Origin of the sequence: Prosthecobacter sp. (genome assembly GCF_046154365.1) — a bacterium.
Lineage (GTDB): Bacteria > Verrucomicrobiota > Verrucomicrobiia > Verrucomicrobiales > Verrucomicrobiaceae > Prosthecobacter.
This window is the reverse complement of the sequence record NZ_JBJXFV010000141.1, coordinates 1-57,671: the sequence shown is the minus strand read 5'-3', so window position 1 is coordinate 57,671 and position 57,671 is coordinate 1. Positions and strand designations below refer to the sequence as shown.

The following is a 57,671-nucleotide window of genomic DNA, read 5'->3' as shown; positions in this document are numbered from 1 at the left end:
GTGAGGCGGACGAAGGCAGATTTTTCGGCTTGGGCGAGCTTGGCGGGATCAAAGGTGAGTTCGGGATACTTCGCGTTCGGCAACGGCCCTGTAATGGCGTCGAGGGGAGAGAACTGAACGAATTCGCGAATGGCGAGAGCACGTGCGTGTTCATCAGGCGAGTTCAAGTCGGCCTTGGGCCACGGCTTGCGCCAGGCGAAGGGCGTTTCGGACTCCTTCGGCTCACCGTAGCTGATGCGGAAGATGCGGCCGCTGGTGCGGTGGACGCCGGTGGAGTCGTGGCACTCGCCAGTGTCGCTCCAGTCGAGGATGAAGCCGCTGCCGTCGGGGCCGGTGCTGATCTCGATGCCGCGGAACCACGGATCGTCGCTGAGGAAGACATCGGGCTCATGTTTGCCGACATAGCCGCTGCCGTTGCGTTCTAGACGCTCCACATTAGCGCGGCGACCGTGCATGTTGAGCGTGAAGAGCTTGTTGCGGTATTCAGCGGGCCATTGATCAGCCTGATAGATCATCATGCCAATGTGTGCGTGGCCACCGCCGAAGGCGTTGGCTTTGCCATTGCGCGAGTCGCCCCAGTTCCCTGTGCGGTCGTAATGGTAGTGATCGGCGATGGTGTCGAGCTTTTCATAGATGAGCGGGTTCAGCGTGTTCGAGTCCACCAGATGAGCGCCGTGGATGAGGTGCCAGAGATGGCCGGTGACGGTGTTGATGAAGAACAGTTCGCCGTTTTGGTCCCAATCATGGCCCCACGGATTCGTGGTGCCGTGCGTGAGCACTTCGACGATCTTTTTCTCCGGATGATAGCGCCAGATGCCGCCTTTCATGGGCACGCGTTGCGCATCCGGCGTGCCGGGAATGCCGAGCTTGCCGGGACAGGAGTGGCCGCAGCGACCGTAGAGCCAGCCATCGGGGCCGAAGCTGAGGCCGTTGGCGAAGTTGTGGTAGTTGTCCTTGGCGACGGTGAAGCCATCGAGCACGACTTCGGGTTCGCCATCAGGGATGTCATCGTTGTTGCGATCAGGAATGAAGAGCACCTGCGGCGGGCACATGAGCCATACGCCACCACGTCCGACTTCGACGCTGGTGAGCATCTGCACGTCCTCAGTGAAGACTTTGCGTGTCTCGGCGACGCCATCCCAGTCTTTGTCTTCGAGAATGATGACGCGGTCCTTCAAGCCGAGGTCGAAGCGCTTCGCACGTTCGGCGTAGGTGTAGTTTTCGGCCACCCACATGCGGCCTTTCGCATCCCAAGCCATGCCGATGGGATTTTGTACATCCGGTTCGGCTGCGAAGAGTGTGGCTTTGAAGCCTTCGGGCAGTTTGAGTGCCTTCAACGCCTCCTGCGGTGACATCGGCGAAGGATTGCCGGGCTCGCTGTTGTAGAGCGCGGGGAAGTCGGCGGCGAGAGCACTGCTGACGATGAACAGACTGATCAAGATCGGTTTCATGGAATGGGAAGCAATGAAGCAGACTCACCCCCGGATCAACCACACCGCCGCGAACGCGGTGAGCCAGAAGAGGACGTTTTCAAAGATTTTTTGCGGCAGCCGTTTGAGGATCCCCCAACCGATCAGCACGCCCAGAATCACACCGGGCATCAGCGTGAGGTTCGTCATGAGCGACTTGGAGTTGATGATGCCGAGGTCGGTGCTGAAGGGCACTTTGAAGAGGTTGATGAACAAGAAGAAGCGGCTGAAGACGCCAAGGTGTTCTTTTTTCTCCAAGTGCTGGGCCAGGAGATAGACGGTCATCACGGGGCCGGCGGCGTTGGCGAGCATGGTGACCACACCGGCGAGGAAGCCCATCGACCAGGTGAAGCCCTGGTGCTCGGTGAGCGCGATGAAGTCTTGTCGGCGCTGGTTGAGCAGCCAGTTGAAGATCAGCAGCGCGATGATGATCCAGCCGATGACGATGCGGGCCATGGCGTTGTCGAACGTGCCGAGAAGAAACCAGCCCAGCACCACGCCTGCGATGGCCGGCGGCACCATGGGCACGATGCGCCGCCAGCTTCCGCCTTTGCGGTTGATCCAGTAGCCCATGAAATCCGCCGCGATGAGCATGGGCAGGATGACGCCGACGGACTCCTTCGCGCCGAAGATTTTCGCCATCAAAACGACGTTGAGCGTCGAGGTGCCTGCCAGTCCGGCTTTGGACATGCCGATGCACATGGAGCCGAGCAACGCCAGCACGAGCAGCCAGGTGTCGGCGGGCAGGAGGGTGTGTTCGGTGAGCCAGGACATTCGGGTGGGGCGGAGAGAGGGAGTGGTGAAGTAATGGAGCAGTGACCAGACACGATCTGGCATCATTCCACCACTCCATCAATCCATTACTCCAATGCCCCGCGAAGCCTACAGCGCCATCAAAGGCGCTGGGACGAGGAAGGCATGCTGTTCGAGCAGGCTCTTGGTGCCGTTCCATGAAAGATACGGGGTGAAATAAACCACCAGGGTGTAGGCGAGCGCGATGGGCACGATGCCGAGGCGTGCGAGCCAGCGCGGGAACCAGTGACGCGGCTGTGCGTGGCGCTGCGCCCGGCTCATGGCCCAGCCGGTGAGGATGCGGGCGGGAAAGATGAAGATCACAAACAGCAGGCTCGGCAGCCAGGCGAGTTCGCGTGGCGTGAGTTCGATCTTCAACAGATACAGCGGAATGGCGAACAGCAGCGTGATGAGCAGCGCGAGCCAGAACGCGAGCGGTGCGCGGAGAAACAAGCGGCGCACCTCACGCAGCTCGAACATGGCGCTGAAGCGGTCGCTTTGAGCGAAATGCGCCTGCAAAAACGGCAGATGAATCGCCACCAGCAGCAGGAGCAGGCCACCAAGCAGCGACAGCAGGATGGAGCCACCCACCGGCAGTCGCGTGGCGGCAAACAAGATGACCACAGGCACAATCAGCCATGCCAGGGCACCCACAAAGCCGCGCAGGCCGAGCCAGAAGTAAAACGGCAGCCGCAGACCGATGACATAGTCCGTGATCAAGCGCTGGCTGTTGGCGAACTTGCCCGGCGTGCGCAGCCAGCGCACGAAACGCAGCGGCTGCGGCCACAGAAAGTGCCGCAGCTTGCCGCCACGCACGCAGGCCCACACGATGTGCGCCAGGATGATCACGATGACGATGATCAAGCCGACATGCCACAGTTTGGCAGTGGCACTGCCGGGAGCGATGAGTTCGGCGTCGCGCCAGAAATCCGAGAGAAGGCGTGCCGGCCACACGACCAACCACGTTCCCGCCGCGATGCTGCCGAGTACCGCAGCCTTGCGCACGCCGATGAAGCCGTCGCGAATGCGCCCCGTGCGAGCGATGGTGCCGCTCACATGCAGTAGGTAGCCGAGGCTGAGGAAATTGAGCACTGGAATGACCGAACATGCCGCCAGCAGTGCGATCAGGGCCACGAGGCCGAAGATCCAGTTGCCAGCCGACGCCAACCGCTGGAACAGCCCTTTTTGCGCGGGGATCGAAGGTGCCTCGACGGGCAGGGGCGGCGGCAGCGGGGGAGGTTCGGACATGGCGTGTGGCGGAAGCATAACGCCGCATGCGGCGGCAAGTTGTGGCAGACGCAGTGGTTTCTCTCACGCAAACACCGGTCTGAAGCCCGCCTGCTCGAAATGGCGGTCACGAGTGAGTGCTTCGGTGATCTGGTGCTCCTGCATCACCAAGATGGAGATGCAGTCTGTCAGCGACCAGTCCTTGTCCGGGCGCTCAATGTAGAGCTTGAGACCGCGTTCATAAAGCTCATCGTTGGATTTTACGACCATGGTGTCAGCGTCGCTTTCCAGGCGGCTGATCAGCCGCGCCGCCGCCAGCCGGAAGGCCGTGCCTGCCAGGGCGTTTGCCAGCTCCACGAGCACCCAGCGGGTGGTCACATGAAAGTCATCATGTTCCCGCAAATGAGCGTTTACACGCTCATGATGCTGGTCGCGGACATCCAGCAGCGCCACATAAAAGAAAGTGTCGGCGAAGCTGATCTTCATGGCCTCGTCTTTTTGGGCGCGCCGTAAAGATAATGGTCATGGTTTTCAGCCAGATCACCAAGGCCAGTGTCAATCGAGCCGATCAAATCCTTGTACCGCTCGGCAAAGGTCTGACGCTGTTTCAGCCTGGGCAGGATGAGGACTTCCGTGGCGTCAGCCAGGTGGACGCCCTCCGGCAGCTTGATCGTGTCGTTGATGACGGTGGCGGTGATGCTCATGGCGCTAGGATAGTCGATTCGGCCATGCGGTCAATTCCAGCATCCCTCACTGTGCCATCGTCACATCTGGGCGGACACCAATACGCTTCATACATCTCTTGCGTCGATGCCATCGGCGACACGCCATGAAGTTAAGAGTGTGAACAGGAAAACTTTGTGATGGTTGCATAGTTCGCGAGGAAACCGAGGCTTGGACCGCGTGTTAAAGACTGGCTCGAACAAAGCGCAACGTCATGAACCCCGCCCAACCCTCCTCAAGCTGGCTGCTCTGGCTGCGTAATGCCGTGATCATGGGAGCGCTGGCGGCAGGGGCGGCCTGGAGCGTCGCTGAACTGCTGCGCCCGCCGGTGGGCAAGGTTTCCAGTTATGTGGGACTACCCAAAGACAAGCTGGCTGACATTATGCACACGGCGCGGGCGGTGGATGCGGATTTTGAAAAATCGTGGGCGCAGAAGCATCTGCAACCGGCGGCAAAGGCGGATGATCTCACGTTGGTGCGCCGGCTTTCGCTGGCGCTGACGGGCAGCATTCCATCGCTTCAGGAAATTCGTGAACTGGAGACGCTGAAGGGTGCGGATGTCGTGCAGTGGTGGCTGTCGCGCCTGCTCGCCGACCGCCGCACCAGCGACTATCTGGCGGAACGGCTCGTGCGTGTCTATGTGGGCATCGAGAACGGACCGTTTCTCATCTATCGTCGTCGTCGGTTGGTGGACTGGCTGAGTGATGGCTTGCAGCAAAACCGGCCTTACGACCAGATCGTGCGCTCGTTGATCAGTTCGACCGGCGTGTGGACGACCAGCCCGGAGGTGAACTTCGTCACGGTGACGAACCAGATGAACAACAAAGGCCCCGACGAGGCGAAACTGGCCGCCCGTGTGAGCCGGGCGTTCCTCGGCGTGCGCATCGACTGCGTGCAGTGCCATGACGGCAAGCTCGGCAGTACCTGGCAGCAGACGGACTTTCACAAGCTGGCCGCGTTCTTCGGCCAGACGGACTTTGTGCTGACCGGCCTGCGCGATGACCCGAAGCAGAACTACAAGGTCCGTTACCTCGGCAAAACGAGCGAAGAAGTGGTGCCGGCGATGGTGCCATGGAAGCCGGAGCTGCTGCCTGCCAAAGGTGCGCCACGGGCGAAGCTGGCGGACTGGGTCACGGCGAAGGAGAACAAGGCCTTTGCCCGCACCATCGTGAATCGCATGTGGGCGCTGCTGTTCAATCGCCCGCTGATCTCGCCGGTGGATGATATTCCACTCGAAGGGCCGTTCCCGGCGGGCATGGAACTGCTGGCGGACGATTTCATCGCGCACGGCAGTGATTTGCAGCGTCTGATCCGTGTGATCGTCGCCACGCGGGTGTTCCAGCAGTCGAGTCGTTCTGATGATCCAGCGCATCCGGTGACGGAAGCCGCAGAGCAATGCTGGGCGGCGTTTCCAGTGACGCGGCTGCGGCCGGAGCAGATGGCGGGCAGTGTGATCCAGGCCGCGTCGCTCAGCACCATTGATGCGGAGACGCATGTGCTGTTCCGCATCAAGCGCGATCTCGACGTGGACAACTTTGTGAAGCGCTACGGCGATTCGGGCGAGGACACCTTTGATGACGGCGGCGGCACCATTCCGCAGCGTTTGCTGCTGATGAACGGCAACATGATCAGCGACAACACGAAAAACAATCCACTGATCAATGCAAGCACGCGCATCAGCATGCTGGCGCCGGACAACGGCACAGCGGTGGACGCGGCTTATCTCTCCATCCTCACGCGACGTCCCACCACTGATGAGGCGGCCCACTTCACGGGACTACTCGTCACCTCCAAGAGCCGCAACTCGCGCAGCAACGCGATGTCCGACCTCTACTGGACCTTGATGAACGCCACCGAGTTTTCTTGGAACCACTAGCCCGCGAAGCGGGAATGACGAAACCCGAATTCAGAATGACGAATGAATGCCCCCAGCTCCCATCGCCGCCTGTTTTCTTTCGTCATTCATGCTTCGGATTTCTTTCGTCATTCGTCATTCTGAATTCGTCATTTTATGAACACTTCACTTTGCCAAAGCCCCTCTCATCTCACTCGCCGCTCACTCCTCCGTGGCGCCAGCACCGCAGGCATCTCTTGGCTCACCCCGCTGGCAGATCTGCTCGCGGTGGAGGCTGAAAAAGCGCCAAGTGGCAAGCCGGCGCGCTCGGTGATCTTGCTCTGGCTCGGCGGTGCCGCCAGTCAGCTCGACACGTTCGATCCGCATCCTGAAACGAAAATCGGCGGCGGGGTCAAAACGATCCCGACGGCGATCAAGGGCGTCGAATTTGCCTCCGGGCTCGAACAAACCGCCAGCGTGATGCAGGACGTGTCGTTGATTCGTTCAATGGTGAGCAAGGAAGGCGATCACGAGCGTGCCTTCTACAACATCAAGACCGGCTACCGGCCCGATCCCACGCTCATTCATCCCAGCATCGGTGCCATCGTCTGTCACGAACTGCCGGAGGCGAAAATCGAGATTCCCACGCACGTCTCCATCCTGCCGAACCAGTGGCCGGCACGCGGCGGCTTCTTCGGGGCCAAGTACGATGCGTTTCAGATGTACGATCCCAAATTTCCGGTGCCGGATGTGAAGGCCCGCGTCGAGGACAAGCGCATGGATCGCCGCTTGGAGAGCCTGTCCGTTGTGGAGCATGCTTTCGCTCAGGGCCGTGCGCCGGACCTGGATCAAACCAAGACACTGCATCAGGTTTCGATGCAGCGGGCACGCAGCATGATGACCTCCGACCAGTTGAAGGCCTTCAATGTCAAAGACGTGCCGGCGAAGGAACTCGAGGTGTATGGCGACACGCCCTTCGGTCGCGGCTGTCTCGCGGCGGTGCGTTTGATTCAAGCCGGTGTGCGCTGTGTGGAAGTCACGCTGAACGGGTGGGACACGCACGCGAACAACTTTGAAGGCCAGGCCACGCAGGTGAAAATTCTCGACGCTGCCTACGCCTCGCTGATTCGCGATTTGAAACGCCTCGGGCTGCTGGAGAGCACGATTGTGCTCTGCGGCGGTGAATTTGGCCGCACGCCGAAGATCAACAACGTCGGCGGCCGCGATCACTGGCCGCACGGCTTCAGCATGCTCGTGGCGGGTGGTGGCTTCGCGAGCGGTCGGGTCATCGGTGCCACCGATCCGCAGGGCGAGAAGAAGGAGCCGGAGAAACCGGTGTTCGTCGAAGATCTGCATGCCACGGCGCAGGATCTGCTGGGAATTGATTACAGCCGGGAAGTGATGACGCCGATCGGGCGCCCGATGGCGCTGAGCAAGGGCGAGGTGGTCGATGAATTGAAGGCGTGAGGCAGCAACGTGGGCCGGATGTGTTTGGCGGGAAACAACTCCGCCAGCAGCACGGCTTTCTACGCCAAACTATCCGGCTTTTAAGTGTGTGTCGGCCCAAGACGCTTCCAAACCAGCCGGGTAGTTCGGCGAAGATCCCCCATCGAGTTTGCGGCACGTCATGTGCCGAACACACCCGGCCTACTGTCCTGCGGCTGATGCGCTTTTGAACGGACTGCCTTCGATGATCTGCTTCTGCTGTTCTTCGGGCGAGGCATTTGCCTCGGGATTGAGCGTCATGATGTAGGCCACCACGTCACGCAGCATCTGGTCGTCTTCGATGAAGAAATTGGTGATCTGCACCATCTTCGCGCCATTCACATCGTTCTTCACGGCCCCACGCTTGCCGGTTTTGAATTTTCTTAGCTGTTCGGCCAGATACCAGCCCTGACGGCCAAGGAGCGGCGGACTGCCGAAGGCCATTTCACCGCTGGCATTGTAGCGATGGCACTCCATGCAGCGTTCCTGGAAGAGGCGCATGCCTTCCTGGACATTGGTGCCTGCCATGTCACGCGCTTTGCCGGTGGGAACGACGAGCGGCAGTGTTTCGACATGGGCGGCCACGGCTTTGAGCTGTTCCGGCTGCAAGGCTTTCGCCATCGCCGCCATCATGAAGGCATACGGATCGGCGGCGTCATGGCCGCGGCGGCCTTCGCGAAAATTCGTGAGCTGCGTGTTCAAATACCAAGTCGGCAGACTCGCGATGGAGGGTGTTTTCAGCTCCTCCTTGCCCTCACCGGCGGCCCCGTGGCATTGCGCGCAGACTGTTTGAAAAATCATCGGGCCAGCGGTGGCCTGCGTCGGTGCCACCACCGGCACGACCGGATCGGCAGCGTGCAAGACCGCTCCGCTGATGCTGAGAAGCACGAGCGTGAGATGGCGGCGGTGGATTTTCATGGTCGTGAAACGCGGTAAGTTGCACGTGGGTTACAACAATGCCGCAAGGAACCTGCCGCAGAGCCTTCTTTGCCAAAATCCGCACACTGCGGGACAAATCCGGCACGTGCTTGCGCTCTGCATCCGCCTGTGCCTTTCTGCCGCATGGCTCTTCCTGCGAACGTCGTCGAACTCACCCAGGCACTCGTGCGCATCCCATCGGTGAATCCCGACGGCGATCCTGGCACCGACGGCATCGGCGAAGAGAAGTGCGCACGCTTTGTGGGCGAATTTCTGGCCGCGAGTGGTGCCGCAGTCACACTAGATGAAGTCGAACCCGGCAGGCCGAACGTGATCGGCCGTTTTCCCACGAATCCAAGCGCCGATGGCAAGCCGAAGCCCCGCATCCTCTTCGCGCCGCACACGGACACGGTGAGCGTCGGCGGCATGACGATTGATCCGTTCGGAGGTGAACTGCGCGATGGCAAAGTGTGGGGCCGAGGAGCCTCCGACACGAAAGGACCGATGGCCTCGTTTCTCTGGGCGCTGCATGAAATGCGCGATGTGATCCCATCGCTGCCAGTGGAGGTACATTTTGCCGGTTTCATGTCTGAAGAGAGCGCGCAGCTCGGCTCACAGCACTTTGCGAAGCATCACGGCCACTACGACCTCGCCATCATCGGCGAGCCGACGAGCTTGAAGACGGTGTTTCGTCACAAAGGCTGCCTGTGGGCCGATGTGCACACCACGGGCGTCGCGGTGCATGGTGCCACGCCGGAACTCGGCGTGAATGCCATTGTGAAGATGGCTAAGCTTGTCGCGGCGCTCGACACCGGCTTCCGCGAACTTCTGGCCGAAACCAGCGGCGCGGACGAATGGCTGGGCCACAGCACGATCAATCTTGGCATGATCCAGGGTGGCACGCGCAGCAACATCGTGGCCGATGCCTGCAAACTCCGCGTGGACATCCGCACCACACCCGGTTTGCAGCGTGCGGGCGGTGCGCTGGCGCTGCTGACGGATTTTGTGAAGAGAATTGACGCAACCGCCAGCGTCACGGTCGCCAGCGAGGCCTTTCATCTCGACACCGATCCTGCGAATCCTTTCGTGCAGAAGCTCATCGCTGCCGGAGCCGATTTGACCGGCGCACCGTGGTTCTGCGATGCTGCCTTCCTCGCCGTGGCCGGAACGCCTGCGATTGCCATCGGCCCTGGCTCGATTGCGCAGGCGCACACGAAAGATGAATTCATCGCCGTAGCCGATCTGGAGGCCGGCGTGGCGTTTTTCACGCGGTTTTTGCACAGTCTGGCCTGATCACGGAATGACCACACGGTAGAAGCGCCGCGTCTTGTTCACGGCGTTGAGATCGGTCCAGGTGGTCGTAGAGCCGGTGGCGGTGACGATGACGGGCGTCCATTCGATCAAATCACTGCTGTGCTCGATGCGGTAGTCGTTGCCGCTGACGGAGGGGAACTGGAGCGTGGTGCTGGTGGTGCGGTTGAGGATGGTCTGCGGCTGGCTGTTGGGATCAGCGTCGCTGGTGCCGAACCAGGTTTCGAGGTCGGAGTGAATGCCGTCGCCGTCGTTGTCGTGGTGGATGGCGAAGCGGTCCACCAAGCCGGAATCGAGGCCGGAGGCGGTGAAATCGTCTTTGATGTAAGCCCACTTCAAGGTGTGCGTGCCGGCGGGGACTAGGAAGCCTTTGCGTGTCCAGCCCATCTCGCCGCTGATGGCGTCCTTCTCCACGTCGTCGATGTAGAAGCGCAGGAAGTCGTAGTCCTTCTCGGATGAAATGCCCCAGTAGAAGGTCACCTTGCACGGGCCGGTGACCTCGGTGGTCATCACGCTTTGCTGGAGGTTGTCGATGGGGCCGCTGCGGGCGGCGTCCTCGCCGTCGCTGGAGTACAACTGCTGCGGCGTCCACGCGAGATCACCGGAGGTGGTGATGGTTTGCAAGGGCGCGTCGAGCGCGTCGGCAAGGCCCTGCGTGACGCTGCCGACGTTGAGGGTGATGGTTTCCGTGCCGGTGCCGATGCTGTTGGTGGCGTGAATGGTGACGGGATAGCTGCCTGCGGCGGCGACGCTGCCGTAAATGAGGCCGGAGGTGTGCAACGTGAGTCCGGCGGGCAGATTGTCCGCGCTGTAGCTGGATGGCGCGTTTGTGGCTTCGAGCTGATGCCGGAAATACACGCCCTGGTAGGCCTGGATCATCTGCGTGGTGATCTCGGGCGGTGCGCTGGTGGGCGTGATGACGATCTCGTCGATCCAGCCCTTGTCCTGGCCTTTCGCCAATTCCTGGTCCTTGGAGTAGTAGATGTCCACGTTGTGCGGACCGTCGCCGAGATAGGTGGTGGAGGTGGTCCAGTCGGTCTCGCCGGTGATGTAGTCCTTCACATAACCATCCACGCTGAGCACGAGGTAGTCGAAGTTCTTCTCTGACGACACCTTCCACTGGAATTCGAGCTTCGCGGGGCCGTTCACGGTGAACTCGATGCCGGAATATTCCTCGTGCGCCACCACGGCGGTCTCGATGGCATCCACGCCGTCGTGCGTGATGGTGGTCTGGTTGAAAGGATCGCCAAAGCCGAAGGGAATGATCTTCGTGGTGGAAGGCTGCTCCACAGCGGTCGAGAGCAGCGGATCGGCGGCGAGGATCAGGTAATACGCGAACTCCTCAGTGGTGCCGGTGGTGTTGGTGGCGCTTTGATAACCTTGGAACAGCCCCGTTTCGGTAGGCGTGCCGGTGATGAGGCCGGTACTGGTGTTGAGAGACAGCCCCGCAGGCAGGCCGCCGGGGAAGTAGGTGCCCGCGCCAAAGCTCGTGGGGAAGTTTGACGCGGCGATCTGGTGCTTCAGTTCCCAGCCCTCGCGGCCCACGATGATCCAGTTGGACGTGATGGCCGGTGGCGGCAGCGCCGGGTTCGTGGTCGTGCCGTGAAAGGTGAGCGTCACGTCATCCAGCGTGCCGCTGTGGTCGATCATGCGGTCAAAGACTTCGAGCTTCCAGTCGCCCTCCGAGCGCTCGCCCAAGAAATGCGTCGTCATGAAAGTCCAGTCGAGATTCGCGGCGGTGTCGCTGAAGCGTGCGCGTGCCAGCCGCACCTGCACACCGCTGGGGGAGGTGAGACGCCACTCCAGATTGCCCGCATAGGGATGCGTGGCCTTCACTTTCACGGTGACGTGCTCCAGCCGCAGATTGTCCACGGCGGGGACGGTGAAAGTGCGGGAGGCGCCGCTCTCATTCGCGTCCGGGATGGCCTGCGCGAGGCCGGTCTGCGTCAGCACGCGGGTTTGCAGCGGCGCGACGCTGGTCCACGTCGCCGCCATGCTCGTGGCGGCCTGCGCGTTCACTAGGCCCGCGCCGTAGCGGTCGTTGAAGTGAAAACCGCCGCCGTTCGTCACCCAGCCGCCGTTGAACTCGTCATTCTTCACCGCTGTGCGCACCAGAATCTCCTGCACGTCGCGATACGTCAGGTTCGGGTTCGCTTGCAGCAACAGCGCCACCACACCGGCGACAGCGGGTGTGGCGGAAGAGGTGCCGCCGAAGGTGTTCGTGTAGTTCGTGTCGGTGAAGTCGGGATACTCCACCGTGCCGCCTTCCTCGTTGTAACCCGTGGCACCGCTGCGGTCCGTGGTGGTGATGCCTTGCTTGCCGCCGTTGGAAGGCGCACACACGAGGATGTTCGTCCCTGGCTCGCTGTACCACGAGGCGCGGCCTTTGTCATTGATGGCGGAAACGGCGATGGCATGCGGCGAGTTCGCCCAGCCGTCGTAGTTCGAGTCATCGCCGCTGTAATTGCCGTTGCCAGCCGCCCAGAGAAAGATCGTGCCTTTGCCGCCGCGACCATTGGTCACCGCGTCCGCCATCGCCGCGAGACTCAGCGGTCCGGGGCCGCCGGTGCCGTAGGCGTTGTCGTACGGTCCCCAACTGTTGCTCTTGATGTGAACGATGTCCTGTTTGAACGCGAACGCGTCCGCCTCGTCCGCGTCCGTGGTCGGCGCGGCGATTAGTTTCATGCCCACAATGGTCGCTTCTGGTGCGACACCGCTCACGCCGATGCCGTTGTTGCCTCGTGCCGCCGCCACACCCGCACAGGCCGTGCCATGGAAATCCTCCGCGCCAGGGGAGGGATCGTCATCGAGATCGTTGAAGTCGTAGTCGTTGAGAAGATCGATGTTCGCCGCCAGATCAGGATGCGTGACCTCCAGGCCGTCATCCACGATGCCGATGCGCACCCCGGTGCCTTTGTAGCTGTCCCAGGCCGTCACCACGTTCACATCGATGCCCGCCTTGCCGCCGTTCTGGCCGGTGTTGCGCAAATGCCACTGGTAACCGGCATTCGCGGCGTTGTGCGCGAAGAGCGGATCATCCGGCACGAAGCGGCGAAACAGCCGCCGCGCCAGCATCGGCTCCGCCGAGCGCACGCCGGGCAGTGTTTTGAGCCTTTCAGCCCCGGCGAAGGCTGCGTCAGGATTTCCGGCAAACTCGACCACCGCGTATTTGCCACGCGCGGATGTTTTCACCACGCCCGCGACCCTGCCCAGCGCCGCGGCGGCTTTCCCAGGCTGCAACTCCACCAAAACACGTTGGGTCAGCCAGCGTCGCGTGCCGTCATTCTGCGGCGCGCCTTTTTCATACAGCACCCACTCGCCCTTGGTGCCCGCTTCCGTCGGCGACCGCTCGAAGCGCTTCCCCGCAATCGCAATCTGCCCGTGCAGCAAGGCGCTGCTGGCAAGAAGGCTGAGAAAGACAAGAAAACGCATTCGCATGGAGACAATCGGGTGCGGATGATGCTCGGAATGCCGCCACCTCGCCACAGAAAAACCCGCCGCAGCATTTCGCGCTAAGAAACTGCCCGCAGCCTCTGTTCACGCGTCATGAAACGCCTGCCGCTGCTCCTCTGCCTGTTGTTTGCCACCCTCACACTTCACGCCGCCGATGCGAAGAAGCCCAACGTGCTCTTCATCGCCATCGACGACCTGCGCGACTGGGTGGGCTACCTGCACCACAACGAGCAGACGAAGACGCCGAACATCGACCGCCTCGCGAAGATGGGCACGGCCTTCACCCGCAGCTACTGTGCCGCGCCGGTGTGTAATCCCTCACGGGCGGCGCTGATGAGTGGGATGCGGCCTTCCAAGACGGGCGTGTATGACAACAACGATGACTGGCGTGCGGTGATCCCGGAGGACAAGCCGCTCACGGCGGCGTTTCGCAGGGCCGGTTACTTCGTCTATGGTGCGGGCAAGATTTACCACGGCTCCTATGAACGCCGCAGCGAGTGGGACGACTATTTGGAGAACGAAGGCGGCGGCAAAGCGGAGAAGCAGCTCTCTAAAAACGCGAAGAACGACGGCGTGGGCGGCATCAAGTTCGCGCCGCTGGATTGCGCGGATTCCGATCTGCCCGACTGGAACATCACCAACTACGGCATCGAGCAGCTCGGCAAGGAGCAGGACAAGCCGTTCTTCCTCGCCGTGGGACTGCACAAGCCGCACATGGCCTGGAACGTGCCGCAGAAATGGTATGACATGTTTCCGCTCTCCGACATCAAGCTGCCGCCTTACAAGGAGAACGACCTCGCCGACATCCCGCCCGCCGGCGTGGCAATGGCGCGGCCCGAGGGCGATCACAAGGCCATGCTCGACTCCGGTCGCTGGAAGGAGGCGATTCAGGCTTACCTGGCCGCCATCGCCTACACGGACATGAACATTGGCCGCTTGCTCGATGCCTTCGACAAATCACCGCACAAGGACAACACGATCATCGTCTTCTGGTGCGACCACGGCTGGCACCTTGGTGAGAAGCATCACTGGCGGAAATTTGCGCTATGGGAGGAGTCCACACGCGCTCCGCTGCTGTGGGTGGTGCCAGGATTAACGAAGCCCGGCAGCGTTTGCGAGCGCACGGTCGATTTCATGAGCATCTACCCCACGCTCATGGACGTGTGCGGCATCCCGAAGCCAGCACATCTTGACGGCGTAAGCATCAAGCCCCTCCTCGCCGATCCCGCTGCCGCATGGAGCACGCCCGCGATGACGACCTACAAGTTCAACAACCACGGCGTGCGCAACGAAGGCTGGCGCCACATCCGCTACGCAAACGGCGACGAGGAACTCTACAACGAGGCCACCGACCCCAACGAATGGACGAACCTCGCCAAGGATCCGCAATACAACGGCACCAAGGCCGAACTCGCCAAAGTCATGCCCACCACGAATCACGAGCCGGTGGGCGAGAGCGTGGGCAAGAAAGAACAGAAACGGGAGAAGAAGAAAAAGGCGAAGGCGGAGTGATCACAATCCTTCAAGGAAGCTCTCCCGCTCGTTTCAACGTCGCATGAACCAGAGCCGGCGAGGCACGAAAGCGTCCTTCAACCAGCAGCTTGCGCAGAAGCGGCGCGACCAGCGGGATGTGGCCGTCTTGCTTGGCTCGAACGAGCAACCCCAAGGTGCCGATCACCTGAATGCCGAGGGACGAGGCACAGTCTCTGGCCGCGACCTCATCCAGAAGCACGGCATCCGCCTTGATCGAAAGCGCAAGTGTCAGCGCCTCAGATTCGCCAGTATCCAATCGTGGATCGGACGCTATCTGGGCGGGAATGCCGTTCACCGAAGTGATCTGGCAGAACGCCGGAAGCGTCAGACCCGCAAATCTGCCCGAACTGGCCGCCAGCCGCGCGAATTCACGAGCCACTGCCGCCGGAACATGCACCGCACCGAAAAGACCGACCAGCAGGCCTTCCTGACCGAGAAAGACCAGATTCAAGAGCACGGAAGTGTCCGCGACGACGATCACGCTTTGAGAAGCTGGTCGAGAACGGCGAGGTCGGCATCGAGATCGGACGGCTGGGTGCCGTTGGAGATGCTGCGGGCATGCAACTCGGCTTCAAACGCCTCCAAATCCATGCCAGCCAGCTTTGCAGCCAACCCGCGCGAAATTCCGCGAGATGCGTAAAGCGCGCACGCCAACTCCAAGCGTAATTGATCCTCGCGAAACGCGGCAAGAGCGGGTTCGTCTGGAAGTGTGAGTGTCATGGTGGGAGGCTATCACATTCGTCTTTGGGGCAAAATGGAAAGTTGCCCCTGAAGCTGGGTTTAACCGCCTGTTGCATGAAGGCGTTGAGCCGGTTCGGGATGCTCCCCTGCGACTAACACATGGGCAAGAATGAGCGGAAGAAAAAGGCGAAGCAGGAGTTGCGTTGACTCGGGCATTGCCATTCCGCACATTGTTGGCACCATAAGCATGTGAGAAGGCCTTTGAGAATGATGCTTGCCGCCCTAGCCAGTCTGGCTGTGTTGTTCTATGTATTCATTTACCCGGCATTTGTCCAACCACTCTTGGGCAGGCGTGAGTTCTGCCAGAAGTGGAAAACGAATTTGAAGGACATCTCAAATCCTGACGCGATTCCCTCGATCTGGAGCAATGTCGTTGTTGTTCGTCACTTCAGTGATGGGTGGCTGCTTGCGGCGATTCATCATGGGAGTTGTTGCACAACTGGGAGGGGGCAGTTCAACGCCATGGTGCTGCGAGACAGCAATGGAGAAGAATTCACCTTGGAAAATTGGTCGCCATGTGCGGGGACCAGCGAGGGAATCGCTTCTGAATGGGAAAGACTTATACCCGCCCACAACTTGGAGGAATGCAAACGCTTGCATGCTCAACTGGTGTTGAGGAACCAATGAGAAGCCCAGGGCTCTCGCGAATCTCGGTTTTTTGATTTGAGTCTTTACGAAGCGATCACGGCAGATCCGTCGCGCCCATCAGGTAGCGGTCGCACTCGCGGGCGGCACCACGGCCTTCATTGAAGGCCCAGACGACGAGGGACTGGCCACGACGGCAGTCACCGGCGGCGAAGACGCCGGGGAGGCTGGTGGTGTATTTCTCGTGCTCGGCTTTGATGTTGCTGCGGGAATCGCGCTCGACGTTGAGGGCATCCAGCAGGGGCTGTTCGGGGCCGAGGAAGCCCATGGCGAGCAGGACGAGCTGCGCGGGGAGGACTTTTTCGGTGCCGGGAACCTTCTGTGGGCCGAAGTTGCCTTTGTCGTCCTTCTTCCACTCGACATTGACGACGTGGACGGCTTTGACGTTGCCATCAGCATCGCCTTCGAAGTGGGTGGCCGTGGTGAGATAGACGCGAGGATCGTCGCCAAACTTGGCGGCGGCTTCCTGCTGGCCGTAGTCCATGTTGTAAACCTTGGGCCATTCGGGCCAGGGATTGTTCGCGGCGCGCTTGAGCGGCGGTTTGGCCATGATTTCGAGCTGCGTGATCGTCGTGCAGCCGTGACGCAGGCTGGTGCCAACGCAGTCGGTGCCGGTGTCGCCACCGCCGATGATGACGATGTCTTTGCCCGCAGCGTCTTGAAATGTGCCGCCGTTGAGCACGGACTTGGTGTTCGCAGTGAGGAAGTCCATGGCAAAGTGGATACCCTTCAATTCGCGGCCGGGGATCGGAAGGTCACGCGGCTTGGTGGCTCCGGTAGCGACGATGATGGCGTCGAAGTCTTTGCGGAGCTGCTCGGCGGTGATGTCGGTGCCGACGTTGACGTTGCATTTGAAGATGACACCTTCTTCTTCGAGCAGCTTCACGCGGCGGAGGACGACTTCGTTTTTGTCGAGCTTCATGTTGGGGATGCCATACATGAGGAGGCCGCCGGGACGGTCGGCACGTTCAAACACGGTGACGGTGTGACCAGCTTTGTTGAGCTGGGCAGCGGCGCTGAGGCCTGCGGGGCCGGAGCCGATGATGGCGACTTTTTTGCCAGTGCGCTGTTCAGGCGGCTCGGGCTTCACCCAGCCTTCGTCCCAGCCTTTATCGATGATGCTGACCTCGATGTTCTTGATCGTGACCGGCGGCTCATTGATGCCGAGCACGCAGGAGCCTTCGCACGGAGCGGGGCAGACGCGTCCGGTGAACTCGGGGAAGTTGTTGGTCTTGTGCAGGCGGTCCAAGGCTTCACGCCAGAGCCCGCGATAAACGAGATCGTTCCACTCGGGGATGAGGTTGTTGATCGGGCAGCCCGAGGCCATGCCGCTGATGAGGGTGCCGCTGTGGCAGAACGGAATGCCGCAGTCCATGCAGCGAGAGCCCTGTTTTTTGAGGCCCTCCACGGGCATGTGCAGGTGAAATTCCTTCCAGTCCTTGATACGCTCAAGCGGATCGCGGTCAGCGGGGAGTTCGCGGGTGAATTCGATGAAGCCGGTTGGTTTTCCCATGGTCTAGCAGTGTGAAGAAAGGTGATGTCTGGTGGTTTGTGCCGGGCGGAGTTGATTCTAGCCCCCACCGATGCGGGCGACGTCGCGAGCGTTGGCTTCGAAGGCAGCGTTGAGCGCTTCATCACCGACCAAGCCGTCGTCTTTGGCTTTCTTGAGGGCCTTGAGGACGCGCGCGTAGTCGCGAGGCATCACTTTGACGAACTGCGGCACCGTCTGCTCCCAAAGAGCGATCACCTTGAAGGCTTTCTGGCTCTTGGTGAGGTCGGCGTGCTTCTTCACCAGTTCGTAGAGGCTGTCGATCTCCTCCTTGTCTTCGAGTTTTTGCAGATCGACCATGCCAGCATTGCAGCGGGTGGCGAAGTCGCCTTTCTCGTCGAGCACATAGGCCACACCACCGCTCATGCCTGCGGCGAAGTTACGTCCCGTGACGCCGAGGACGACGACGCGACCACCAGTCATGTATTCGCAGCCGTGGTCGCCCACGCCTTCGACGACGGTGTCCACGCCGCTGTTGCGGACAGCGAAACGCTCGCCCGCCATGCCGCGCAAGAACAACTCGCCGCTCGTCGCGCCATAGAGCGCGGTGTTGCCGGCGATGATGTTGTCTTCGGCGACAAAGGTGCTGCCAGCAGGCGGGTAAACGATGATGCGACCACCGCTGAGGCCCTTGCCGATGTAGTCGTTGCCGTCGCCTTCCAGCTCCAGCGTGACGCCTTTCGGCACGAAGGCGCCGAAGCTCTGACCAGCGCTACCATGGAAGTGCAGGTGCACGGTGTCGTCTGGCAGGCCGTGCCAGTGACGCTTGGTGATCTCGTTGCCGAGGATGGTGCCGACGGTGCGGTTAATGTTGCGGATGTTGACGTCGGCTTTGACCTTCTCGCCCTTCTCGATGGCGTTTTTGCACAGAGGCAGGAGCGTCGTGATGTCGAGGCTCTTGTCGATGCCGTGATCCTGCGCTTCGGAGCAAAAGCGGCCGATTTCAGCACCAACTTTGGGCTGGAAGAGCAGCTTGGAGAAGTCGAGGCCCTTGGCCTTCCAATGATCGACGGCCTTGCGGGCTTCGAGCATGTCAGTGCGGCCGACCATTTCTTCCAGCGTGCGGAAACCGAGCTGGGCCATGAGTTCGCGCACTTCCTGGGCGATGAACGTCATGAAATTGACGGTGTATTGCGGATCACCATTGAACTTAGCGCGCAGTTGCGGGTCCTGCGTGGCGACGCCGACGGGGCAGGTGTTCAGATGGCAGACGCGCATCATGATGCAGCCGAGCGTGACGAGCGGAGCGGTGGCGAAACCAAATTCTTCAGCGCCAAGCAGCGCGGCGATGACGACATCGCGGCCGGTTTTCATCTGGCCGTCCGCTTCGACGACGATGCGCTTGCGCAGGTCGTTGAGGACGAGAGTTTGATGCGTTTCAGCGAGGCCGAGCTCCCATGGGATGCCTGCATGCTTCACGGAGGTCTGCGGGGAGGCACCGGTGCCGCCGTCGAAACCGGAAATGAGCACCACGTCGGAGTGCGCCTTGGCCACACCGGCAGCGATGGTGCCAACGCCGACTTCAGACACGAGTTTCACGCTCACGCGGGCTTCGCGGTTGGCGTTCTTCAAATCGTGGATCAACTGAGCCAAGTCTTCGATGGAATAGATGTCGTGATGCGGTGGTGGTGAGATCAGACCGACACCGGGTGTCGAGTGACGCACCTTGGCGATCCATGGGTAAACCTTGGCACCCGGAAGCTGACCGCCTTCACCAGGCTTCGCGCCCTGGGCCATCTTGATCTGGATTTCCTTGGCCTGAGACAGGTAGAGGCTCGTCACACCGAAGCGGCCGGAAGCGACCTGCTTGATGGCGCTGTTCTTCGAGTCGCCCTTTTCATTGGTCCAGGTGTAGCGCGCTGGGTCTTCACCGCCTTCACCGGTGTTCGACTTGCCGCCGACACGGTTCATGGCGATGGCGAGCGCTTCGTGCGCCTCGCTGGAGATGGAGCCATAGCTCATCGCGCCGGTTTTGAAGCGCTTCATGATCGTTTCGACGCTTTCGACTTCTTCAATCGGCACCGGAGTCACCGACTTGAAGTCGAGCAGGCCGCGCAGCGTGTAGCGCTCCTTGAGCTGTTCATCGACGAGCTTGCTGTATTGCTTGAAGGTGTCGAAGCTGCCTGTGCGGACGGCTTTTTGCAGCGTGTGAATGGTAAGCGGGTTGAACAGGTGGGCTTCACCTTCCTTGCGCCACTGATACTCACCGCCGACGTCGAGCGTGGGCGCATTGGCCTCGCGATCTGGATAGGCGTGATTGTGACGCTGGATGGACTCCTGCGCGATGACGTTGATGTCAGCGCCTTCGATGCGGGTGCTGGTGCTGGTGAAGTATTTGTCCACCACGGCCTGATTGATGCCCACCGCTTCAAAGATCTGCGCGCCGCGATAGCTCTGCATCGTGGAGATGCCGATCTTCGAAGCGACCTTGATCACGCCCTTCGTGGCAGCCTTGATGAAGTTATAAACCGCCTTCTTGTGGTCGATATTCACGAGCATGCCCTGGCGGATCATGTCGTCGAGCGTTTCAAAGGCGAGGTAAGGATTGATCGCGCCGCAGCCGTAGCCGATCAGCGTGCAGAAGTGATGCACTTCGCGGGGTTCGCCGGACTCCAGCACGATGTCGCACTGCGTACGCGTGCCTTTGCGAATCAAATGATGATGCAGACCGCCGACGGCGAGCAGCGCCGGGATAGGCGCCTTGTCCTTGCCGACGCTGCGGTCAGAAAGGATGAGGATGTTTTTGCCCTCGGCGACGAGCTTGTCGGCCTTGGCGCAAAGCTCGTCCATGGCCTTCTCAAGGCCGGTGGTGCCAGCCTTCGGATCGAAGACGATTTCGAGTGTGGCAGAGGAGAACTGACCGTGAGCGATGGTCTTGAGCTTGGCGATCTCTTCGTTGCTGAGGATCGGCGTTTTCAGCTCGATGAGGTGGCAGCTTGCCGGCTTCGGATCGAGCAGATTGCCCTCGGCACCGATGGTGGTGACGGAGGAGGTGATGATCTCCTCACGAATGCAGTCGATGGGCGGATTCGTGACCTGCGCGAAGAGCTGGTGGAAGTAGTCGTAGATGAGCTTCGATTTGTTCGAGAGCACAGCGATGGGCGTATCCGTGCCCATGGAGCCGATGGCCTCAACGCCGTCGCGTGCCATGGGAACCATGAGCATGCGCAGATCTTCAAAGGTGTAGCCAAACGCCTGCTGGCGCTGCAGCACGGTCTTGTGGTCTGCCAGTGGCACATCGACGGCGTCTTTCACGTCAGCCAGCTTCACGAGGTGCTTGTCCAGCCACTCGCGATAGGGCTTCTCGCAGGCGATCTTCTCCTTGATCTCGTCATCCGGCACGATGCGGCCTTCCTCCATGTTCACGATGAACATCTTGCCCGGCTGCAGGCGGCCTTTGAGCGCTACATTTTCAGGAGCCACCGGCAAAACGCCCGCTTCCGAGCCCATGATCACGAGATCGTCCTTGGTGACATAATAACGCGATGGCCGCAGACCATTGCGGTCCAGCGTGGCGCCAATCATCGTGCCATCGGTAAAGGCCACGGACGCAGGACCGTCCCACGGCTCCATGAGGCAGCTGTGGTATTCGTAGAAGGCTTTTTTCGCCTCGCTCATCGACTCATGGCCGCTCCACGGCTCAGGAATCATCATCATCATCGCATGGGGCAGCGAACGACCGCTGAGCACGAGGAGTTCGAGCGAGTTGTCAAAGATGGTCGAGTCAGAGCCATCGGCATTGATCACCGGTTTGATCTTGTGGATGTCAGCGCCAAACAGATCGGAGGCGAAGAGCGATTGCCGCGCATTCATCCAGTTGATGTTGCCACGCAGCGTGTTGATTTCGCCATTGTGGGCGATGTAGCGATACGGGTGCGAGCGCTCCCAGTTCGGGAAGGTGTTCGTCGAGAAACGGGAGTGAACCAGCGCCAGCGCAGACTCAATGTCCGGGTCCTGGAGATCAAGGAAGTAGGCCCCGACCTGATGTGGTGTGAGCATGCCTTTATAGACCAGCGTGCGGCCCGAAAAGCTGGGCGCATACCAAACCGGATCCACCTTGGCCACTCGGATGGCATTGTGAGCCACCTTGCGCAGCACATAAAGCTTCCGCTCAAAGGAAAGATCATCCAGCGCCTTCGCATGACGCTTCACAAACACCTGGCGCACCAGCGGCTCGCTCGCTTTTGCGGACTTGCCCAGTGTCGAATTATCCACGGGCAGTTCACGCCAGCCGATCACCGGCATGCCTTCCGCCGCCGCGACCCTTTCAAATTCCGCCTTCGTTTTCTGCCATGAGTCGCCACCACGAGATGTGAAAACATTCGCCACGCCATACTGGCCCTGCTCAGGCAGTTCAAAGCCCGCCGCCTTGGCAACCTTCACGAGGAACTTGTGCGGTGCCTGGATCAGGATGCCGGCACCATCGCCAGTGTTTTCCTCCACGCAGGCGCCGCGATGGTCCAGGTTTTCCAGGATCGTCAGCGCATCCGAGACGATTTGGTGGGATTTTTTGCCCTTCATATGACACACGAAGCCGACGCCGCAGGCATCATGCTCGTTCTGCGGGTCATACAGTCCTTGTTTCTCTGGGAGTCCGGTATTTGTCATTTGGGTCAAAAGGGGGCCGCATTAAGGCGATTCCATTCCGTAAATCAACCAGCATTCTGCCTGCCAATTTGTCCCTTATTTTACCCCCAGATGGAAGATTCTGGTGCCCCAGGCTGACCGGCCCGTCATCCATCTTGCATCGCCCGGCCCCCGCCGCTAAAACAGGCCCATGGTGCGTCTCACGATTCTTGGCAGCGGCAGTTCGGGAAATTGTGCCGTCATCTCGACGGAACGCACCACCCTGCTGCTGGACGCCGGCCTGAGCGCCAAGCAAATCTGCCTACGCCTCGACGCCTGCGGCTTCTCGCTCGACATGCTCGACGGCATCCTGCTCACCCACGAGCATCAGGACCACACCGGCGGGATCGAGGTGCTGAGCCGGAAGCGCTCGGTGCCGCTGTTTTGCACCGCTTTGACCCAGGAAACCCTCGCGGGCAGCCTCGGCTTCAAAAAAACACCGCCCTGGCGGCTCATGACCACGGGATCGGCCTTCGAGTTTCAGGATCTGCGCATCGAATCTTTCCCCGTGCCGCACGATGCGGTCGATCCGGTCGGGTTTGTCATCGCCGACGAAGAATCCCGTCTCGGCGTGCTCAGCGATGTGGGCTTCGTGACGAACCTGATCAAGGACCGCCTCCGCAACTCCGACAGCCTCTTCATTGAGGCCAATTACGACACGCAACTGCTCGAAAACGACACCAAGCGCCCTTGGGCGACGAAACAACGCATCAGTTCGCGCCACGGCCATCTCTCGAACGAGCAGGCCGCCGAACTCGTCCGCGACGTGGCGCATCCCGGCCTCAGCCACGTCGTGCTCGGCCATTTGAGCGATGATTGCAACGATCCCGCCACCGCCTCGCGCTACATTCGCCAAGCGCTCGATGCCGCCGGTGCCACCGATGCCCGCGTCGTCTGCGCCGAGCGCCACAAGCCGACACCGACGATTGAAGTCGTGCGCCGTCGCAGCAGCGGCACGGTAAGTTTCTGCATGACCTCCACCGAACCTGCCGGGCAACTGGCGCTGTTTTGATCTCATGAACACACGCCTGATCCTTCGCAGCCTCCTGGCGCTCGTATTAGTTGTCGCCCTGTGGTTCGCTTGGTGGGCTTTGGGCCGTTCGCCGGAGGAGCAACTGCGTGTCGCGCAGGTTGAGTTCATCGAGGCCATTCAGGATCGCGACTGGGATGACATTCAGGACTTCTTCGCCGCTGATTACACCGACGCTTACGGCCACAATCGCGAAACGGTGGTGCAAACGCTGAAACAATACATCAGCGGCTTTTTCACGCTCGATGTGAAGACCAGCGACCTCACCGTGCAGGCTGTGAAAGGGCAGGGCGTCGTCAAATTAAAGGCCAAACTCGAAGGCAACGGCACTGCGGTGAGCCAGATGGTGCTCCAGCGCGTGAACCAGATCGAGCAGCCCTGGGTGTTCCACTGGAGCAATCCCGGCCCGTGGCCATGGAACTGGCGGCTGAGCATGGTTCATAACGACGAGATCCGGTGAGCGCCGATCACGGCACGCCGTGACCTTGGGCGGCTTCCCACAGGCCATACCAGTCTTCGCGCTCGAGCTTGATGTCAGCGGCTTTCACCACCGCCTTGATGCGCTCCAGCTTGTTGGTCCCAATAATCGGCAGCGGGCAGGACGGGTGCGCCATGATCCAGGCGTAGGCGAGTTGGTCGAGGGTGGCACCGTCGTATTTGGCGGACAATTCGGCGGCTTTGGCCTGTAGCCGGTCCGCGGCAGGATCGCCCTTCTTCATGAGACGACCCTGCCCCAGCGGCGACCAAGCCATGGGCAGAATGCGGTGGCGCTGGCATTGATCCGCCGTGCCGTCGTAGATCGGGTCCATGTGCAGCAGGCTGAATTCGACCTGATTCGTCACCAGCGGCTGGTCCATGCGTGAGTTCAGCAGTTCAAACTGATGCACGTTGTAGTTCGAGACGCCGGCGCTGCGGATTTTGCCGTCCTTGAGCAGCTTGTTCAGCCCCTCGGCCGTTTCATCAGCGCTGGTGAGCCAGTCGGGCCGGTGTACGAGTAAGAGGTCGATATGATCAATGCCCATGAAGCGCAGCGATTTTTCCGCGCTCTTGATGATGCGTGCGGCGGTGACGTTGTAGTGCGCCACTTTGCGATCAGGGTGGAACTCACACGGCACGTAGATGCCGCATTTGGTCACGATCTCGATCTTGCTGCGGAAGGAGGGGTCCAACTTCAACGCACCGCCAATGGCCTCCTCGACCTTGTAACCGCCGTAAATCTCCGCCGTGTCGAGCGTGGTGATGCCGAGGTCAGCGCAGGCCTTGAATCGGCTCAACAATGCCTGCGGTGTGCAGTTGGCCTTGTCCTCATCATCGAGGATGCGCCAGGTGCCATAGACGAGACGGGAGAATTCAGGACCGTTGGGAGCGATGCGGTGGCGGGTCATGGGAAGATCAATGGAGGAATGGAGAATGGCGGAACTGAAAATGGCAAATGGCCTGAAACGAGTCGCGCGAGGATCGGAAACCATTTTCAGTTTTCCATTCCGCCCTTCTCAGTTTCTCCATTTCGGGAGGGGACTTCACAAAAAAACGGCGCCTCTTATCGAGACGCCGTTCCGAAATCATTCATTGCCTGAATCAGGCGGGCTTGGTCAACGCACCCACTTTGAGCGCCAGACGGCTCTTGAAGCGGGCGGAGGTGTTCTTCTTGATGACGTGGGTCTTGGCGGCTTTGTCGGCAGCGGCGGCGAATTCGCTCAGGCTGGCGGCGGCGGCGGCGGCATCCTTCTTTTCCACGGCGGAGATCACCTTCTTGCGCAGCGTGCGGATGCGGCTTTTCACCGTTTGGTTGTGAGCGGTGCGAACCGTCGTTTTGCGGATGTCTTTTTCTGCGGAGCGGATGTTGGCCATAAAAGGGGCGGGGGGAAAGGGCGGCGAGAATAGGACGCCACCCCCACCCTGTCAAACTGGAATCCTACCCGTGGAAGCTTGGCAGGTTTTGCTTGGCTCCGCCGGTCGAATCCGGTAAAACAACGGCCCTACCACCCATGATCGAAGTTGAAATCTACGCCCCCGGCCTCCGTGCGGAGTCCACCCTGCTCCAGCTCCGCAACCAGCTCGACCATTTCCCCAAGGTCCGCTACAAGATCGACACGCGGCATGACCTCGTCTATTTCGAGATCGACAAGCCCGGCGACATCAACCAGCAGGAGATCCACCAAATCTTCGACGCCATCGACCTCGAACCCCGCTTCGTCGGCCAGATTCCCGAAGAACTGCGCTCAGGACTGACGGAAAGGCTCGTTTGAAGCCACAAGCTGCGCCGCCGCCTGCTTCATGCGGCCCAGCACATAATAGACTGTCTGGCTGCGCAGCCGCACCAGCTCCGCGCCGATGATGCGCGGTACAAAATCCTGCGGCACGTCCAGCACCTCCTGAAGCGTCGAGCCATTCAGCCCACGGCACAGAATGGTCGTCAGTGCCTTCGTCAACGTCTGCACCTTCGGTCCCAGGCTGATCGCAAAGTGAACACGCTCACCGCTTTCCAGCCTCACATGCACGCCCACCGTGTCCGTGCATTCGGCATCCTTCCGCACGTCCTCCAAATCGAACGTTTCACTCTCCTTCGGCGCATGAGCCGCCGAAGCTGCCGCAAGGTCGATCAGATTCTCCCGCCGCTCGCCTTCCGGCAGCGATTCGAAGAAGGCGATCAATTCGTTCAAGGCGGCGGGATAAGCCTGCATGCCTACTTCTTCACCGGTTTCGGCGGATTCAAATCAATCACCGGCATCTCGGTGAATTTTTTCCAGTGCGCCTCGCTCTCCGCCTGCGTCGCCACGCCATCATGCACCCACAGCGCATAGCGCACTCGTAGCTTCTTCTCCTCCGTCACCTCCACCGGCGTGTCCAGGCTCAGGCAGCAGCCCATCCAGCCGTCGTTGCGCACATGGAAGGCCGTCGGGTTGTGCGGATTCATCGGGTGGTTCATCAGCGTGATGCCGCCGAATCCGTCCGCGTCATTGGTGATGCGACCGCTGTAGTCGCACCACCGCGCCGGTTTGCGGAAAATCGCCTCCTCATTGATCTGCCCTTCGGAATTCAAGATGCGCCCGCCGCCATCATGCACACCGATGCTCTTCGCCATCCGCACCGCCACCAAGCCGAAGCCCGTGGCCCCAAACGTCGCCGTCTTGCCCTTCGGCGGCGAAAACTCCAGGTCGATGATCATGAACCAGCTCTTCGCCCCATCCAGCGGCCGGATCTCCGTGCGCCGCACTTCGATGAGCTGGATCGACTTGTCCGCCTCGCTGATCCACTGGTTCACCATCCGCATCGCCGCGAACTCATCCGTGTCTTCATACCCCTCTCGCGACACCTCCACATTCACGATGCGCCCCTGCTTCTTCGCGTAATCACCCCAGAAATCGAGATCGTTGACCATGTTGTGCGTCACCCACACGCTGTTGTGATGCGAATGCGTCAGTGGATCATGTGGATGCCCCATACGCGTCAGGCTCACATCACGCGATGCCCGGATCGGATGCCAGAACGGCCGCATGTCCTGCGGATCAAAGTGCATCGCGGTCAGTTCCCGCCCATCGAGTTGAAACGACGTGATGTGATGCGGCATCGGCACCGCCTGCACGCGCGGAATCGGCTTCGCCGAAGGCAATTGCGCCGAAACAAACGCCACTGAGACAAAAAAGAGGCAGAGAGCTTTCATCACCACCTCAAACGCCGCCCTCCGGCCATTTTCCATTCTCAATTTTCCATTTTCAGTTCTTCCATTCCCGCATCCTCCCGCTACGCTCCCCGCCCTCCACCATGAAGACACTCCTTCTCTCCCTGTTGTTCGCCGCAGCCTCATTCGCGGCCACCATCCCCGACGCCGCCAAAGTCGGCCAGTTCTACGCTGGCTGCCAGGCCTACAGCTTCCGCATGTACAACGTGTTCGAAGCCATCGACAAAACCGCCCAGTGCGGTGGCAAGACCATCGAGTTCTACCCCGGCCAGAAATTCGACGACAAGGCTAAGTGGGATCACAACGCCACCCCTGAGATGATCAACACTGTCATGAAGCACCTCGAAGCCAAAGGCCTCACCGCCGTCGGCTACGGTGTCGTCAAACTCGGCCAGGATGACGCCTCCAACCGCAAGATCTTCGAGTTCTGCAAAACCCTCGGCATCGGCGTCATCGTCACCGAGCCCGATGTCACCGCGCTCGACAAAATCGAAGCCCTCGTGAAGGAATTCGACATCAAGATGGCCATCCACAACCATCCCAAGCGCCCACTCGACCGCGCCTATATGTTCTGGGATCCCAACTACGTTCTCGGCCTCGTCAAAGATCGCGACCCCCGCATGGGCGCCTGCGCCGACGTCGGCCACTGGGTCCGCAGCAGCCTCAATCCCGTCGATTGCATCAAGATCCTCAAAGGCCGCATCTTCGACAGCCACATGAAGGACCTCACCGAATTCGGCAATCCCAAAGCCCACGACCTCCCCTTCGGCACCGGCAAGAGCGACATCCCCGCCATCCTCGCCGAATACCACGCCCAAGGCTACCCCGGCCCCCTCCACTGCGAATACGAGCACAACTGGGAAACCAGCGTGCCCGAGATCACCCAGTGCCTTGAGTTCGTGAAGAACTGGAAGCCAGCGCAGTAATCGTCAGCACATCACCAAGGAGAGCGGGGCCTTACAGGCCCCGCTTTTTTGTGCCCATTCACCCCGGCGCGATGTTTCGCTCAAGAAGCACCGCAAAATGGAGCGCGAGTGTGTCGAAGACCACTCGCCACTTTCAACTCCCAACGTCAACGCAAGACCTCAAAACAGGCGAGTAGGCTTCGCCATACTCGCGCTCCGTCCCATCACCGCGCCACCTTCAAATACGCGATCAAATCCGCCAGCGACTGCGGTGTCATCACCGCCTCCAAGCCCTCTGGCATCAACGACGTACCCGTGCTCTTCAAACTCGCAACATCACTCCGCAGGACCGACCGCGTCACATTCCCCGCCATCTTCAGCGTCATACTCGCGCTCGTCTCCGTCGCGATCACGCCATAGAGCTGCTCGCCATTTTTGAGCGCACAATGATACGCCATGAACCCCGGCTCGATGATCGCACTCGGGTCCAGGATCGAGTTGAGCAGCTTCTCCGCATCATGCTGCACCACGCTGCGCAGATCGGGACCGAGTTCGAGGCCCACGCCATCCAGCTTGTGACAACTGATGCACACACTCGCGAAAACGGTCTTCCCGCGTGCTGCATCCCCCTTCATCCCCAGCGCAGGTTTGAACTTCTCAACCACCGCCGCCCGCGTCGCACTCACCGAGTCCGCAAACACCTTCTCCGCCGTCTGCGCGATGTTTTTCTTCGGATGCTTGACCAACCGCGCTCGCGTCGCCGCATCACAAGCCTTCGCCTCAGGGCGTTTGAGCAGGGCCAAAGTCCACGCATCGTTCGAGAGCAGCGTTTCGAGGATCTGCACACGCAGCGCCGGCGTGCGCTGGTCCCAGCCTTCGAGCAAAAACTGCTCGCCGCCCTTCGGTTGCAGCTTTGAGACGAGTCGCAGCACCTCCGTAGGCGCAGTCGCCAGACTGCGGGAGTCCGACGTGTTCGCGGTGCCGTCCGTCCGCACTTTGGCAAGTGCGCCTACATCGACGCTCTTCGCCCAAAGCTCTGGCAGCATCCCCTTCACCATCTCCCGATGCTCGCGATCCGAGGCCAGCAGCGCCAGTTCCGCCATCGGCGGAGCCTCCTTCGCCGTTTTGACCACCACCGCTGCCTTCGCCAGCATGTCCGCCATCCTCTTCAATCCCGCCTGTGCCTCCGGTGAACTCACCTGCTTCGTGAATTGAGCCAGCGAGAGGTCTTTTTCGTCGAGGACGCCCAAAAGCTCCGCGATGCCAGCCGGGCCTTCGAGTCGCGCCACCAGGGCCGCAATGGCTTTTTCATTCTTCACCGCCAACGCACAGCGAAACAACATCCCGGCCGATTTCTCATCCGCCCGCCCACAAACCCGCTCCAAATGCGGCAGCACCGAACTCAACGCCGCGCCTTGCAACGCTGAACCCGCCGGAGCTGCATTCAAAAGCTCCGCCAGCAAATCCGCCGCCCAATCAAACTTCAGCTCACCAAGCGAGCACGCCAGTTGCAGCCGCACCTTCTCGTCCTTGTCGTTCACGAGCTTTGCGAACGCCTTTTGGAGTGGCGACGACTCGTCGCCCTCCCATGTCAATCGCTCCGCCATCTGAAGCGCCTGCTCACGCACTCGGGGTGTTTCATTGCCGAGCAGCTTCAAACACGTTGCCGTTGGCAGTTTGCCCATCGCAAGCAACGTCCACGCCGTCTGTGCTCTCGCGGTGTCTTCCTTGAAGTCCACGAACTCTTTAATAGGCAACATCTTGCCCCACATCGTCAACATCTGCGCCTTGTCACGCTGCCAGCCATTCGGACACCACAAAGTAGTGCGGAGTCCGTCACGTTCCGGCGGAGTCTTGGCGAGCTGAAGCTCGGCACTACTTTTCTTCACCACCCGCCAAATCCTCCCCTTTTCGTCCCCTTCACGGTAATGCGGCAGGAACTCCTCTTTCCCATTCTGCGGCAGCCACTGCGGGTGCTCGATCATGTAGCGATACATGTCGGCGACCCACAGCGCGCCATCGGGGCCGGTGCGGACCATGACGGGGCGGCACCAGCGGTCTTCGCTTGCGAGGAAGTCATGGTAGCCATCACCGCTCCGCGTGATGAGCTGAGCGTTATCTTTGCTCGCCGCGTTCCCGCTTTTCAACGCCGCTTGCTCATCTCGCGGAGCGAGATGGCTACTATCCGGCACCGCCTTGAACGTCACGCCATCATCCTCCAGCACATGATGCTGCACGACGTTGTGAAACGGCTCGCAGGTAAAAGCATGCGTCTTCCCATCATCAAACAGCACGCGATCCCGATACACCTCAATGCCGCAGGCGCTGGTGAAGCGTCCGGCCTGGTCGAAGCTGTGAAAGCGCTTCTCCATGCTGCTGGCGGGATACACGGGCGGATTCCGCGGGAAGAGCTGATGGATCGGGTCCGGCGGGATGACGTGCGGATTGCGGCGCAGGTAGTGATCCTGCAAAACGTAGTGCCAGAGCGGAAAACTGTTCTGCACGCCGAACCAGTGACCCCAGTCATCGCGGGCGCGACCGAACTGCGAGGGGCCGGTCTGCGGATCAAACTCGCCGGTGTCCGGCTTGAAGCGGAAATCGCGGCTGCCGAGGTCGATCTTCTCGCTGGTGAGCTTGCACTCGATGAGTGTGCCTTTGTTGTAGCCAGCGTTGTGAGCACCCGCAGCGCAATACACCCAGCCGTCCATGCCCCAGCGCAGGCCATTCACGCGTAGCTGCTGGTTCCCCGTGCTGAAGCCGGTGTAGAGCACCTTCTTCCTGCCATCGGGCGAAATGAAAAAGATGTCCGGCGCGGCGGTGACGATGACGCCTTCGCGCCAGGTCAAGATGCCGGTGGGATAGCTCAAGTCGCTGACGATGACGTGGCGCTTGTCGTAGCGGCCATCGTGGTCGGTGTCCTCCAGTCGCACGGCGCGTCCGCCGGCCTTGCCATTGCCATCCATGCCGAGCGGGTAGTCCGCCATCTCGATGACCCACAGGCGGCCCTGCTCATCCCAATCAAACGCGACCGGATCGAGCACCACCGGCTCCGCCGCGACGAGTTCGATGCGATAACCCTCGCGCACATGCCACTTCTTCGCGGATTCTTCGGGGGAGAGGGGTGGCGTTGCCGTTGGCACTTTCTTCGGCGCGCCAGCGTCCTGGAGTGCGGTGGCAGAGATGCCGGGGCCACCCGGCATCGGCGACACCGCTTTCGTTGGCTGACCGGCGTTCGAAGACTTACCCGCCGTCGAAAGCGGTGTGGCGCTATCGCTTCCCACCGCACTCCACGACGCTGCCGCGCCATCGACAACCACATCCGAAAAGTCACCTTCCAGCGGCGCGAAGTCATCGCAGCGTTTGCCAAAGAACAATTCCTTCGCGCCGGGCGCGGTGACGGGCAGTTCGGCGTCGATCTCCAGCTTGCCATTGAGCGTCACCTTCACGCGTGAGCCGAGGCGTTCCAGTTTCACGTCATTCCACGTGCCCGGCTCAATGACCGTCGTGCCGCGCACGATTTGCGAGGCCGCATTGCCATTAAAGACAAACAACCGGCCCGGCGACGAGTCCTTGTAGTTCCCGCCGATGCCGAGGTGATCGCCCGGCGCTTGATGATCGCCCTTCGGCCCGCGCGAGATGAGGTAGGCGGTCACGGCGCTGACGTTGTTGGCCTTTGTGTTCTTGAAGCGCATCGACGCGGACCAGTTTTCCGAGTGTGGTGCAGTCCTCTGGACTGCGTCTTTCTGAGCAGCCGAGACGGCTGCACCACGCTTCTTCCGCTCCGCCCGCGAAACGGCCCGCTTCGCATTCTCCTCGCCCACTTTCGAGATGTTCCAAAGCTTCGCGATGAGCGAGGGCGCAATCACCCCCTTCCAAATCGTAATCTCGTCTAACCGGCCTTCAAGACCCTGGCCGAAGACCACCTTGTTCCCCCCTTTTTCGCCCTTTCGAGACAAGACGGGCTTTTCACTGCCATCAAGATGCACCCGCACGTTTTCGCCATCACGGATGAGCACGGCGAAATGCCAGTCGTCGGCAAACAATCCTTCTTTCGTTTCTTCACCGCCCAGTTTAAGCCGCACTCGATGCTGGCCATCCTGATGTGTTTTCAAGCTGTTGCCCAGCACGTTGATTAGTTCACCGGAGCGGTCACTGGCACCGCTTTCGTGACCGAGCCAGAACCAAACAGCGATGGAGGCTTGAGGTCCTAGTTCCAAATTCGAAGTTTCAAGATGTCCTCCGGCCAGATGAATGGAGCGGTTGACGCCAAAATGATCGGAGAACTCAGACTGTTTTAGCTCCGACTCCTGATCGTAGCCTAAACCGACTCCGACACCTGGCAGGAAAGGGGCCATTCGCCCGACACCGTTGAGACATGCTCCAGATTTTCTAAAGCTAATCTCTTCGGAATTAAATGATGCGGTGCGAAACACTGCACTTGCATCTGCTTTGTCGGAAAGATGTGATGCTAGGGTGCTCCAATTAAGTGACCAATGACCGAGCACACCGGCTGATCCAATTGCACGCAGGTATGGAGATCCATAAACAATTGTTTTTCTCGCGGGCTTGTAATTCAAGTCGGCGTAGCAAAGCTGCAACAGATCCACCATTTTGGATTCTGCCTCCTCCTCCAAACCAGCAGTGCGAGCAGGCCAGGTCGTGTAGCCACCCAAATCATGCTGTTCTAGCGGCGGAATATACCCTTCGGCTCCATTCGCTAATTCGATATTAAAGTGAAGTCGAAGTGGCGACGCAGCTCTCAACTTCAACCCCGTGATCGCATACACCTCGTTCGGCAGCGTGGCGATGCTCAGATCGCCAATCCGAATCGCTTGGAGCTTCACGCTGGTCTTTTGCCGCTCGTGGAGGATCAGCGCCTCTCGCGCATAGACTTCCTCTTTGTTCTTCGGCACATCGTTTTCGATCTTCGCGGCGACGGGACGTGCCCAGGCGAGGCGTTTTTCGTCGGGGACGCGGTAGTTGAGCTCGAGCGTCTTTTCGATCATGCCTAGCGGGGCGTGATCGACATACGTCACGGTTTGCAGGGCCTTCATGGCGCTGGCGGCGACCTCGGAGGCGTAGTGGTCGATGGTGATGGTCTTTTTCTCCGCGCCGTAGTCCATCCACATCTGGTCGCCGCTGGTGCCCTGGCTCATGGCGCAGACGAAGGGGCCGTTGCCCTCGCCCTGCTGGCCCATTTTCGCGGCGAGGTGTTTGCAGAAAAGGCCGAAGTAGTCGGCGGAGACTGGCGAGGTGCCAAAGTAGTGCTGCGAGTAGTTCGCGAGCACGCCGAGCGGTTTGCCATCGAGCGTTTGCAGCGCGATGACGCTGAGCTGCGGATCCACCGGGCCGCTTGGTCCGACGACGTCCTTGCTAAGATAGCCGGGGTGCATGTTCGCGCGGCCCGTGGGCTGGCCGAAGGGATCGACGACCTCCTTGCCCGGCAGGCGAATCCAGCGGCGGTTGTGCGTGTGCTCCCAGTCGTCGTAGCTGCCCCAGCCGATGCGGGCCGGTTGCAGCGCCGCATTCGCCGCCACGATGGCCGCGGCGATCTTTGGCGTGAGGAATTTGGCATACACAGTGTCCTTCCGCGTGCCGAGGCAGCCCATCGCCGCCGGCGCGGAGTGCGTGTGCGTGGCGCTGACCATCATGCGGTCCACCGGGATGCCGCACTGCTTTGACGCGATGCCTTTGGCCTCATCAATGAGCGCCTGCTCCATCATGCACGTGTCCACGATGGCGAAGGCGATCTTCATCTTCCCGTCATCGAGCACAAAACTGCGTACGAAGAGCTTGTCGGCGAGCTTTTCGCCCCGTCCTTCGAGAAACCCGCCCGCGATGATGCGCGGGAACTCCGTTGGTGAAACGTCGATGGCAGCGACCCCGGCACGGAAGGCAGGTTGAGCTGCTGCGATGCTGATGAAGAGGAAAAGAGAGAGAATGGCCTGTTTCATGTGCTTCGGTTCAAACGAGAGGTTGGGCCACTTTCCTTTCCAATTCATTGAACCGCCGAGGATGGACAAACGCAGAGAAATCCATTCTTTCTTCGCATCAAATCTCTGCGACCGTGCATTCTCTGCGGTTTAAAACGCAAAACGATTTTCTTCCTATAACGCTAAAAAAAAGATGTTATAGGAAGAAAATCACTTCATGAGTTCCGAGGCTTGAAGGATGCGGAAAAAGTAGCCCGAGGCCTCCACTTCCCTCGAAACAGGGCCATCCACGACCAGAACGGGCTGGATGGTGCGGCCGGGAAACTCGGCGCGGAGCACCTCGGCCTTTCGCTCCACCTCCTGGATGATGGCACAGCCGATCGGCGCGGTTTGGCGCTTCATTTCGCAGAGGGTGATGACCTTGTCGTCACGGTCATAGGCGAGGTCGATCTGCACCCCGGCGATGCCTTTGCGCGGAGCGCGGAACCAGGGGCCGGAGTCGTAGTGGATGGAGCCAAACCCGAGAATCTGCGCGAGGTGATCGCCGTGACGCATGCAGACGAGTTCAAAGGCACGGCCCATCCAGGAGCGGAAGGCTCCGGTCTGGCGGATGGCGTTGAAAAGATCGCGCCGGGTGCCTTCGCGGATTTGCTTGAGGCGGGTGCGCATGAAGGCGTGGTAAAAGCTGATCCAGGGATCGCTGAGGTGGTAGCGCAGCAGCCGTGTCTCGTGGCCTTTGTCGAACGGGCGCTGCGAGGAGATGAAGCCGGCGGCCTCCAAGTCGTAGAGGCGCTGGGTGAGCATGCCGCCCTCGTCAACGCCTGCCGCAGCGGCGAGGGCGCGGCGGGTCAGGCCGTAAGGCGCGGCGGCGAGGGCGCGGATGAGGCGCTGGAACTCGTCATTCCAGCCGAAGTGGCTGGTGAAGATGCGCTGGTATTCCTCCACGAAGTAGCCGTGCGCACGAAAGGCCTCGTCGTTCATGCCTTGGGCGATGGAGGAGCCGCTGGAGAGCAGCTCGAGGTATTTGGGCACGCCGCCGGTGAAGCATTGCGCGTCGAGGATTTCCTGCGTGCCGCGTTTGGGCAGCATGCGGGCGGTTTCGGCAAGGTGAAAGCCTTGCAGGTGGACGGTGACGTCGATGCGGCCGTAAAAGGCGCTGGAGTTCAGCACCTTGGTCGTCATGAAGGAGGCGATGGAGCCGCAGAGGATGAGTGTGCGGCCGGGTTTGCGGCCCAGCCGTGTCTCCCAGACCATCTTCAAAGTGGAGACGAGTTCCTGGCGGTAATTGGCGAGCCATTGGAATTCATCGAGCACGATGACCATGCGCCGGCTGGCGAGCGCTTTGTCCAACTCCATGAGCGCGGTCTGCCAAGTGGTTACCTGCGGCAGTTTGCGGCGGAGCTGGCGTGAGGCTTGATCGAGGAAACTGGCGATCTGCGCCTGGGTGGTTTGATTTTCGAGCCCCTCAATGAAGAGCGCAGGCTCACGCCCGATGGCCTGGCGAATGAGCGCGGTCTTGCCGATGCGGCGGCGACCATAAACAAGCGCAATTTTCGGTGCGCGGGCCTCAATGGCACCACGCAAACGGGCTGTTTCTTCGCTTCGACCGATGAACATAATTTTCTTCCTATAACGCGAAAAAAATACGTTATAGGAAGAAAATCGTCGAGAACGATTTTCCGACAAATCAGGCGATCAGCGGCCCGACAGCGGGCTCTGCGAGCATTTTTCGCACTTCATCGACGAGGCTGGCCACGGGCACGGAAGTCTGCGATCGCGCGACGAGATTCTTCACGATGACCTCGGGGAATTCAGCGCCGAAGACGATGGCGAAGCGGGCTTTGCGGTCTTCGGCGGCCTGGAACTGCTTGCCGACTTTTTGCGAGCCGAAGCTGTAGTCGATGCGGATGCCTGCGGCGCGAAGAGACTGCACAGCGGCGAGAGCATGCGGGCGCTGGGCTTCATCGGCAACGACGACATAGGCGTCGATGCTGCTGGCGGCGAGGAGGGCGCTGGTGAGCTTCATTTGCGCGCCGGGCGTGCGCTTGAGGAGGATGCCGAGCACGACATCGCCCATGGCGAAGCCTGCGGCGGGCATATCGACGCCGCCGTCGCTCATGAGCGCGCAGAGTTTGTCGTAGCTGCCGCCGCCGGCGAGGGCGCGGAGGCCGTGCTTGAGATCGAAGACTTCGAACACCGTCCCGGTGTAGTAGGCGAGCCCGCGGACGATCGTGGCGTCGATCTTGATGAAGGACCAGAGGCCGCGTGCGGTGAGGTTTTCACGCAAAGCGGCAAAGGCGGGATGATTCTCATCAGTCGAGGCCATGAAGGCACGCACCTCGGCGAGCGAGAGGCCGATGGCGGCGAGTTTCTTCTCTGTCTCTTCGGGGCGAGCACGTTCGATCTTGTCGATGATGCTCAAGAAGGTTGTGGAGTGCTCAGGCTCGATGTTTTTCTCCGCGAGGAAGGTGTTCCAGATTTCGCGATTACTGAGGCGGATGATGAAGTCATCGGCGCTGACGCCGAATTCGCGCATCGTGTCGATGGCGAGTGCGATCAGTTCGGCGGAAGTTGCGGGCGAGGAGTCGCCGAGGATGTCGGCGTTGAACTGGATGAACTCGCGGCCACGGCCTTCCTGCGGTTCTTCGTAGCGGAAGCAGGGGCCGATTTGAAACCACTTGATGGGCTTTTTGAAGTCACGCTGACGCGCGGTGGCCATGCGTGCGAGCGAAGGCGTGACTTCGGGGCGCAGGGAGATCTCGCGCTTGGCCTTGTCCAGGAAGCAGTAAAGCTGATTGGTGATTTCATCGCCGCTTTTTTTGCGGTAGAGGTCGGTGCTTTCGACGAGAGGGCCCTCATATTCCATGAAGCCGTAGCGGCGTGCGACGGCGCGCCAGGTGTCGAAGATGTAATTGCGCCGGGCGCATTCTTCGGGGAAGAAATCGCGGAAGCCTTTGACGGTTTGGAAGGTGGGCATGGGAGGGGCGGGGATTGAGCGTTAATGAGGCGGGGCATGCAACACAACTTTTTGCGTTCCTCGCGGCATTTTGCGGCTATGGAGATGCTCTGATGCTGTCTGAACTCGCCCTGCGTGATTTTCGCTGCTTTGCCGAGGCAAGGCTGGAACTGCATGCCGACACGACGGTGCTGATCGGGCGCAATGCGCAGGGCAAGACCTCCTTGATGGAGGCGGCGTGCGTGCTGCTGCGGCTGCAGTCGCCACGCACATCGAGTCGCGCGGAACTGGTGCGCTTTGGCGCAGCAACCTGCCTGATCGAAGGCGTGTGGCATGGCAAAAAGCTGCGTCATACGCAGTCGGCCAGCGCTAGGCGCATGGCGGTGGATGGGGCGACGTGCGGCAAGGCGGCGGACTATCTTGCCGCATCGGGCGTGGTGGTGTGGATGGATCATCGCGATATGAACCTATTGCGCGGTGGCGCGGAGCATCGGCGGCGTTTTTTGGACTTCGCGGCGAGCCAGATGTTTCCTGACTACCTGCATGCGTTGCGCGGCTATGAGCGGGCGCTGCGCGGCAGAAATTATGTGTTGAAGCGTGATGCGGTGATTGCGTGGAAGCAGGCGGATGCGTTTGCGCATGTGATGGACGGCTTCGCGCAAGTGCTGTGGCAGCGGCGTGCGGAGCTGTGCGCCGCCTTGCAGCCGGAGGTGATGATCGCGCATGCGAAGCTGAGTGATGGTGTTGAAAATGCGCGCATCGATTTCACACGCACAGGTGATGGGGCGCTGCATTTGTTTGAGGCGCTGCTGGCGATGCGTGATGAAGAAGCGCGCACGCGCTCGACAGCCTTTGGCCCGCACCGTGATGACATTGCGCTGCGATTGAACGATCTCGATGCGACGACATTTGCCTCCGAAGGGCAGCAGCGCTCGTTGGCATTGTCGATGAAGCTCGCGCAGGCCCAAGTGCTGGAAAAAGCACGGGACGCAGCGCCGCTGCTGCTAATTGATGATGTGTTTGGAGAGCTGGATGCGCACCGGCGGCGGGCGTTGCTGGCCTGTTTGCCGCCTGGAACCCAAAAAATCATCACGACGACGAATCTCGACTGGGCCGACGCGGAGCAGATGAGCGGCATGGTTTATCGGGTCGAGCACGGGGCGTTGGTGCGTGAGCAGGGGTGAAAAAAAAGCCCGATTCCACCCAAAATGGGCCGAAAACACGATTCCAAGCTCCTTAGAAACTTCTCTTGACGCCCTTTCAGGCGGTTTTAGCTTTAATATGGGTTAGAATTTCGTGCGCGGCGTTGCTTTTCGTGATTCTCAAAAAAGTTAGAATTTCTTCGCCGTGCTTCTGAGTTTTGACGCCCATCTTTTTTAACACCTTTCCCTTTTATTCTCAATGCTTGGCAAATTTTTTGGATTCGTCGCCCAAGACATCGGTATCGATCTCGGCACGGCAAACACTCTCGTCTATGTTAAAGATCACGGCATCGTCCTCAGAGAACCCTCGGTGGTAGCGGTTAAAACCGGCACCAACGAAGTGGTGGCGGTGGGCGATGACGCGAAACGCATGCTCGGACGCACTCCGAGCGGCATCACAGCCATCCGCCCGCTTCGAGATGGTGTGATTGCCGATTTCCGCGTGACGGAGGCAATGCTGCGTCACTTCATCCGCAAGGTTCACAACAACCGCCGTGCCATGCGCGGACCGCGTGTGGTTATCGCCGTGCCATCCGGCATCACCGAAGTCGAAAAGCGTGCGGTGAAGGAGAGCGCGGAACAGGCAGGCGCGCGTGAAGTTTATCTCATTGAGGAACCGATGGCTGCGGCGATTGGCGTGGGGCTGCCGGTACAGGAAGCCGCAGGCAACATGATCGTGGATATTGGCGGCGGGACGACGGAAGTCGCGATCATCTCGCTCTCCGGCATTGTTTACAGCCGCAGCGTGCGCGTGGCGGGCGATGAGCTCGATGAAGCCATCATCAATTACATGAAACGTGCGTACAATCTCATGATCGGTGAGCGCACGGCGGAAGAAATCAAACTGCGCATTGGTTCTGCCTTCCCGTTGGGCAAAGAGACGACAATGGAAGTCAAAGGCCGCGATATGGTGGCCGGTTTGCCGAAGACGATCACGATCACGAGCCAGGAAGTGCGTGAGGCGATGCTGGAGCCGCTCAATGCGATCATCGACGCCGTGCGCACGACGCTGGAGCGCTGCCCGCCGGAACTTTCCGCCGATCTTGTGGACCGTGGCATCATGCTCGCCGGTGGTGGCGCGCTGCTGCGTGGTTTGGACAAACTGCTGCAGGAAGAAACTGCCCTACCGGTGCATGTGGCCGAAGATCCGCTCAGTGCTGTGGCGGAAGGCACTGGCCGTGTGCTCAGTGAACTGGAGTTCCTGCGCAAGGTGAGCACCACCGAAGTTTGATGTCCGATCCGCGTTGCGCCGCGTCTGCTTGAGGGTGTTTGCTGAAAAGCACCCCGACAGGACCGGTGGAAAGGCCAATCATGAAAAAGCTCAACATCCTCGCGCTCCTCATCTTCGTGGCAGGACTCGTGTCCGTGTTCACGTTCGACACGGCGACAACACGTCAGATCCAGGCACGCGTGATGAGCCTGCTGTCGCCGTTCATTCATTCCAGCGCGGCGATGGAGCAGGCGGCGGATGCCGCCGTGGCCCCGCAGATCAATCCCGCCGAGCTGAAGCGCGAGAATGACGATCAGCGGGTGCAACTGGAGCGCCTGCGCATCATCCAGCAGAAGTACAATCAGATCATCGAAGAGAACGCCAAACTGCGTCAGCTCATCGAGTTCAAGCAGGCTGCCCCGTTCAAGATGACGGCAGCCAAAGTGATCCGCCGTAGTTCCAGCACCTGGTGGAACAGTTTGATCATCGACAAAGGTTCGCTCGATGGCATCGGCACCGATAGTCCGGTGATCACCTCCGTCGGTCTGGTGGGGAAAACCTCCACGCTGGCACCGCACATGACAAAGGTGATTCTGCTGACCGACGAAATGTGTCGCGTCTCCGCGAAAGTCGAAGGCACGTTGGAGCAGGGCATTCTCGCCGGAGAGCGTGCGGCGCTGGAGGTGCGCCCTGAGTTGCACCTCCGTTTTCTCAGCCGCAATGCCAATATCAATGCCGGCGCAGGAGTGTATTCTTCCGGTGAAGGTGGCGTGTTTCCTGCCGATCTGCTGCTGGGCCGAGTGAAACGTTTTGAAAACCGAGAAATATCTGGAGAGGCCATTGTTGAGCCCGCCGTTGACTTTTCTACCCTCGATCATGTCTTTGTGATCGAGATGCAGGCCGCCGCACCGGAACCGACCCCGCAACCGACCAAAGGCAAGCCCTAGCCGTCATGCTGTTTCACCCGATCTCCATCATTCTGCTGCTGCTCACCTTCATGGTGCAGGAGTTCATCCCGGGGCTGGAGATCGCCCAGTTTGCCACGCTGTTTTTGCCAGCGGTGTTTTTCTTTAGCGCCTCGGTGGCGGCGCCCTTTGCGGTGATGCTGCTGCTCGCGTTCATCACTGGTTTCATCTGGGATGCGCGGCATTTACCGGGAGTGGTCGAAACGCTGGCGGGCGTGGAGGATGTTTTTGGCACCGGGGCGGATTCCGAACTCGGTGCCGGCAGTCATCCGCTGCCGTTTGGTCTCTCCATCGTTTTGTTCGCCATGCTTGGCACGTTGATGCAGGGCATCCGTCCGTTGTTCAAACGCGGCCGGCTGGAACTGCCGGTGCTCATGGTCGGCGTGGCCACTTTCCTGTGGCTGCTGTCGCAATATCTCATCATCACGTTCTTGCGCGGTTCCCTGCAGTTCCCGATGGGCGTCTGGTCGAAGATGATCACCGACACCCTTTTGGCAATGCTGGCCGCGCCGCTCATTTTCCTGCTGCTCTACTCGTTGGCACGCCTGTCGAGCTATGAAATCAAATACGAAGGCCTGAGGTACCGCTTCGATGGTCGTTAAATACCGCTTCCGTCTCTATCTGTTCACGCTCGCCATGCTGTGCGGGTTTGGCTTGCTCGTGTTCCGGCTATGGTCGCTGCAGATCGACCGCCGCGAGGAGTTCGCCAAGATGATCCCCGGTGCGCGGAAGGAGCGCGCCCGCATCCCTGGGCCGCGTGGCGAGATCAAGGACCGCAACGGCGTCGTCCTTGCCACGAACAAGGCCAGCTTCGAGGTGCGCATCAACCTCGCCGAAGTCGTCACGGAGTACAAGCGTGTCGCCAAGATCCTCAAGCTGGCCGTTCCGGAGGCGACCTTCGAAACCGTTGAAAAAGGCATCAAGCGTCGGAAGTCCGAACTCGACATCTACCAGATTTTTGAGGAGACCATCGCCGGCCGCATGCGCGAGATGGGCGTTCACAAAGATTATGCGGTGGATTCGTTGCGCGTGCATTACCGCAGCTTCGGCGGCGCAGTCCCGTGGGTTTATCGCGATGATCTCACCTTTGCCGAGTTCAGCCGCATCGCCGAGCATAATCTCGGCCTGCCAGGCGTCACTGTCGCCGAGCGTGCGTCACGCGTGTATCCGCTCAAAGCCATCGCCTGCCACATCCTCGGTTACGTGCGGTTGCCAGATGATCAGCGAGTTTCCGCCGAAGACCGCAAAGGCTGGGACTACTATGTGCCCGATGATTTCGGCGGTGCGGGCGTGGAGAAGAGTTTCGACAACTACCTGTGTGGCAAGCCTGGCGTGCGCGTCATGCAACGCGACCAGCGCGGCAGAATCGTCGGCGAGGTTGATGAAGAATACCAGGAGTCGCGCAAAGGCAACGATGTCCATCTCACCCTCGACGTCCGCATGCAGATCATCGCTGACAAGGCGTTGCGGGACGCGAAGATCGGGCGTGGTGCGGTGGTCGTGATTGATCCGGCCTCCGGCGAGGTGCTCGCGATGGTTTCTGTGCCATCCTTTGATCCGAACCAGTTCATCCCCAGCATCCAGCAGTCCGACTGGGATGCGCTGCTTGAAAACAAGACGGTGCCGCTGCTCAACCGTGCGGTGAAAGGCCATGCGCCCGGCTCCACCTTCAAAATTCCGATTTCCTTTGCCGGCTGCCTCGCCGGCATCCAGAAAACTCCGTTCAACTGCAGCGGCAGCGTCACCTATGGCAATACCGCCATGCAGTGCTGGATTCAGCGCCAGGGCGGCGGCTCCCACGGCACCCTGGGTCTCAGCGACGCGATCATGAAGTCCTGCAACTGCTTCTTCTACCGCTATGGCAACGCTGCCGGCATCGCCAACATCACCAAGGTCGGCAAGGTGCTTGGCGTGGGCGAAAGAACTGGCATTGAACTGGAGGACGAGGACTCCGGCATCCTGCCGAATCCCGACTGGCTCCGCGCACACCGCCCCGCCGAACGTTGGAGCGATGGCTACACGGCCAACACCTCGATCGGCCAGGGCATGGTGCTCGCCTCACCGCTGCAAATGGCCTCCGTCACCGCCACCGTCGCCAACGGTGGCAAAGCTTGGAATCCACACCTGCTCAAACGTGTGCTGGATGGCGATCAGGTCGTGCTCGATAACCCGCCCAGCCTGCGCGGCGACCTTTCCGCCAACGTGAAGGCCGATGAAATCGAAATCATTCGCAAAGGCATGTGGAAGGTTGTGAATGACCCCGGCGGCACCGGCAAGTCCGCACGCATCACCAATGTTGAGGTCGCGGGCAAGACCGGCACCGCGCAGAACTGGCGGCTCGACGAACGCCGCGTCAAACATGATGACAACCACACCTGGTTCATCAGCTTTGCTCCTTATGTAAATCCCAGATTCGCCTGTTGCGTTCTGATTCAGAATGGCAAATCGGGCGGCTCCTGTGCGGCGCCGCTCGCACGCCGTGTGCTGGAGCAATGCCTGGCACTCGACAACGGCTCCTACAATGTCGCCATCGAAGCGCTGCCGCCTGCTGTAGGTCATTTCAATCCTATCCTAGCCGTCCAATATGCTGACGCTGCGGTGCCAGTGGCCCCCGGCACAGATGAAGATGGCGACGTGGGCGCAGGTGCGTCCACGGTAGAACCGGCGGATGATGCGGCGCCGCGTGTGAACACGACGCCCAACATTAAACGGAAGGCCGATTCAGCGGGATCGGCGGGCAGCAGCTCCGGACAGAATGTACCCCAGGCCGTGCCAGTGCGCAGGGTCGGTATCTTCAACCGAAGTAGCTCCCAGGAAACCAAACCATCCGAACCCGCCCCCAGCGGCGGCGGATTTTTCCGCAAGCTCTTCCGCTGAGGAGCCGCACCACCATTTCAGGAAGATTTATCATCATGGCATTGACCTTCGTTCAAAGAATCAAAGAATTACTCACCGGCAAACGCGACATCAAAAGCGGCGTGCGCCTCGTCATTAACTGCGAGAAGCTGGAGAACCGCGTCGCACTTCTCGACAAAGGTGTCGTTGAAGAATACAACATCGAGCGTGTCGGCACGAACAGCCTCATCGGCAGCGTCTTCAAAGGCCGCATCCGCAACATCGAGCAGGGCCTCAAGGCCATGTTCATCGACATCGGTTTCGACAAAAACGCCTTCCTGCATTTCTGGGATGCGATTCCCGCCGCGCTGGATGCCGGTTTGGAAGAAATTAACCGCGGCGGCAGCAAAAAACGGAAGCGCATCGAAGCCAAGGATATCCCCACCCTCTATCCCATCGGCTCCGAAATCATGGTGCAGGTCACCAAAGGTCCCGTGGGCAACAAAGGCCCGCGTGTCACCACCAACATCTCCCTCGCCGGCCGTCTGCTCGTCTTGATGCCGCTCAACGACACCTGCGGCATTTCGCGCAAGATCGAAGACCCGAAAGAGCGTTCACGTCTCCGCAAGATCATCGAAAAAATCAGCCTGCCCGAAGGCATGGGCATCATTCTGCGCACCGAAGCCTCTGGCAAACGCGCCCGCCACATCGTGCGCGATTTGAACATCCTGCTCGACGAATGGGACGAGACCGTCGCCAAGCGCGATGGCCAGAACGCCCCCGTCTGCTGCTTCCAGGAGCCCGATCTCGTCGAGCGCACCGTGCGCGACTTCCTCACCGAAGACATCGACGAAGTCGCCTGTGATGATCTCGCCACCGTCGAGCGCATGCAGCGCATGGCCGCGCATATCTCCGGCCGTGCAAAGCGCCGCATCAATCACTACCAAGGCCAGGCCGCCATCTTCGAGCACTACGGCATCCAGAAGCAGATCGACAACGCCTTCTACCGCCAGGTGTGGATGCCCTGCGGCGGCTACATTGTCATCGACCAGACCGAGGCCCTCGTCTCCATCGACGTCAACACCGGCCGCAACAAGGGCCATAAGGATGTCGATAAACTCCTCCTCGAAACCAACCTCGAAGCCGCCGCCGAAGTCGCTCGCCAGCTCCGCCTCCGCAACATGGGCGGCCTCATCGTCGTCGATTTCATCGACATGAAGCACCGCCGCGACCAGCAGGCCGTGTACAAGCTCATGCTCGACCACCTCAAGCGTGACAAGGCCAAGACCCAGGTCCTGCCCATCTCCCAGTTCGGTCTCATGGAGATGACCCGCCAGCGCCTCAACGAAAGCCTCGGCACCACGCTCTACGAAGCCTGTCCGTATTGCAAAGGCCACGGCCAGGTCAAAACCCCGCTCACCATGAGCGTCGAGTTGCAGCGCCGCCTCGTCAGTGTTCTTGGCCGTGCCAAGGACGATCAAAAGAGCATCATCGTCGTCGTGCATCCCGAAGTCCTCGCCCGCCTCAAGACCGAGGATGGCGAGCACCTCGTCGATCTCGAACGCAAGTATCAGGCCCGCCTCACCTTCCGCAGCGATCCTGCCTTCCACCGCGAGCAGATCACGCTCGCCAATGCGACCACGGGCGAGGAAATTCGCCCCTGATCACCGGAGGATAGGACTCCGGCCTGTCAACGGATCGAGGCTCCCAGCCTTTTTCAGATCAAAGGCGAGACGCCTCGATCCACTGACAGCCTGGAAGGCTATCCTCCGCTGCCAGACACTGTCACCTCATCGAGATCGAAGCTCTCCTGCGCTCCTGCCGCGCTGGGGGCGATCACGACCTTGCCGATGTGCTGAATCGTATCCGGCCATGAGAAGCCGTTGGTGGAGCGTTTCCAGCCTGCGGCCAGCGCTTCCTCATCGCTCCAATCATAACGCAACGCAGCCTTCGCTTGTGCCCAGTTGCTGCCAAAGGTGGCGCTCGTCTCAAACTGCCATTGCGCGATGTCACGGGCGAACAGCTCGATCATCACACGCCCGCCCGCCTTCGCCGAACGTGCCTGGCAGGTGATCTCCGCACCCTTGCCGCCGATGATCTGCGTCCAGTCACCGGCAAGAGGTGATTCAACCGCAGTCACCGGCGAAAGCGCGATTGGCAGTGCTCTTCCGCTGCGTGAAACATGAATGTAACCGCCTTTGGCACCGCCATCGGCACGATGCTCGATTTGATCGACGCCCTTCCAGCCCTGTGCATTTGCATCGAACGAGATCGTCTTCGACGTGACCGGATGAATCGTGCGCCCCGCCGCCTTCAACGGGTTTCCCGGCTGCTTCGGCTCTTGTTGAATCAAATCGACACCGTTGAGCGCGTAAACCCGCGCATGGTTCAGTTGGATCTCCAAATGCACGTTCTTGCCGGTCACAGCACCGTGTTTCCACTTCAACTCAGCATCGGTCACATCACCGGTGATGGCTTCGGCTTCATCCAGCAGCGCATTCTGGTCGTCCAATGCCTTGATTTGAATGCTGCCACCAGTTGAGACATCGGCAGTAATGCTAACGGTGGCTGCCCGGAATGCGGTGGTGATGACAGTGGCAGGTTTGCTCATATCTTCAGGCTCATAAGCCGCAAAACCATCGGGCCGCAGCGTGGCGAGACATGGAAGACAGTGGCGCTTCCAGCCGGTGTGTGGGAAGTCATCGCCGCCGTAGAAAATCATGAGTTTGCCATCACGCAGGATCGGCGGGCCGGACATCGCGTAGATGCACTCGCTGTCATAGGCGCCCTTTGCACCACGCGGGATGAACGGCGTTCCCGGTGCCACACGCTGCCATTTGAGGCCGTCATGGCTCCATGCCAGCTCGCAATCCACCGTGCGGCCCTTGCCGACGTGATACATCATCACATAGCTCAAATAGAGGCTGCCATAGCGGAACACCGGCATGCAGTATGTCTGGCTGGCACGGCCTTCGTCGATGCCGGAGCGCAGCACGAGGCCGTTGTTCTTCCAGTGGATGAAGTCATCGCTCTCAAACCGTGCCACCAGCCGTTCGCCGAGATAGAGCTTCGTGAACCAGAGGTATTTGCCGCTGCGCTTGTCCCAGAACGCATTGTTGTGGGTGTCGCCGTTCTGTGCACCGAAGCCCTTGGCATTGATTGCCTCGCCCCAATGGATGCCGTCGGCGGAAAAGCGCACCTGCGGCTTTCCGAGACCGACATCGCTCACCATTTTGTAGCGGCGTGAGGCATCGGCATCATGCAGGTCTTTGAACACGCCCACGTTCGGGCAGTCACGCGCCACGATGTTGTTCGCTGTGCTGCTGGCGAACTGATGCAGGCCCAGTGCAGGCTTGTCCCACTTCACGCCGTCTTTGGAAGTCGCGTAGAGCAGATACCAGCCGACGTCATGCACCGTGCTGGGCCGGTCCATCTGCGCGATCACCTCCTTGTCGGCCAGCACGCACTTGTACCAGAGCTTGAACACCTGTTCCTGCTCGTCCCACACCACGTTGGGGTAGAGGTTGTTCATCGAGTTCTCCCACGGCCTGTCCGCTTGGAATAATGGATTGGCCGCATGCTTCTCCGGCGTGCCGAGCACCAGTTTTGCGTTCTCCACACGCTCGATCACGCGTGAGTCGAGCAGCAGGTGCTTCTGCGGTTGCGCAGCGGCGTTCGAGACTAAAACCAGCAGGGCAAGGGCGCGGATGGCGTTCATGTGCCGACATGAACGGCCCGGCGGAGCCTAGCGTTGCGAAACCTTGCCGCCTGCGAGCAGTTTTTCGAGGCTCGCGTCCGCTTTCACGCCTTTTTTGATCGCCTCATCATATTCGATGCGCGCCTTGTCCCACTGCGGCGGATCCCAGGTGACGTAGAGCACGGCCAGATTGAAGTGCGCCTCGCCGTAGGCGGGATCAATGGCGAGCGCGGTTTTGAATTCGCGTTCGGCACGTTCCATCAGGCTCAGCTTGGTGGCAATGATGCCGAGGTAGTGCCTGCCGCTGGCGTTGTCGGGACGTTTGGCGAGACTTTTCTCGAAGTAGGTCATCGCATCCTTCCAGCGCTCCTGCTTGAAGTAGGTGACGCCGAGCGTAAAGGCGGCGGGTTCGTTAGCAGGATCATAAGCCAGGGCTTTTTGCAGCGCGACTTCCGCCTCGGCATGCTTGTTGTCACGCTGGCGCGCCATGCCGAGACCGATGAGAGCGGAGACATTTTTGGGTTCGGTGCGCAGCGCGTCCTGATAGAGCGTTGCTGAGCCTTCAAAGTCCTTGTTCATGTAGGCTTCATTGGCCTGGTTAATGAGAGTGTCGGTGGCACCCGGCGCGGGCATGGGCTGCTTGATGCTGTCCGGCTTCGCGCTGGCGATGAGCGTGGCCTGCACGCCGTTGGGGCCTAGCAGTTCCTTGGCCACCGGGTCGGAGAAGAGTTTTTCTTCGTCAGGCGTCAGCGTCATGCGGGCGCTTTTCATTTCCTCGACTTGTTTGACGAGATCGTTGGAGGAGTTCTCCATCTTTTGCAGTTCGGTGATGACGAGATCCTTGGCGGCCTGCTGACGGCGCTGCTCGCGGAGCTGACGCATGATGATGGCGCGCAGCATTTCGTTTTCCTGCGTCAGTTCGGGTGTGGCGGCGACCTTGGCATCCATGCCGGACTGCATTTCCTTGAGCTGTTTGGTCAGCTCGGCCACCTGCGTCAGGTAGGCACCGCTTTCCTTGCGCAACTCGGCCAATTGGCCCTGCAAACCGGTGAGCTGGCCGCGCAGATCGGCGATCTCCTTGTCCTTGCGGGTGGCATCACTCTTCAGGGTCGCGACCTGTTTCTGCGCGTCGGTGAGTTCCTGCTTCAAGCGCTCGTTTTCGGCGATGAGGCGCTTCATTTCGGCGCTGCCGCTCTTTTTCTTCGCCTCCTCCAGCTCTGTCTGCAATCCCAGGCTGCGCGCGCTGGCGGCGTCGCGGCCCTTGACCGCGACATCGCGTTGTTTCACCGCGTCATCACGCTGCTGCATGGCGGTGTCGCGCTCCATCACGATCTGGTCGCGTTCCTTGAGGATTTTGTCACGCTCCTGCGTGACGGCGGTGATGCGAGCCGAAGCGGCGGCCAGTTTTTCCGAGGCATCCTTGGCGGCGGTCTCGGCGGCCATGAGGCGCTGGCCGTTTTTGCGCATCTCCAACTCCACGGCCAGCTTTTCTTCCATCAGCTTGTCGAGTTGCGCCCTTGCGACGCGGCCTTCCTCCACGTCTTTGCCCATGGCGAGGATGCCTTGCTCCATGGCGGCGGTTTTTTTTCCGAGTGCGTCGTTTTGTGCGCGCGCCGTGTTGATTTCGCCCGAGGCCCACTGATACCAGTTCTGCCATTTGCTGAGATCGACCTGCATCTGATTGTTTTGGTTGTTCAATTCGGCAATGCGCTGGCGATAGGCACGTTCAGCGGCCTCCAGTGCGCCGGCAAAGCTTGGCAGGCCGTCTTGTCCAAGCGGCACGGCGTTCGGCGCAGGTGCCAGCACGCCGGGCGTGGGCACATTGCCAGCGGGCATGGCGGGCGCAGGAGTCGGCGCTGGAGATGCCTCAACCGAGGGCATAGGAGCAAGCGAGTTCTGTTGGACCAGTCGTGCCTGGATGCGCGTGAGGGCGTCCTGAATCTTCTGCTGGCGGCTGGCGCGCATCTCCGGCTGCCAGGTCGGGTAATTGCGGGCGATGCTGTCCATGATCTCGCCGGCCTGCTTGAACTTGGTCTGCGCGAGCGAGAGATCACCGGCGGCCTCAATCTTGGCGGCCTCGTTGTTGAGCACGAAGCCGCGGAAGTACTGGTCTGCCACCTCGCTGCTCGCATCAATGGATTGAGCCTGCAACACCGGTGCGGCCAGGACGAACGCCGCCATGAGGGTGAGGACGGAAAGAAGACGATTCATGGAATTTTGGGGAAGGGGCGCTGAGCTTACCGCTTCACGGGGGGCTTGTAAATGGTCTTGGCGGTCCGTCTCAAGCCCGCCGCTGCCGCAAAACGGCCACCCAGCGGTCCACGGACTTGCCGGGGGCGTCTTTGAGCGCACGACTGGCCTTGTTGCGCCGATTGCTGACGACTTCCATGCCCAGCGCTTCCAAGGCGCGCAGTGCGAGCCGGTGCTCGACATCAAAGTAACTGGTGATCACCAGCATGCCGTCGGGCCGCAGTTTGGCGATGCCTTGGTCGAATATTTTCTTCCACAGCTCCGGTCCGTGCCAGAAGTTCTGGTGGCGCATGAAGACCATATTGAAGTCGTCGCCGAGTTCTTTGTGCTCGTCGATCTTGGTGGCGTCTTCGATCAAAAACTTCGCCGGAAGATGCGCGTGCGTCTCACGTGCTTGGCGAATTTCGCGAATGCGGATGTCGGCACCGATCATCTCGACATCACCGCCCTTGGTGAGTTCGGAGCCGACTTTGATCAGCGTTTCCGCCTCATCGCAGCGACCGCAGGCGAGATTGAGGATGCGCATGTCCTTCTGCTGCGCTGAGGCGAGATGCGGCGACAGCGAGTCATGCAGAAGCGTTTTGAGCTTCGCCAGGTCTTCGGCGATGGGCGTCGGCTGCATGCTTCAAAACTTCAATTCCTCGCCGAAGATCATGCGGGCGGCCTGGGCCACGTCTTTGTCGCCGCGGCCGGAGAGGTTGACGAGGATGATCTGGTCTTTGCGCATCGTGGGGGCCACTTTTTTGACTTCAGCGATGGCGTGGGAGCTTTCGAGGGCTGGGATGATGCCTTCGATCTGACTGAGTTCCTGGAAGGCGGCGAGGGCTTCGGAATCGGTGGCGTAATTGTAGGTGACGCGGCCTTGATCGTGCAGCCAGGCGTGCTCGGGGCCGATGGCGGCGTAGTCGAGGCCGGCGCTGACGCTGTGGGTGAGTTCGATTTGGCCGTCGGCATTGGCAAGGAGCCAGGTTTTGGTGCCTTGGAGGACACCGAGGCGGCCGCCTTGGAAGCGTGCGGCATGGCGTTCAGGGATGATGCCGTCGCCACCGGCTTCGACACCGGTCATGCGCACGTCTTTGTCGTTCAGAAAGGGATGAAAGAGACCGATGCTGTTGCTGCCACCGCCGACGCAGGCGACAAGGAGATCGGGCAGGCGTTCTTCGCGTTCCAGAATCTGTCGGCGTGCCTCGACACCGATGACGCGGTGGAAATCACGTACCATCATCGGGAAGGGATGAGATCCGAGAGCGGAGCCGAGGATGTAATGCGTGGTTTGCACGTTGGTGACCCAGTCACGCATGGCTTCGTTGACGGCTTCTTTGAGCGTGGCCTGGCCGGCGGTGACGGCGACGACTTTGGCTCCGAGGAAGCGCATGCGGGCGACATTGAGTGCCTGGCGCTCCATATCGACCTTGCCCATGTAGATGACGCATTCGCAGCCGAAGCGTGCGCAGACGGTGGCGGTGGCGACGCCATGCTGACCAGCGCCGGTCTCGGCGATGATGCGTTTTTTGCCGAGACGCTGGGCGAGGAGGATCTGGCCGAGGGCGTTGTTGATTTTGTGGGCACCGGTGTGCAGCAGGTCTTCGCGCTTGAGGTAAATTTTCGCGCCGCCGAGTGTTTCGGTCCAGCGCTCGGCCAAGTAGAGCGGCGTGGGGCGGCCGACGTATTCGTGGAGCAGGCGGTCGAGTTCTTTCTGAAAGGCGGGATCGGCTTTGGCTTTCTCGTAGTGGTCCGAAAGCTCGGTGAGGGCCGCCATGAGCGTTTCAGGCACGAACATGCCGCCGTACTGGCCGAAGTGGCCGTGGGAGTCGGGCATCACAGGAAGCGGGAGCAGGGAGGCGGCGGTCATGGGGCGGGCAAAGTAGAGCGAAGGCCGGAGGTTGGCAACGTCCGCGCATCATGCGTCAGGGTTTACGAGCGGAGATCAGCCCCGGGCTTCGAGTGCGGCGAGTTTTTTCTCCAGTTCGCGGACGCGGTCGATGAGATCGGGGATGCGGGCGGGGAGACTGAGCATTTTGCGGCCTTCCATAAGAGGGCGGGCAGGATAACCGGTGTAAGCCCCGGCTTCGGGAATGCTTTTGGTGACACCGCTTTTCGCGAAAAGCATGACTTTGTCGGCGATTTCAAGATGTCCGGCTACGCCGACCTGACCACCCATGGTGACGTAGTTGCCGAGGCGGGTGCTGCCGGAGATGCCAGTCTGCGAAACGATGATGCAGTGCTTGCCGATGATGCAGTTATGGCCGATTTGCACAAGGTTGTCGATCTTGGTGCCTTCGCCGATCCAAGTGCGGCCGAAGCGCGCGCGGTCGATGGTGGTGCAGGAGCCGATTTCGACATCGTCGTCGATTTGCACGATGCCGACCTGGTCGATCTTGATATGACGACCTTTGACCATCTCGTAACCGAAACCGTCGCTGCCGATGACGGAGCCGCTGTGGAGGATGACGCGGTTGCCGAGCACGCAGCGCTCCTTGATGACGACGTTGGCGTGCAGAGTGCAGTCCGTTCCCATGCTCACGCCACGGCCGACGAATACGCCGGAGTGAACGGTGGAGCCGTCGCCGATGGTGACGCCCGCCTCAATGACGACATGCGCCCCGATGCTGACTTTCTGCGGATCAAACACGGCGTCGCTGGCGACGGCGGCAGTGGGATGCACACCAGGCGCAAAGACGGCATCGGGCGGCAGGAAGTGCCGGATGACGAGGGAGAAGGCGAGCGTGGGATTTTTGACGCGGATGAGCGCTAGTCCGGGCTGCGCCTCCTGTGCGGCCAGATCATCCGGGACGAGGGCGGCGGTGGCGCGGGTGGTTTTGAGCGCGGGCAGGTAGCGAGCGTTGCCGAGGAAGGTCACTTCACCAGGGCGGGCGTCCCTGATGGAGTTCAGTCCGGTGATGCGGCTGTCGGCGGCACCTTCGGAGAGTTCGCCGCCGACGAGTTCGGTCAGTTGCTGCAGTGTGATGGAGTTGCTCATGGATGCAGGCTGACACATGGCGCTGAAAAGAAAAAAGACACGCCGCAATTGCTTACGGCGTGCCTGGAAAACTTTCGGGTGATTGATTACTTCTTGGGTTCCTCGGCTTTCGGGGCTGCCGTAGGCTCTGCCTTTTTTGGCTCAGCACCTGGAGGCGGGGCGTCCTTGTTGAGTTCGACAATGATCTGGTCGGTGAGGTCGTTGGCGGCACCTTCTTTGACGTGCAGGATGATCGGCACGGTGGAAAGGCTGACGCCGGTCTTGTCGAAGACGATGTCGAAGCTGTCGGCCTTGGAACGGTCACGCACGACGACGAGGATTTCTTCATAGAGACCTTTGCGGATCTGCATGTCCTCCTGCTTGAGCTGAGTCTGGCGGCGTTCAGCGAATTCCTGCATCTCCATTTCCATGGAACGAATCTCCTTCACCTTTTCACCGAGTTCGGCGGCGTATTTGTTGCGCTGCTCGGGTGTGATGATGGGATCCTGGGCGGTTTTTTGCAGCTTCATGGCCTCGGCGGAAAGGTTCTTGTACACCGTCTGGCGCTCCTGCATCTCCTGGGCGGCCTTTTCGTAGTTACCCTTGTACTTTTCAGCAGCGGACTTGGTTTTGTGGAACTCCTGGAAGACTTTGGACATGTCTATGACACCGATTTTGAGGTCGGCGGCCTGGAGGGTGGCAGTGGTGGCGAGGAGGAGGGCGATGAACGCGCTGCGAATCATAAGGGTGGGAGTTTGGAGGGGATTGGAAGGGCGGACAAACAAAATGTCCGGCACACGGCGCTAGAACTTGTAGCCCATGTTGAACTGGAAGCGGCCCGAGCCAGTGAACTGGTCCTTGGCCATTGGCACGGCGTAGTCCACGCGGATGGGGCCGACGGGCAGGAAAAGCCGCAGACCGATGCCGACATCGGAGAAGACATCACCGCCGACATCAAGGGTGCTGGCACCGACAGAGCCGATATCGCCGAAGAACACCACGCGCGGTGACTTATCGGAATTGGCGGTGATATGCACCGGAACGGAAAATTCACTGCTAGCATAGATGGAGGTGAGTCCGCCGAGCGCTTCACCCGTGGCATCCTTCGGGCCGGCCTGGCGGTAATTGAACCCACGCAGGTTGTTCGCGCCGCCGAGGAACAGCCGCTCGAAAATCGGCACGCGGCTGCCGCCCCAGTTCTCCACTGTGCGGAACATGCCTTCGAAGCTCAGGATGGTGTCTCCCGGCAGATTGAAATACTGCTGGCCGCCAAAATTCGCCCCATAGACCTGGACATCACCGCCTAGGCCGGACAGCAGCATGCCAGCCTCCAGCTTGTGGCCGCTGCGGGTGATGAAGACGCTGTCACGGGTGTCATTCACCCAGTTCAGGTCCACCTTGCTCTGAGTGTAAGTGCCGCCTTCCCGCGTGATCTGGGGCGAGGCGGTGGGATCTATGCCATCGATGCGGATCTGCTGAAGCGTGTAGGTTCCCTCGATGTAGGAGTGCTCGCTGAGGCGTTTGCGCAGCCCGGCGGAGACCCCGACATTGGTCTGATTAAACTTGTTCGAGAGATAATTCAGGTTGTGATAGAACGCCTCAACGGTGAGCGCCAATTCCCGGCCCATGAACCACGGTTCGGTCCAACTGACGGTGACATCTTTACGCAGTGCACCCGCGCGAATGTTGGCGTTGAAGCGCTGGCCACCGCCACGGAAGTCCTTCCAGTCGCGGATGTCGAAGTTCGTCTGCGTCACCTGGATGAAGCCGGTGATGCTGTCGATGGAGCTGAAGCCCGCGCCGAAGTTCACGGTGCCGGTGGACTGCTCCGCGACGTTGATGTCCACATCCTTGTACCCTGGCATGGTGGACGGGGTGTTGCGGACATCCACAGCACTGAAGTAGTTCAGGTTTTGCAGGCGGCTCTTGCCCGCCTCGATTTTCACCGTGTTGAGCTCCTCGCCGGGCGCGAAGGGCATTTCACGGCGGATGACCTCATCCTTGGTGACGGAGTTGCCGGAGATGTTGACCTTGTTGATGTAGGACTTGGTGCCCTCCGTGATGTGGTAGGCCACGGTCACCTGTCCGGGCGTTGACTCCAGAATGCTGGTCTCCACATGCGCGTCGGCGTAGCCACGCGAACCATAGTAGTCCTGGATCATTTTTTCATCAGCCTTCACAAAGCTGCCCTTGTACGGGAAGCCGCCCTCCTGCTGGATGCCCTTCATCAGTTCGTCCTGGGTGAACAGCGTGTTGCCCGAAAGGCTGACTCCAGACACGTCATACTTGGCGCCTTCATTGATCACATAGACCAGGTCCATCTCCTTGGCGGACACCGGTTCACGCCGCACTTCAGTGACCTTCGCGTACACATAGCCCTCGTCCTGGAACGCCTGTTCGATGATCTTGATGTCTTCCTGCATGTCCTGGCTGTTCATCTTGCCCTTTTTGCCCCAGAGGTTCCAAATTTGGTGCTCCTTGGACTTGATCTTGCCGCGCAGTACGCGCGCCTTGATGGCGGTGTTGCCTTCAAAGCGGATGTCATGGATGATGCCGCGTGCGCCTTCATCAATCTTGAACACCACGCTGGAGAAACCCTCGCGGACGGACGGCGTGATGTCGTAGCTGACGATCACATCCGCATAACCCTTCTTTTCATACAATTCCGAAATCTTGTGCTGTGCGGCGGACAGCTTGATGTCATCCACGGGATCGCCCACCTTGACGTCGATTTCCTTGCGCAGCTTGTCATTGTCAAAAGTGGTGTTGCCCAGAAAGCCGATTTCACCAATGCCACCACGTCCGGTGATCTCGACGATCACTCGCACGCCGCCAGCCACGTCCACGGCGCGGATGTCCAGGTTTTCCACCGCTCCGGTGCTGTAGAGTGCGCGAATGTCGCGCTCCACCGCTTCGCTCGTGAACGGCTGGCCCACGCGGGTGGACATCTGGCTGCGGATACGGTTCTCATCGAGCTTTACCGCACCTTTGAAGACGACTTGAACCTCCTGCACGATCTTTTTGACCATCGGCGCCGCCGGGATGACGGCCTGGGCCTGAACCTGTCCCGGGCTGGCGATCATGAGCGCGAAAGCTGCGGCAAAAAGTGCCAAGCGTGGATGAGTGGGGAGTCCGTGATTCATAGGCGAAGGGAGAAAAAAGGCGGGCAGAACTTGGGCAATCAAATGAGCACGCCAAGGCTGACGTACGGGAAGCCGCATTACTGCTTCCCCGCCGCTCCACGTCAAGGTGTAAGTTCTGGCTGAAACTGCCCTCATTCGCAGTCGTGAGAGTGCTGTTGGCAAGCTCTGCCTTCCACGATCTCCTTCATTACACAAAAAATTGGGATTTCGCCCCCCAACGATTAGAACAGCCGCCCCGGACTCAACCCCTGCCCCGCTCCCGCACCCGCGACTATCTCCAGCTTCATCTCGTCGTGTTTGCGTGGGGTCTGACCGCGATTTTGGGCAAGCTCATCGAGCTGACACCCGTCGATGTCGTGCGGTGGCGCACTGCGCTCGCTCGCTTCATGGGCATTCCCTCCTGCCGTCGCGACGCAGAATTCTCGCCATGCTCGGTGTCGGCGTCATTTTTGGCCTGCACTGGATTCTGTCCTTCTGGTCCGCCGACTGGCCACCGCTTCCGTCTGTCTCGCCACCATGCCCACGACCATGCTGTGTGCCACCCGACGCACAGCTACTGCCAGCACGGATTCCGTAATTGGCAAAACGCGAGTCCGTGCCTAAAATCCCCTCATGCCTGCTGTCCTCGACCCACCCCGCCGCAAGCGTCCTGCGGCACTGCCGCCGCTGGCGGCACCCCACGATCATCTGACGGTCGTGTGGGACACGACGTGGCCGTTCTACCTCCAACTCGATGCCAAACTGGAAGGCTCCAGCTCACGGGTCAGCTATTTGAAAGGAAGACTCGACCTCATGACGCTCTCGATCGACCACGAACGCATTAAGAACACGCTGCACGATCTCATTGTTTCACACTGTCAGGACGAGGAAGTCGAATACGCTTCACAAGGAGCTGCCACGCTGCGCATCCCGCGAGATCGCGGCAAGGAGCCGGATGACAGCTTTGTGTTCGGTGAGCTGAAGAAAACGCGGCCTGACATGGTGCTGGAAGTCGTCATCACCAGCGGCGCCATCGACAATCTGGAGTTCTATGCGCCGTTTCGCATCCCGGAGGTGTGGGTGTGGGAAAGCTCCGGTCTGAACGTCTTCATTCTCGATGGCGGCCGCTATCGGAAAGCGAAGAAGAGCAAGCTGCTGCCGAAGTTCAATGTCGCGCTGGCGGGATCACTGGCGACGTGTCAGAGCACCTCGCAGGCGGTGCGGGAGTTTCGGCAGGGACGGTGAAAGTAGTTTTGTTCCTGCGGAACAAATTCTGAACTCCAGTTGCACAGCAACTGGGCTACTATTGGAGAATCTCCGTCGGACACTCCGGCAGTGATGACAGGAATGCGCGGCCATAGGGCTTGGTGATGCGGCGTCCGCCGGAAGGATTCCACGGAAAGATTCCTCGCTTGCCACTGCTCCAGCCATTTCATATGACTGGCGCAGTATTTCCCGCCCTGACCGCGCAGGAGTGATCCCGCCGACCCCACACCCACCGGCTACCAGCACTCTCCCGATGGCGGTTTCAAGTGGATGCCACCGAGCGCCAAGCAGCTCCCCACGCTGCTGCCGCAGTATGAGGTCGAGTTAGTGGTGGAACTGCCCGGCAAGTGACCCCGGCAGCCCCGCCAAAGCTCCGCAGGAGACGCTGTCATCAGTCCTCGAACTGTCGGTGACGGTGGAGCGGTGAGGGACGCTGGAATTGACCGGATTGCACTCATTGCTGCTGGACCGACTGCCAAGCGGAGTCGATCACCGCCTGGGTGGTGCGGAAGTTGGTTTCGGTCTTGAGGTGTTCGATGGTGGCATGAAAGTCGAGCCAGTCACGCATGCCTGCCTCGGCGAGAATGTTCAAGGTTCCTGCGGTGATGAAACCGCGTGCCAGCGCGCAACGCCGCCCCTCTTGCTCATCGATCAGAATCAGCTCGGCCTGCAAGCGTTGCGCGAGAGTGATGGCGGCGGCTTCGCCTGCATCCAAGGCATCGCACAGGTCCAACGGTATTTCATCAACCTCGGACACAGTCAATCAGGAGGGCGGATGCTCAGCCCAGGTGCGCAATGCCAAGGGCGCGCGTGGATGGCGGCACTCTTGGATCACTGCCGTGGGACAATGCACGCCGCCAAACAGGCGCGGCAGCAGCTCCAAATGCCCCAGCACGGCGAGGTAGCGCAGCGGGGTGGTGTCGCTGACGACGATCATCGGCTCAGGAGAGCGCTCAGCTTGCGCCCGTCTTCGGCCACCTGTGCGGCAGTGGTGCCGGGCCAGGCTTCAAGGGCGGCAAGGAAGTCCTCTGTCTCCCAGCGCGAATCATGCCCCATCAACACCCGCACTTCAGACGCAGAGAGCATGCCCTGACGATAAGCCTCCACTGCAAAACCATCGAGCAGCACGCGTGGCAAAGCAGGCTGCACACGGTTGAGCGACGCGGCAAGCACGTCGGGAATGGTGAGGGTGGGTGCGTCGTAGAGTAGGCAGGAGAGCCGCAGCTCCCCTGCCCCTCATCAAACCGGACGGGCGGTTTTCCCGCATCCGGCTTTCCGAATCTTGTTCATCAGAGGCCATTATGTGCGCCTTGCCACTTTGAGCGGCAGTTGATAGAGCCGATAGCGCTTCAC

The 57,671-nt window shown here is 60.4% G+C and carries 44 protein-coding genes (1 of these 44 running past the window's edge); 16 read left to right on the top strand and 28 right to left on the bottom strand.

Annotation, left to right across the window (positions count from 1 at the left end):
• From ACKVY0_RS18305 to ACKVY0_RS18285, 5 genes are all read right to left on the bottom strand, one after another.
• A protein-coding gene (locus ACKVY0_RS18305; RefSeq protein WP_409216275.1) for a PVC-type heme-binding CxxCH protein crosses the window boundary here: on the bottom strand, nt 1-1,451 show its 5' portion. It extends 1,369 nt beyond the left edge of the window; only the first 1,451 of its 2,820 coding nucleotides appear in the window; the start codon lies at nt 1,449-1,451; the stop codon falls past the left edge of the window.
• Between the two features lie 24 nt (nt 1,452-1,475).
• Nucleotides 1,476-2,243 carry a sulfite exporter TauE/SafE family protein gene (locus ACKVY0_RS18300; protein ID WP_409216274.1) on the bottom strand — a complete coding sequence of 256 codons (768 nt, stop codon included), beginning with the start codon at nt 2,241-2,243 and terminating at the stop codon, nt 1,476-1,478.
• Between the two features lie 108 nt (nt 2,244-2,351).
• Nucleotides 2,352-3,509 carry a DUF4013 domain-containing protein gene (locus tag ACKVY0_RS18295; protein ID WP_409216273.1) on the bottom strand — a complete coding sequence of 386 codons (1,158 nt, stop codon included), beginning with the start codon at nt 3,507-3,509 and terminating at the stop codon, nt 2,352-2,354.
• A gap of 63 nt (nt 3,510-3,572) precedes the next feature.
• On the bottom strand, nt 3,573-3,974 hold the full coding sequence (locus ACKVY0_RS18290) for a type II toxin-antitoxin system VapC family toxin (RefSeq protein WP_409216272.1): 402 nt from the start codon (nt 3,972-3,974) through the stop codon (nt 3,573-3,575).
• Entirely contained in the window at nt 3,971-4,192 is a 222-nt protein-coding gene (locus ACKVY0_RS18285) for a hypothetical protein (RefSeq protein ID WP_409216271.1), read from the bottom strand. The genes ACKVY0_RS18290 and ACKVY0_RS18285 overlap by 4 nt, the downstream gene beginning before the upstream one ends.
• 233 nt (nt 4,193-4,425) lie before the next feature.
• Between ACKVY0_RS18285 and ACKVY0_RS18280 the strand changes: the two genes are divergently transcribed.
• Nucleotides 4,426-6,087, top strand: a complete 1,662-nt coding sequence (locus tag ACKVY0_RS18280; protein ID WP_409216270.1) for a DUF1549 domain-containing protein — start codon at nt 4,426-4,428, stop codon at nt 6,085-6,087.
• A 135-nt stretch (nt 6,088-6,222) separates the two neighbouring features.
• Nucleotides 6,223-7,512 (top strand): DUF1501 domain-containing protein, encoded by a 1,290-nt coding sequence (locus tag ACKVY0_RS18275; RefSeq protein WP_409216269.1) that lies wholly within the window; start codon nt 6,223-6,225, stop codon nt 7,510-7,512.
• 180 nt (nt 7,513-7,692) lie between these two features.
• Here the strand turns inward: ACKVY0_RS18275 and ACKVY0_RS18270 are convergent, their stop codons facing one another.
• The gene (locus ACKVY0_RS18270; protein ID WP_409216268.1) at nt 7,693-8,448 is read right to left on the bottom strand and encodes a c-type cytochrome; all 756 of its coding nucleotides are present in this window, start codon (nt 8,446-8,448) and stop codon (nt 7,693-7,695) included.
• Between the two features lie 144 nt (nt 8,449-8,592).
• On the opposite strand from ACKVY0_RS18270, the gene ACKVY0_RS18265 reads away from it, so the two are divergent.
• A complete protein-coding gene (locus ACKVY0_RS18265) occupies nt 8,593-9,741 on the top strand; it encodes a M20 family metallopeptidase (protein WP_409216267.1) in 1,149 nt (382 codons plus the stop codon).
• On the opposite strand, the gene ACKVY0_RS18260 is transcribed toward ACKVY0_RS18265, so the two are convergent.
• A complete protein-coding gene (locus ACKVY0_RS18260; RefSeq protein WP_409216266.1) occupies nt 9,742-13,191 on the bottom strand; it encodes a S8 family serine peptidase in 3,450 nt (1,149 codons plus the stop codon).
• A gap of 114 nt (nt 13,192-13,305) precedes the next feature.
• Here ACKVY0_RS18260 and ACKVY0_RS18255 point away from each other — a divergent pair, with 114 nt between their 5' ends.
• A complete protein-coding gene (locus ACKVY0_RS18255) occupies nt 13,306-14,724 on the top strand; it encodes a sulfatase (RefSeq protein WP_409216265.1) in 1,419 nt (472 codons plus the stop codon).
• A 10-nt stretch (nt 14,725-14,734) separates the two neighbouring features.
• Here the strand turns inward: ACKVY0_RS18255 and ACKVY0_RS18250 are convergent, their stop codons facing one another.
• The gene (locus ACKVY0_RS18250; protein ID WP_409216264.1) at nt 14,735-15,226 is read right to left on the bottom strand and encodes a DUF3368 domain-containing protein; all 492 of its coding nucleotides are present in this window, start codon (nt 15,224-15,226) and stop codon (nt 14,735-14,737) included.
• On the bottom strand, nt 15,223-15,465 hold the full coding sequence (locus tag ACKVY0_RS18245; RefSeq protein WP_409216263.1) for a UPF0175 family protein: 243 nt from the start codon (nt 15,463-15,465) through the stop codon (nt 15,223-15,225). The genes ACKVY0_RS18250 and ACKVY0_RS18245 overlap by 4 nt, the downstream gene beginning before the upstream one ends.
• 228 nt (nt 15,466-15,693) lie before the next feature.
• Between ACKVY0_RS18245 and ACKVY0_RS18240 the strand changes: the two genes are divergently transcribed.
• On the top strand, nt 15,694-16,113 hold the full coding sequence (locus tag ACKVY0_RS18240; protein ID WP_409216262.1) for a hypothetical protein: 420 nt from the start codon (nt 15,694-15,696) through the stop codon (nt 16,111-16,113).
• 55 nt (nt 16,114-16,168) lie between these two features.
• Here ACKVY0_RS18240 and ACKVY0_RS18235 read toward each other — a convergent pair whose 3' ends face one another.
• A complete protein-coding gene (locus ACKVY0_RS18235; RefSeq protein ID WP_409216261.1) occupies nt 16,169-17,644 on the bottom strand; it encodes a glutamate synthase subunit beta in 1,476 nt (491 codons plus the stop codon).
• Between the two features lie 57 nt (nt 17,645-17,701).
• A complete protein-coding gene (gltB, locus tag ACKVY0_RS18230) occupies nt 17,702-22,288 on the bottom strand; it encodes a glutamate synthase large subunit (protein ID WP_409216260.1) in 4,587 nt (1,528 codons plus the stop codon).
• 169 nt (nt 22,289-22,457) lie between these two features.
• Here gltB and ACKVY0_RS18225 point away from each other — a divergent pair, with 169 nt between their 5' ends.
• Nucleotides 22,458-23,318 carry an MBL fold metallo-hydrolase gene (locus ACKVY0_RS18225; RefSeq protein ID WP_409216259.1) on the top strand — a complete coding sequence of 287 codons (861 nt, stop codon included), beginning with the start codon at nt 22,458-22,460 and terminating at the stop codon, nt 23,316-23,318.
• 4 nt (nt 23,319-23,322) lie between these two features.
• Nucleotides 23,323-23,796 (top strand): hypothetical protein, encoded by a 474-nt coding sequence (locus ACKVY0_RS18220; protein WP_409216258.1) that lies wholly within the window; start codon nt 23,323-23,325, stop codon nt 23,794-23,796.
• Nucleotides 23,797-23,803: 7 nt separating this feature from the next.
• On the opposite strand, the gene ACKVY0_RS18215 is transcribed toward ACKVY0_RS18220, so the two are convergent.
• Both ACKVY0_RS18215 and rpsT read right to left on the bottom strand, forming a co-directional pair.
• Nucleotides 23,804-24,721, bottom strand: a complete 918-nt coding sequence (locus tag ACKVY0_RS18215; protein WP_409216257.1) for an aldo/keto reductase family oxidoreductase — start codon at nt 24,719-24,721, stop codon at nt 23,804-23,806.
• Nucleotides 24,722-24,914: 193 nt separating this feature from the next.
• Nucleotides 24,915-25,187, bottom strand: a complete 273-nt coding sequence (rpsT, locus tag ACKVY0_RS18210; protein WP_322280459.1) for a 30S ribosomal protein S20 — start codon at nt 25,185-25,187, stop codon at nt 24,915-24,917.
• Between the two features lie 137 nt (nt 25,188-25,324).
• Between rpsT and ACKVY0_RS18205 the strand changes: the two genes are divergently transcribed.
• Nucleotides 25,325-25,585 (top strand): hypothetical protein, encoded by a 261-nt coding sequence (locus tag ACKVY0_RS18205; RefSeq protein WP_409216256.1) that lies wholly within the window; start codon nt 25,325-25,327, stop codon nt 25,583-25,585.
• Here the strand turns inward: ACKVY0_RS18205 and ACKVY0_RS18200 are convergent.
• Both ACKVY0_RS18200 and ACKVY0_RS18195 read right to left on the bottom strand, forming a co-directional pair.
• Complete coding sequence (locus ACKVY0_RS18200) at nt 25,559-26,020, bottom strand: SufE family protein (protein WP_409216255.1); 462 nt, start codon at nt 26,018-26,020, stop codon at nt 25,559-25,561. The genes ACKVY0_RS18205 and ACKVY0_RS18200 overlap by 27 nt on opposite strands.
• A gap of 2 nt (nt 26,021-26,022) precedes the next feature.
• Nucleotides 26,023-27,000: a PmoA family protein gene (locus ACKVY0_RS18195; protein ID WP_409216254.1), complete on the bottom strand. Its 978-nt coding sequence runs from the start codon at nt 26,998-27,000 to the stop codon at nt 26,023-26,025.
• A gap of 101 nt (nt 27,001-27,101) precedes the next feature.
• Here ACKVY0_RS18195 and ACKVY0_RS18190 point away from each other — a divergent pair, with 101 nt between their 5' ends.
• A complete protein-coding gene (locus tag ACKVY0_RS18190) occupies nt 27,102-27,944 on the top strand; it encodes a sugar phosphate isomerase/epimerase family protein (RefSeq protein ID WP_409216253.1) in 843 nt (280 codons plus the stop codon).
• 203 nt (nt 27,945-28,147) lie between these two features.
• On the opposite strand, the gene ACKVY0_RS18185 is transcribed toward ACKVY0_RS18190, so the two are convergent.
• The 3 genes from ACKVY0_RS18185 to hisS form a co-directional block, all read right to left on the bottom strand.
• On the bottom strand, nt 28,148-33,877 hold the full coding sequence (locus ACKVY0_RS18185; RefSeq protein ID WP_409216252.1) for a PVC-type heme-binding CxxCH protein: 5,730 nt from the start codon (nt 33,875-33,877) through the stop codon (nt 28,148-28,150).
• A gap of 189 nt (nt 33,878-34,066) precedes the next feature.
• The gene (locus tag ACKVY0_RS18180; RefSeq protein WP_409216251.1) at nt 34,067-35,473 is read right to left on the bottom strand and encodes an AAA family ATPase; all 1,407 of its coding nucleotides are present in this window, start codon (nt 35,471-35,473) and stop codon (nt 34,067-34,069) included.
• Between the two features lie 70 nt (nt 35,474-35,543).
• On the bottom strand, nt 35,544-36,833 hold the full coding sequence (hisS, locus tag ACKVY0_RS18175; protein ID WP_409216250.1) for a histidine--tRNA ligase: 1,290 nt from the start codon (nt 36,831-36,833) through the stop codon (nt 35,544-35,546).
• Between the two features lie 92 nt (nt 36,834-36,925).
• Between hisS and recF the strand changes: the two genes are divergently transcribed.
• From recF to ACKVY0_RS18145, 6 genes are all read left to right on the top strand, one after another.
• Entirely contained in the window at nt 36,926-37,996 is a 1,071-nt protein-coding gene (gene recF / locus ACKVY0_RS18170) for a DNA replication/repair protein RecF (RefSeq protein WP_409216249.1), read from the top strand.
• 217 nt (nt 37,997-38,213) lie between these two features.
• A complete protein-coding gene (locus tag ACKVY0_RS18165) occupies nt 38,214-39,245 on the top strand; it encodes a rod shape-determining protein (protein WP_409216248.1) in 1,032 nt (343 codons plus the stop codon).
• A gap of 80 nt (nt 39,246-39,325) precedes the next feature.
• The gene (gene mreC / locus ACKVY0_RS18160) at nt 39,326-40,171 is read left to right on the top strand and encodes a rod shape-determining protein MreC (RefSeq protein WP_409216247.1); all 846 of its coding nucleotides are present in this window, start codon (nt 39,326-39,328) and stop codon (nt 40,169-40,171) included.
• 5 nt (nt 40,172-40,176) lie between these two features.
• The gene (locus ACKVY0_RS18155) at nt 40,177-40,791 is read left to right on the top strand and encodes a hypothetical protein (RefSeq protein WP_409216246.1); all 615 of its coding nucleotides are present in this window, start codon (nt 40,177-40,179) and stop codon (nt 40,789-40,791) included.
• Nucleotides 40,781-43,066, top strand: a complete 2,286-nt coding sequence (gene mrdA / locus ACKVY0_RS18150; RefSeq protein ID WP_409216245.1) for a penicillin-binding protein 2 — start codon at nt 40,781-40,783, stop codon at nt 43,064-43,066. Before ACKVY0_RS18155 ends, mrdA begins: the two co-directional genes overlap by 11 nt.
• Nucleotides 43,067-43,101: 35 nt before the next feature.
• Nucleotides 43,102-44,688 (top strand): ribonuclease E/G, encoded by a 1,587-nt coding sequence (locus ACKVY0_RS18145; protein ID WP_409216244.1) that lies wholly within the window; start codon nt 43,102-43,104, stop codon nt 44,686-44,688.
• A gap of 98 nt (nt 44,689-44,786) precedes the next feature.
• Here the strand turns inward: ACKVY0_RS18145 and ACKVY0_RS18140 are convergent, their stop codons facing one another.
• From ACKVY0_RS18140 to bamA, 7 genes are all read right to left on the bottom strand, one after another.
• Complete coding sequence (locus tag ACKVY0_RS18140) at nt 44,787-46,742, bottom strand: hypothetical protein (protein WP_409216243.1); 1,956 nt, start codon at nt 46,740-46,742, stop codon at nt 44,787-44,789.
• 27 nt (nt 46,743-46,769) lie between these two features.
• A complete protein-coding gene (locus ACKVY0_RS18135; RefSeq protein ID WP_409216242.1) occupies nt 46,770-48,932 on the bottom strand; it encodes a tetratricopeptide repeat protein in 2,163 nt (720 codons plus the stop codon).
• A 70-nt stretch (nt 48,933-49,002) separates the two neighbouring features.
• Complete coding sequence (locus ACKVY0_RS18130; RefSeq protein WP_409216241.1) at nt 49,003-49,593, bottom strand: methyltransferase domain-containing protein; 591 nt, start codon at nt 49,591-49,593, stop codon at nt 49,003-49,005.
• A 3-nt stretch (nt 49,594-49,596) separates the two neighbouring features.
• Nucleotides 49,597-50,823 carry a tryptophan synthase subunit beta gene (gene trpB / locus ACKVY0_RS18125; protein ID WP_409216240.1) on the bottom strand — a complete coding sequence of 409 codons (1,227 nt, stop codon included), beginning with the start codon at nt 50,821-50,823 and terminating at the stop codon, nt 49,597-49,599.
• A gap of 75 nt (nt 50,824-50,898) precedes the next feature.
• Nucleotides 50,899-51,951 carry a UDP-3-O-(3-hydroxymyristoyl)glucosamine N-acyltransferase gene (gene lpxD / locus ACKVY0_RS18120; RefSeq protein ID WP_409216239.1) on the bottom strand — a complete coding sequence of 351 codons (1,053 nt, stop codon included), beginning with the start codon at nt 51,949-51,951 and terminating at the stop codon, nt 50,899-50,901.
• A gap of 86 nt (nt 51,952-52,037) precedes the next feature.
• Nucleotides 52,038-52,673 (bottom strand): OmpH family outer membrane protein, encoded by a 636-nt coding sequence (locus ACKVY0_RS18115; RefSeq protein ID WP_409216238.1) that lies wholly within the window; start codon nt 52,671-52,673, stop codon nt 52,038-52,040.
• 60 nt (nt 52,674-52,733) lie between these two features.
• Nucleotides 52,734-55,073, bottom strand: a complete 2,340-nt coding sequence (bamA, locus tag ACKVY0_RS18110) for an outer membrane protein assembly factor BamA (RefSeq protein ID WP_409216237.1) — start codon at nt 55,071-55,073, stop codon at nt 52,734-52,736.
• Between the two features lie 612 nt (nt 55,074-55,685).
• On the opposite strand from bamA, the gene ACKVY0_RS18105 reads away from it, so the two are divergent.
• Nucleotides 55,686-56,297 carry a Uma2 family endonuclease gene (locus ACKVY0_RS18105; protein WP_409216236.1) on the top strand — a complete coding sequence of 204 codons (612 nt, stop codon included), beginning with the start codon at nt 55,686-55,688 and terminating at the stop codon, nt 56,295-56,297.
• Nucleotides 56,298-56,772: 475 nt separating this feature from the next.
• Here the strand turns inward: ACKVY0_RS18105 and ACKVY0_RS18100 are convergent, their stop codons facing one another.
• The 3 genes from ACKVY0_RS18100 to ACKVY0_RS18090 are packed head-to-tail and all read right to left on the bottom strand — an operon-like array spanning nt 56,773 to nt 57,491.
• On the bottom strand, nt 56,773-57,075 hold the full coding sequence (locus ACKVY0_RS18100; protein WP_409216235.1) for a hypothetical protein: 303 nt from the start codon (nt 57,073-57,075) through the stop codon (nt 56,773-56,775).
• 6 nt (nt 57,076-57,081) lie between these two features.
• Nucleotides 57,082-57,255 (bottom strand): hypothetical protein, encoded by a 174-nt coding sequence (locus ACKVY0_RS18095; RefSeq protein WP_409216234.1) that lies wholly within the window; start codon nt 57,253-57,255, stop codon nt 57,082-57,084.
• Nucleotides 57,252-57,491 carry a UPF0175 family protein gene (locus tag ACKVY0_RS18090; RefSeq protein WP_409216233.1) on the bottom strand — a complete coding sequence of 80 codons (240 nt, stop codon included), beginning with the start codon at nt 57,489-57,491 and terminating at the stop codon, nt 57,252-57,254. The genes ACKVY0_RS18095 and ACKVY0_RS18090 overlap by 4 nt, the downstream gene beginning before the upstream one ends.
• Nucleotides 57,492-57,671: the final 180 nt, after the last annotated feature.

Coding starts and splice junctions, on each gene's coding strand:
- ACKVY0_RS18290 (WP_409216272.1), bottom strand. CDS start 3,974: ATGAAGATCAGCTTCGCCGACACTTTCTTTTATGTGGCGCTGCTGGAT.
- mrdA (WP_409216245.1), top strand. CDS start 40,781: ATGGTCGTTAAATACCGCTTCCGTCTCTATCTGTTCACGCTCGCCATG.
- ACKVY0_RS18285 (WP_409216271.1), bottom strand. CDS start 4,192: ATGAGCATCACCGCCACCGTCATCAACGACACGATCAAGCTGCCGGAG.
- ACKVY0_RS18275 (WP_409216269.1), top strand. CDS start 6,223: ATGAACACTTCACTTTGCCAAAGCCCCTCTCATCTCACTCGCCGCTCA.
- ACKVY0_RS18295 (WP_409216273.1), bottom strand. CDS start 3,509: ATGTCCGAACCTCCCCCGCTGCCGCCGCCCCTGCCCGTCGAGGCACCT.
- ACKVY0_RS18255 (WP_409216265.1), top strand. CDS start 13,306: ATGAAACGCCTGCCGCTGCTCCTCTGCCTGTTGTTTGCCACCCTCACA.
- ACKVY0_RS18235 (WP_409216261.1), bottom strand. CDS start 17,644: ATGGGAAAACCAACCGGCTTCATCGAATTCACCCGCGAACTCCCCGCT.
- rpsT (WP_322280459.1), bottom strand. CDS start 25,187: ATGGCCAACATCCGCTCCGCAGAAAAAGACATCCGCAAAACGACGGTT.
- gltB (WP_409216260.1), bottom strand. CDS start 22,288: ATGACAAATACCGGACTCCCAGAGAAACAAGGACTGTATGACCCGCAG.
- ACKVY0_RS18220 (WP_409216258.1), top strand. CDS start 23,323: ATGAACACACGCCTGATCCTTCGCAGCCTCCTGGCGCTCGTATTAGTT.
- trpB (WP_409216240.1), bottom strand. CDS start 50,823: ATGACCGCCGCCTCCCTGCTCCCGCTTCCTGTGATGCCCGACTCCCAC.
- ACKVY0_RS18105 (WP_409216236.1), top strand. CDS start 55,686: ATGCCTGCTGTCCTCGACCCACCCCGCCGCAAGCGTCCTGCGGCACTG.
- ACKVY0_RS18190 (WP_409216253.1), top strand. CDS start 27,102: ATGAAGACACTCCTTCTCTCCCTGTTGTTCGCCGCAGCCTCATTCGCG.
- ACKVY0_RS18280 (WP_409216270.1), top strand. CDS start 4,426: ATGAACCCCGCCCAACCCTCCTCAAGCTGGCTGCTCTGGCTGCGTAAT.
- ACKVY0_RS18115 (WP_409216238.1), bottom strand. CDS start 52,673: ATGATTCGCAGCGCGTTCATCGCCCTCCTCCTCGCCACCACTGCCACC.
- ACKVY0_RS18185 (WP_409216252.1), bottom strand. CDS start 33,877: ATGAAACAGGCCATTCTCTCTCTTTTCCTCTTCATCAGCATCGCAGCA.
- bamA (WP_409216237.1), bottom strand. CDS start 55,073: ATGAATCACGGACTCCCCACTCATCCACGCTTGGCACTTTTTGCCGCA.
- ACKVY0_RS18200 (WP_409216255.1), bottom strand. CDS start 26,020: ATGCAGGCTTATCCCGCCGCCTTGAACGAATTGATCGCCTTCTTCGAA.
- ACKVY0_RS18195 (WP_409216254.1), bottom strand. CDS start 27,000: ATGAAAGCTCTCTGCCTCTTTTTTGTCTCAGTGGCGTTTGTTTCGGCG.
- ACKVY0_RS18240 (WP_409216262.1), top strand. CDS start 15,694: ATGATGCTTGCCGCCCTAGCCAGTCTGGCTGTGTTGTTCTATGTATTC.
- mreC (WP_409216247.1), top strand. CDS start 39,326: ATGAAAAAGCTCAACATCCTCGCGCTCCTCATCTTCGTGGCAGGACTC.
- ACKVY0_RS18145 (WP_409216244.1), top strand. CDS start 43,102: ATGGCATTGACCTTCGTTCAAAGAATCAAAGAATTACTCACCGGCAAA.
- ACKVY0_RS18205 (WP_409216256.1), top strand. CDS start 25,325: ATGATCGAAGTTGAAATCTACGCCCCCGGCCTCCGTGCGGAGTCCACC.
- recF (WP_409216249.1), top strand. CDS start 36,926: ATGCTGTCTGAACTCGCCCTGCGTGATTTTCGCTGCTTTGCCGAGGCA.
- ACKVY0_RS18165 (WP_409216248.1), top strand. CDS start 38,214: ATGCTTGGCAAATTTTTTGGATTCGTCGCCCAAGACATCGGTATCGAT.
- ACKVY0_RS18225 (WP_409216259.1), top strand. CDS start 22,458: ATGGTGCGTCTCACGATTCTTGGCAGCGGCAGTTCGGGAAATTGTGCC.
- ACKVY0_RS18140 (WP_409216243.1), bottom strand. CDS start 46,742: ATGAACGCCATCCGCGCCCTTGCCCTGCTGGTTTTAGTCTCGAACGCC.
- ACKVY0_RS18095 (WP_409216234.1), bottom strand. CDS start 57,255: ATGATCGTCGTCAGCGACACCACCCCGCTGCGCTACCTCGCCGTGCTG.
- ACKVY0_RS18300 (WP_409216274.1), bottom strand. CDS start 2,243: ATGTCCTGGCTCACCGAACACACCCTCCTGCCCGCCGACACCTGGCTG.
- ACKVY0_RS18155 (WP_409216246.1), top strand. CDS start 40,177: ATGCTGTTTCACCCGATCTCCATCATTCTGCTGCTGCTCACCTTCATG.
- ACKVY0_RS18270 (WP_409216268.1), bottom strand. CDS start 8,448: ATGAAAATCCACCGCCGCCATCTCACGCTCGTGCTTCTCAGCATCAGC.
- ACKVY0_RS18130 (WP_409216241.1), bottom strand. CDS start 49,593: ATGCAGCCGACGCCCATCGCCGAAGACCTGGCGAAGCTCAAAACGCTT.
- lpxD (WP_409216239.1), bottom strand. CDS start 51,951: ATGAGCAACTCCATCACACTGCAGCAACTGACCGAACTCGTCGGCGGC.
- ACKVY0_RS18180 (WP_409216251.1), bottom strand. CDS start 35,473: ATGTTCATCGGTCGAAGCGAAGAAACAGCCCGTTTGCGTGGTGCCATT.
- ACKVY0_RS18265 (WP_409216267.1), top strand. CDS start 8,593: ATGGCTCTTCCTGCGAACGTCGTCGAACTCACCCAGGCACTCGTGCGC.
- ACKVY0_RS18245 (WP_409216263.1), bottom strand. CDS start 15,465: ATGACACTCACACTTCCAGACGAACCCGCTCTTGCCGCGTTTCGCGAG.
- ACKVY0_RS18260 (WP_409216266.1), bottom strand. CDS start 13,191: ATGCGTTTTCTTGTCTTTCTCAGCCTTCTTGCCAGCAGCGCCTTGCTG.
- hisS (WP_409216250.1), bottom strand. CDS start 36,833: ATGCCCACCTTCCAAACCGTCAAAGGCTTCCGCGATTTCTTCCCCGAA.
- ACKVY0_RS18215 (WP_409216257.1), bottom strand. CDS start 24,721: ATGACCCGCCACCGCATCGCTCCCAACGGTCCTGAATTCTCCCGTCTC.
- ACKVY0_RS18135 (WP_409216242.1), bottom strand. CDS start 48,932: ATGAATCGTCTTCTTTCCGTCCTCACCCTCATGGCGGCGTTCGTCCTG.